Below are 56,376 nucleotides of genomic sequence, written 5' to 3' on the forward strand. Positions count from 1 at the left end.
GCGGGAGTTCCGCTGTTCTGCATGTATCGACACACCCGCTTGACGCTCCACCACCACCGCTAACTACGCGGCATTGGGGCTAGGGGCGGTCGCCTATCTGGAGGACGGTCTTCGGGCGGGAAGTCTCGGCGAAGAAGTCGTTGCCCTTGTCATCGACCACGACGAAGGCCGGGAAATTCTCCACCTCGATCCGCCAGACCGCTTCCATGCCCAGCTCGGGGTATTCCAGCACCTCCACACGCCGGATGCAGTCCTGTGCGAGGCGGGCCGCCGGACCGCCGATCGAGCCTAGATAGAACCCGCCGTGCTTCTGGCACGCCTGGGTCACCTGCGCCGACCGGTTGCCCTTCGCGAGCATCACCAGCGAGCCGCCCGCCGCCTGAAACTTCTCCACATATGCGTCCATCCGACCGGCCGTGGTGGGGCCGAACGACCCGGACGCGTAGCCCTCCGGGGTCTTGGCCGGGCCGGCGTAGTAGACCGCGTGGTCGCGCAGATATTGCGGCATCGGCTCGCCCGCGTCCAGCCGCTCGGCGATCTTGGCGTGCGCGATGTCCCGGGCCACCACCAGCGGACCGGACAGCGACAACCGCGTCTTGACCGGGTATTTCGAGAGCAGCGACCGGACGGCCTCCATCGGCTGGTTGAGGTCCACCTGCACGACCTCGTCCGATTCCAAGTGCGAGTCGGTGACGTCGGGCAGGAAGCGCGCCGGGTCGGCCTCCAGCCGCTCCAGCCACACTCCGGATGGCGTGATCTTGGCGACGGCCTGCCGGTCGGCGGAGCAGGAGACGGCGATCGCCACCGGGCAGGACGCGCCGTGCCGGGGCAGCCGGACCACCCGCACGTCGTGGCAGAAATATCTTCCGCCGAACTGCGCACCGATGCCGAAGTCGCGGGTCAACTCCAGCACCGCCGCTTCCAGCTCGACGTCCCGGAAGCCGTGCGCCGCCATGGTCCCGTGCCGGGGCAGGTTGTCCAGATATTTGGCGCTGGCCAGCTTGGCCGTCTTGAGCGCGTACTCCGCGCTGGTCCCGCCGATCACCACGGCCAGGTGATAGGGCGGGCAGGCGGAGGTGCCGATCAGGCGCAGCTTCTCGTCCAGGAACTCCATCATCCGCGCCGGGTTCAGCAGCGCCTTGGTCTCCTGATAGAGATACGACTTGTTGGCCGAGCCGCCACCCTTGGCCATGAACAGGAACTTGTACGCGTCCGGGTGACCCTCCGGGTCCTCCGCGTACAGCTCGATCTGTGCCGGCAGATTGGACCCGGTGTTCTTCTCGTCCCACATGGTCAGCGGCGCGAGCTGGGAATACCGCAGGTTGAGCCGGGTGTACGCCTCGTAGACGCCGGCCGCGACCGCCTGCTCGTCGGTCCCGTCGGTGAGCACGTGGCGGCCGCGTTTGCCCATCACGATCGCGGTGCCGGTGTCTTGGCACATGGGCAGCACGCCGCCGGCCGCGATGTTGGCGTTGCGCAGCAGATCCAGCGCGACGAAGCGGTCGTTGGCGGAGGCCTTCGGATCGTCGATGATGGACCGCAACTGGGCCAGGTGCGCGGGCCGCAGGAAGTGCGCGATGTCGTGCATCGCCTCCGCGGTGAGCTGGCTGATCACGGCCGAGTCGATGGTGAGGAATCGACGGCCGCCGGGACCGTTCACCACGTCCACGCCCTCGTCCGTGACCAGACGGTACTCGGTGCGATCGTCACCAGTCGGCAACAGCGGCGAGTACGAGAAGGCGGAGGCTTTGCTCATGAGCGGCAAGCCTAGGCCAGCCCCGATGCAACGTGCGAACCCGTCCGGTCACGCACGCATACCGGTTTGCCGATGTGGTTCCGCTCGGTCAGGTCGTCCCCGGGGCGGGCCGGCGACCGACCGTCATCGAAATGGCAGGTATGCCATGTCGCGCCCGGAGACGGCCATCAGTCCGGACCGGCCGGACGCGTACACCTCGGCATCGGTGCGCGCGTCGACCAGCACCGCGCCGCTGCCCGGGGCGAGCGCGGTGATCCGGTCCGGCTTGGTGTTCAGCACCAGCGCGGCGTGCGGGGTGATCGCCGCCGACGCGCCCGCGTTCACCTCGTGCCGCCACACCGTGCCGCCGCGGCCCAGGGAGCGCCCGGATACCGACGTCTTGTCCGCGTTGCGGATGACCGCGTACCGGTCGTCCACCGCCAGGACCTGCTGATCCGGCTCGCCGTGCCAGAGACGTCGGCCGTCGTGCGCGGAGATCAGCTCCTCCCGGCCGTACGGGTCCACGCCGAGCACCACGTCATATCCGCCGGCCGGGTCGTGGTCCTGTCGGCAGGCGGAACCGTTGTCCGCGGTCCGCAGGTTCAGTCCCCGCCGGCGCCAGACGACTTCCGGGGACGGCGGGTCGGTGGCGGCCACGTCGTAATAGCAGGTGCCGTCCTTGGCGGTCCCGGTGACGGTGAGCACGCGACCGCCGGTGACCGCGATCCGCTGGTCGGCTTGGGGGGTCACGGTCTGCACCACCCGGCCGGTCGCGGTGTCCACGATGCGCACGTGCCCGTCGTCGGGCAGGCCGATCAGGCTGGGCATCTGGCCGGGCCCGGCGGCCTTCACGTCGGCCCGCGGCGAGGACAGCACCTGGGTGTCCGGCAGATCCGGGTTGCTGGCGTTCAGCACGAAGCCGATCCCGCCGGTGCCGATCGTCCACAGCGGGCGGCTGCCGCGCGGGTCCCAGGCCCGCAACTCGCACTCCGCGCCCTTGCCGCAGCGCAGATCCAGGATGGCATTGTCATAGGTCCACACCGCGGTGGCCGAGGGGTCCGCGCGGCGGACCTTCCCGGTGCGCGGTTCCAGCACCTGGTAACCCTTGGTGAGCAGCCGTCCGGTGACCACCACGGAGTCGTTGCCGGAGCCCGCGACCGCGGCCCAGTCGGCGTCGGACTTCCACAGCCGGATGCCGGCGCCCAGGCCGTACGCCTCCACCGAGGTCCGGTACTCCACGATGACCGCGTCGTCGGCGAAGGTGACGCTCTGCGGGGTGCCGCCGAGGGTCACCTGCCACTGTGAGGCTCCGGGCGCGATCGGATCCCGGGTGTTGATCCAGTCCCAGAGTTTGGGGAACGGATTCCACACCCCGGTGGTGGCCAGGACGATGACGACCACGACGGCGGCCACCGCGTAGCCCTTCGCCGTTGCACCTGACGTGGCCACGGTCGACACGGTAGCGACGGCCACCCGCGTCGGACCGCAGGACCTTTTGCCCGTGTCGGACGGCTATGAACCTATTGCGGCGGTACGCACCAACGGCAGCACCCGGTACGGGATCAACTCCGCCAGCGCGATGATCGTCGACGCCCGGACGATGCCGTCGTAGCCGACGATCTGGTCGATCACCCGCTGCAAATCGGCGTTCGAGCGCGCCACGATGCGGCACAGCACGTCACCGGCGCCGGTGATGGTGTGCGCCTCCAGCACCTCGGGAATGCCCTCCAAGTGGTCCGCCACCGCCCGATGGCCGTACCGCTGGCTGATCTCCAGGGTGACGAAGCTGGTGATGCCGAAGCCGATCACGGCCGGTTCCACCTGCGGCCCGAAGCCGCGGATGGCACCCCGCGCGACCAGCTTGTCCAGGCGCGCCTGGACCGTGCCCCGCGCGACGCCGAGCCGGCGAGACGTCTCCAGCACGCCGATCCGGGGTTCCTCGTCGAGCAGCGTGAGCAAGCGCGCGTCGAGCGCATCGAGCTGCACATCTTGACTAGCCGTCACGGCTGAACACTCTACCGATTGCACAGACTGATCAGGAGATCATGGCTCTGTTGCCCAGCGATGTGACCTGCGCCAACCTCAGAACATGACGCAGACGATGGAACACGCAACCGAGACCGCCGACGTCTTCCCCGTCAAGGGCGTCGACTACCTGCACTTCCTGGTGGGCAACGCGAAACAGGCCGCCCACTACTACTCCACCGCGTTCGGCATGACCTGCGTGGCGTACCGCGGGCCCGAGCAGGGCTACCGCGACCACGCCGAGTACGTGCTGGAGAGCGGATCCGCGCGCTTCCTACTCACCGGTGCGGTGCACGCCGGCGCGTCCGCCGCGGCGCATGTGACAAAGCACAGCGACGGCATCGGTGACATCGCGCTCACCGTGCCGGACACCGACGCCGCGTTCCGACACGCGGTCGCGGCCGGCGCGCGTGCGGTCACCGAACCGCACGACCTGAGCGACGCACACGGCACGGTCCGCGTCGCCGCCATCGCCACGTACGGCGACACGGTGCACACCCTGATCGACCGCTCCCGGTACGACGGGCCGTTCCTACCCGGTTTCGTGACCCGCGGCCCGATCGTGGACCGGCGGCCCGCGATCGCGGCCGGCCTGCAGCCCAAGCGGTACTTCCAGGCCGTGGACCACGTGGTCGGCAACGTCGAACTGGGCCGGATGGACGAGTGGGTGGAGTTCTACCGCCGGGTCATGGGATTCACCAACATGGCCGAGTTCGTCGGCGACGACATCGCCACCGACTACTCCGCGCTGATGTCCAAGGTGGTGGCGGACGGCACCCGAAAGGTCAAGTTCCCGCTCAACGAGCCGGCCGTGTCGCAGCGCAAGTCACAGATCGACGAGTATCTGGAGTTCTACGGCGGGCCCGGCGCCCAGCACGTCGCGGTCGCCACCAACGACATCCTGGCCAGCGTGGACGCCATGCGCGCCGCGGGATGCGAGTTCCTGGAGACGCCGAGCTCGTACTACGACGACCCGGAGCTGCGGGCGCGCATCGGCGAGGTGCGCGCGCCCATCGAGGAGCTGAAGAAGCGGTCCATCCTGGTGGACCGGGACGAGGACGGCTACCTGCTGCAGATCTTCACCAAGCCGGTCCAGGACCGGCCCACGGTGTTCTTCGAGCTGATCGAACGCCACGGGTCGCTCGGGTTCGGCAAGGGCAACTTCAAGGCCCTGTTCGAGGCCATCGAGCGGGAGCAGGAGCTTCGCGGCAACCTGTAACACTGTTCCGGTGATGCCACCGCGAACCCGGCACGACGAGCCGGCCCCGGCCGTCGTGATAAAGGTTTCTCCATGAGCTCGCTGCCGCCAGGCTGGTACAAGGATCCGGCCGACACCTCGACCCAGCGGTACTGGGACGGTGATGGATGGGTCGGCCGGTCCTTGCCGGTCGACGCCGCCCCGCCGGACGGACCGCTGCCCGAGGAACCGCCGGCGGAGCCCACCCTGTCATCCGATGCGGGCCCGTCGTCCGGCGCACCGGCCGCGCTCCCCGGCTGGCATCCCGGGGCGCCTGCCCAGCAACCGCCCGGTGGGCATCGCCCCGGCTTGCCCGGCCCACCCACCCCGCCGACCGGCGGCGACCAGCCATCGCGCGGGAGCCAGCCACTGCCCGGCTGGATGCCGCCGCCGGGCATGCCGATGATCGCGGCGCGCCCGCACGGGTTCGCGCTCGCCGGATTCGGCCCTCGCCTGGTGGCCCGGATCCTCGACGTGCTCGCCGTCCTCGTGCTGAATGTCGTGGTCAACGGCTACTTCCTGTACCAGTTCGCGCAGGAGTTCGCGCCGTACTGGCGTGCGGCGGTGCAGCAGGCCGCGAACGGCAACGCGTTCGGCGAGCAACCGCAGCCGACGTCCCGGATGCAAAACCTGATGTGGGCCATGCTGATCATCGCCACGCTGCTGTGGCTGCTCTATGAGGCGCCGGCGATCGCCAACCGGGGCCAGACCATCGGCAAGCGGATCATGCACATCAGGGTGATGGCGGTCGAACACACCGACCCGATCGGCTTCGGACGCGCCTTTCGCCGCTGGGCGCGGCTCGGCCTGTGGACGCCGCTGTGGGGCTGCGCCGGGCTCGGCTTCCTCCTGCAACTCATCGACTGCGCATCGCCGCTGTTCGACCAGCAGCTACGCCAGGCACTGCACGACAAGACCGCCCGCACCGTGGTCGTCGAGTTCCCACCCGACGCCCGCCCCACCGTCGGCGCCTCGCACGGCGGCGGATCCTCGGAAGGACAGGGATGACCCGGCTGACCCGCGCCGACCTTGAGGCGCTGCCCAGTTACGTACCCGGACGCAACGTCGCCGACCTGGCCCGCGAGCTCGGCATCGCCGAGGCGATCAAGCTGGCCAGCAACGAGGTGCCGTACGGTCCGCTGCCCGGCGTCCCGGAGGCGGTCGCCGAGGCGGTGGCCGCCGCGCACCGCTACCCGGACATGGGCGTGCTGGCGTTGCGCGACAAACTCGCCGACCGGTACGGCGTGGCCGCGGACCGGATCGTCACCGGGTGCGGCTCGGTGGCGCTGGCCGAGATCCTGGCCAAGACGACCTGCCTGCCCGGGGACGAGATCCTCTACTCGTGGCGTTCCTTCGAGGCGTACCCGATCGTGACCGCGGGCGTCGGCGCCGCCAGCGTGCGCGTGCCGAACACCCCCGGGCACGGCCACGACCTGCGCGCGATGGCCGACGCGATCACCGAGCGGACCCGGCTGGCCTTCGTCTGCAACCCGAACAATCCGACCGGCACCGCGGTCCGGGCGGCGGACATCGACCGGTTCCTGGACGCCGTACCGTCCGACGTGTTGGTGGTGCTCGACGAGGCGTACCGGGAATTCGTCACCGACGCCGAGGTCCCGGACGCGCTGACGCGATACGGCGACCGGCCCAATGTGGTGGTCCTGCGCACCCTGTCCAAGGCCTGGGGCCTGGCCGGGCTGCGCATCGGATTCCTGGTCGCGCAGCCGGAGGTGGCCACCGCCGTCCGCAAGGTGCTGACCCCGTTCTCCACCAGCCTGGTGGCCCAGGCTGCGGCCATCGCGGCGCTGGACGCGGGTGACGAGGTGCGGCGCCGCTGCGCGCTGGTGGTCGCGGAACGCCAGCGGGTCACCGAGGGGTTGCGCAAGCTCTCCGTGGAAGTGCCGGACAGTCAGGCCAACTTCGTCTGGTTGCCGCTGGGCGAGCGTTCGGCCGAGTTCGGCGCCGCCTGCGAGGGCCGCGGCGTGATCGTCCGCCCGTTCCAGCCGGACGGCGTACGGGTGACCATCGGCACGCCCGAGGAGAACGACGCCTTCTTGGCGGCGGCGGAGGCGGCCCTGACCTGACCGGCGTCACGTGGTGACGGTGGCCGCCGCCTCCGCCCGGTGCTGATCCGCAGCGGAGAGCCGCCACGGGAAGACCCGCGGCGCCGTCACCACCAGGACGCAGCCGAGCAGCGCCAGCGCCGCCGCCGCAGCCGGGAGCACACCCAGCAGGCCCGCGCCGACCAGGCGCTCACCCACCAGGGCACCACCGCCGATGCCGATCTGGAAGGCCACCACGTACACGGCGGACGCCGCGTCCCGGGCATGCGGCGCCACGCGCAGCACGCCCGACGCGAGGCACACCGGAACCGCCGTGAACGCGCCACCCCAGATCAGCGTGACCACGACCGTCGGCACCACGCCCAGCACCGGGGCGAGCAAGGCCACCGAGGCGGTCATCGCGGCCAGCAGCGCCACCAGCACCGCGCCCGGCCGACGGTCCACGAACCGGCCGACCGCCGCGTTCGCCAGCAGGCCGGTGCCGCCGTAGCCGAGCAACAGCAGGCTCAGGCCGGCGCCCTCCAGACCGCCGTCGCGCCGCACCAGCGGAGCAACGTAGGTGTACGCCGCGAAGTGCCCGATCACCACGACGGTGGTGATGACACAGAGCCGGAGCACCGCACGGTCCCGGACGATGCGGACCGCGGCGCGCAACTGTGCGCCGGTGCGTGCCGCCCGGTCGCGCGGCAGCGCCGGCAAGCCGGGCAACACCGTGATCAGCGCCAGCACGCAGCACGCTCCCCCGACGGCCAGCACGCCCAGCGCCATGCGCCAGCCCAGCCACTGTCCCAGCGCCGTCCCGGCCGGCACGCCGAGCACGATGGCGAGCGAGTTGCCCAGGAAGACCAGCGCAGTCGCCCGGCCCACCTGACCGGGCGGGGCGAGCCGGGCGGCCACCGGTCCGATCACCGACCAGAACACGCCGTGCGCCAGGGCGCAGATCAGCCGGGCTCCGGCGAGCACGCCGAAGCTCGGCGCGACGGCGGCGGCCACCTGCGACACCACGAAGACGGCTACCGTCACGGCGAGCAGGCGGCGCCGGTCGACGCGCATGGTCAGCGCGGTGAACGGAATCGTGGACAGCCCGGCAACCACCGCATAGCTGGTCAGCAGCAACCCGACGGCGGCTTCTCGGACCGAGAGACCGGTGGCGATCTGCGGGAGCAGACCGACCGGAATGGTCTCGCCTGTCACGTAGCAGAATGCGGAGGCGCCGAGCACGGCAAGGGCACGGCGGTCCAGGTCGGGAGTCACCTCCGCAGAATAAGCTTGGATAAAGAGCAAAAAGAAGGGGGCAGACGTGTGACGACGCGCTCCACCGAGCTCTTGCGCGCGGTGCACGCCCATCCGGGCATCACTCGCGCCGAGGCCGCCCGGTCCATCGGTGTCGGCACCGGCGCGGCCACCGAACTGGTCGGTCGGCTCAGCGAGGCCGCCCTCGTCGTCGAGGCCCCCGCACGGCCCAGCGGCGCCCGCGGGCGGCCCACCACCGCGCTGCTGCCGCATCCGGCCGGCCCGCTGATCGCCGCGGTCGACATCACGCACGAATCGTGGCGCATCGACCTCGTGGAGCTAGGTGGTCGCACGCTGCACACCGCGCAGGCCCGGCACGACGGCCGTGACGTGCTCAGCGTCGTCGCCGCCGAGATCGAGAACAGACGTTCCCGGTACGGCCCACGACTGCGCGGCACCGGCGTCGCGGTGCCCGGCACGGTGACCCGCACGCAGCGCTTGGACAGTGCCTACCTGGACTGGCACGACCTGGATCTGCACGCCATCTGGCCCGACGCGGAAGTCTTCGTGGCCGGCAACGACGCCACGCTGGCCGGCGCCGCGGAGTCCGCCCGCGGCGCGGCGGTCGGTGCCTCGGTGGCGCTCCACCTGCGCATCGGTGGCGGCCTGGGCGGCGCCGTGGTGGACCACGGACGGGTCCTGACCGGCGCCTCCGGCTTCGGCGGAGAGTTCGGCCACATGCCGTTCGGCGATCCGCGCGTGCCCTGCAAGTGCGGCGCGCACGGATGCTGGGGAACGTCGGTCGACGGCGGCGCGCTGGCCCGGCTGATCGGCGACCCCGAGCCGCCCGACCCGGTCAGCTACGCGCGCCGGGTGATCGCAACCGGGCACGAAGCGGTCACGGTGATCGCCGGGTCTCTGGGCCGCGGCATGGCCGGCCTGGTGAACGGTCTGGACGCCGACGTCGTCACGCTCGGCGGGCTGGGCGCCGAACTGTTGGACGCCGCCCGTGACGACATCATGCGCGCCTACCGGGACGGGCTGATGAACGTCCGCCGCGCCGCCGCCCCCGCCGTGCGCCGCGCGACCCTGGGCGACGACGGCCCGATCGCGGGCGCGGCCGAGGAAGCGTGGACCACCCTGCTGAGCCGCCTCACCACGTGACGCCGGGCGTGCCACGCCGACGGGTCAGGACACCGCCGCCAGGTCGTCCAGGTCGCGTCGCAGGGTGCCCTCCACCGTACGGGCGGCCAGGCCGCCGAACACCAGCGCCAGCAGTCGCCCCGCGGGCGCCGTCGGGGTGCCGTCCTGCACCACGGTGACCATCGTGCCGCCGCGGTGCCGACCCTCGATGACCGGCACGAACGTATAGGTCATCCGGTAGTCCGCGCCGATGCCCGGCGATGTCACCACGAACCGTTCCGGCACCTCGCACTCGCGCACCCGGAACTCCTCGGTGATCCGGCCCCCGTCGGCCATTGTCCGGGTCTCGCGCCACACCGTCCCGGCCCCGAACCGACCGCCGGTGAGCATCTCCACGGAGCTCACCGTGGACAGCCATTCGCTGCGGCGGGGCAGGTCGGTGAAGACACGCCACACCTCGACGACCGGCGCCTCTATCAGCCGTGTCACCGCGACCGTCGACATTGCGTGACCTCCCGCGTACAACTTACGGGGTATCGGCCGCTTCGAACAGTGATTGACCGACCACGGTTCCGCTCACCGAGCCCAGCCCGATGTCCGCGCCGTCGGCACCGGCGGCAACGCCGTGAATGGTCACCGTGTCGCCGTCCAAGAGGAATCCGCGCCGGCTGCCGTCGGCCAGCGTCACCGGTTCGGTGCCGTTCCACGTCAGCTCCAGGAACGAGCCGGCCTGATCACGCCGGCTGCCGGAGACGGTGCCCGAGGCGTACAGGTCGCCGGTGCGCACCCGCGCCCCGTTCACGGTCAGGTGTGCCAACTGCTGCGCCGCGGTCCAGTACATCTGCGCGTAAGGCGGGGAGGCCACCTGTGTGCCGTTCCACTCCACGGCGAGCCGGATGTCGAAACCCGGCCCGGCCGGGCGCAGGTAGTCCACCGGCTCCGGCTCCTGCAGCGCCGCGGGGCGGGTGGCCAGCGCCGCCAGCGGCACCACCCAGGGCGAGACCGAAGTGGCGAACGACTTGCCCAGGAACGGGCCCAGCGGCTGATATTCGAAGGCCTGAATGTCCCGCGCCGACCAGTCGTTGACCAGCACCACCCCGAACACATGGTCGGCGAATGCGGCGGTCGGGATCCGGTCACCCGGGACACCGACCACGAAACCGACCTCGGCCTCGATGTCGAGTCGACGGGTCGGCCCGAAGTCGCCCGCCCCGCGCTGCCCGTACGGGCGGGGGATCGGCGTGCCGGAGACGACCACCGTGGCCGAGCGACCGTGGTAGCCGATCGGCAGGTGACGCCAACTGGGCGGCAGCGCGGCCCGGTCCGGCCGCAGGATCTGACCGACCCGGCGCGCGTGCTGCTCACTGGAGTAGAAGTCGGTGTAGTCCGCGACCTCGAACGGCAGATGCAAGCGCACCGCGCGGAGCGGGATGCGGGGGGCGTCGACGACATGCTCGCGCGCAGCCCGCCGCAATCGCGCCCAGCGGGCCGGCCCGGCAGCCATCAGCGGGTTGAGCGTCGGCCGCCGGCACAACTCGTCCACATCGGACAAGTCCACGACCGTGTCGTCCAGCCGCACCCCGACGCGACGCACGCCGTCGTCACCGCTGAACACCCCGTACGGCAGATTCCGCGGGCCGAATCGGCTCACGAGTAGCCCCCGTCGACCAGACCCAGCCGGATCAGATCGGTGAGCGGCTCCAGCAGGTTCGTGGTGCCGAATCCGCACCACAGCGGGCGCGCCTGATCACGACGGGATCGGGCCGGTTCCACCAGCGGCACCGGATGTGTCGCGGCAAGCACCTCGGCCACCTCGGCCACCTCCGCGCCGTCGGTCGCGAGGAGCGTGGCCACCAGCACGTTCAGGAAGCCGTGATGGGTGAACCCGGTCTCCGGGTCCGTGTGGCGCATGGCGTGCCGCAGCCCGGTCGCCAGCCGGAACGGCAACTCCCGGTCCCGGCAGGCGCAGATCACCGCGGCCAGTTCCACCGGCGTCGGGAACAACTCGGCGGCCAGCCCGCCGACCCGGAACTTGGGTCCGATGGACAGGCCCTCGGCACGGGCCTGCGCCACCCGGTCGAGCGCCGCGAGCAGTCCCCAACTGAGCGGGATCTCCGCGTATACGTCCAGGCCGGCGGTGGTCGAGGCGAGCTTGCCGAGCTCGTCCAGGCCCGGCTGCGGATCCTCGCCGCGACGGGCCACCGCGGCCTCCACCCGGCCCAGGCCGACCCCGGCCGCACGCAGCCGCGCGATCACGGCCGGCAACCCGGCGATCGGGCCGTCGTTGACCAGTCCCACCATGACGTCCCCGAGCGGCACGTCACGCTCGGTCTCCGAGGTGGGCAGCAGGAAGACCCCGAGGAGCGGGCCGTACCACGCGGTGACGTGCTCCCGGTGCCGGGCCAGCGCATCCGGGGCGGAGGCGAAACCGGGGGCCAGCACCGCAGCATCATCGACGAACCCGGCGAACAGCGGCGGCACCAGCGTTGACACGAAACTGAACCTAATAGACGCTGCGATAGGCAACAACAGCGTCCGCTATGTCACGTCACGGGTGGGGGGCAACGATGCCGTATTACCGCCGAGTGGGCGAGATTCCTCGCAAGCGCCACACGCAGTTCCGCGCTCCCGACGGGGGGCTGTACGCCGAGGAACTGATGGGGCAGGAGGGGTTCAGTTCCGACTCCAGCCTGCTCTACCACCGGCACGCGCCGACCTCGATCACCGCCGCGGAAGCCTTCACGCCCCCGGCGTACGAGCAGGTGCCGAACCGCCCGCTGAAGCCCCGGCACCTGCGCACCCACAAGCTGGACGAGGGACCGGCGGACGCGGTGCTGGGTCGGCGGCACCTGCTGGCGAACGCGGACGTGCGGATCGGATACGCGATCGCGGACCGGCCGTCCCCGCTCTATCGCGACGCGGTCGGCGACGAGTGCCTGTACGTGGAGGCGGGCCGCGCCCTGATCGAAACGACGTTCGGCGCCTTGGAGGTCGGTCCCGGCGACTACGTGATCATCCCGACCTCGGTGGTGCACCGGATCGTGCCGCAGAGCCAGGTCCGGCTGCTCACCATCGAGGCAAGCGGCCATGTCGGGCCGCCCAAGCGATACCTGTCGGTGCGCGGCCAGTTCCTGGAGCACTCGCCCTACTGCGAACGGGATCTGCGCGGCCCGGAGACGCCGCTGCTGGTCGACGGGTCGGACGTGGAGGTTCTGGTACGCGCTCGTGGCGGCTGGACCCGGCACGTCTACGCCCGGCACCCGTTCGACGTGGTGGGCTGGGACGGCTGCCAGTACCCGTGGGTGTTCTCCATCCACGACTTCGAGCCGATCACCGGCCGGGTGCATCAGCCGCCGCCGGTGCACCAGACATTCCAGGGACCGAACTTCGTGGTGTGCAGCTTCGTCCCGCGCAAGGTCGACTACCACCCGCAGGCGGTGCCGATCCCGTACAACCATCACAACGTCGACTCCGACGAGATGCTCTTCTACACCGGCGGCAGCTACGAGGCCCGGCGCGGATCGGGCATCGAGCAGGGATCGATCTCGTTGCACCCGTCCGGTTTCACGCATGGGCCGCAGCCCGGCGCGGTGGAGCGGTCCCTGGGCGCCGAGGCGTTCGACGAGCTGGCGGTCATGGTTGACACGTTCCGCCCGCTTGACTTGTGCAGCGCGGGCCTGGAAGTGGAGGACACCGGCTACGCCTGGACGTGGAGCAGGTAGACCCGGCAGGGGTCTGTGCACTGAGGGTGCGGCTTGACACTTCTCCAGGGCGCGGCTACGTTCCGTGACATCTGTCAACCGTTTGGCAGTGTTCTCGGGCGATATTGCGGGGGCCGTTAGTGTCGCGACCAGCCGGTTCGTCGAAGCTGCTACGCGCCATGAACGAAAGTGCGGCACTGGCTCATCTGCTGGACCCCGGCCACCTGACGCGCGCCGATCTGCGTCGCCTCACCGCACTCTCCACGCCCACCATTTCCGAAGTGCTGCGCCGGCTCACCGACGCGGGTCTGGTCACCGTGGTGGGTCACGACAGCGGCCGGCCCGGTCCGAACGCCGAGATCTACGCCGCCAACGCGGACGCCGCCTACGTCGCCGCGGTCTCGGTGCGCGACATCGACGCGAGCCGCGCGCCCTCGGTGACCGCCGCTCTCTGCGACCTGACCGGTGAGGTGCGTACCCGGTTCGACTCCCGTGTGGACTTTCTGGCCACCGACCCGCAGACCGCACTGGCCGAGGCGGTGGACCGGCTCCGGAGGGACAGCGGGGTTCCCGCGGAGCGGATCAAACACGTTCACGTCGGGGTGGCCGGCTCCTACGACAGCCGCACGCAGACGATCCGGCACGTCGAAGTGCCCGGCTTCGGCCGCACCGGGCTGGTCGCCGAGATCACCGAGGCACTGGGCACCGGCGTCGCCGTGGACAACGACGTCAACCTCGCCGCAATCGCCGAGCGGCGGCACGGCGTCGGCCGGGCCGCGGACGGGTTCGCGCTGCTCTGGCTCGGCCAGGAGGGGCTCGGGCTGGCAATCGACATCGGCGGCACGCTCATGCGTGGCGCCCGCGGTGGCGCCGGCGAGATCGGTTACATGCCGACGTACGCCCCGGGCTCGACCGATCACAAGGTCGACCTGACCGACCTGGTCGGCGGTCGTGCCGTGCTGGCACTGGCACGCGACCACGGCGTCTCCGGGCAGACGCCGCTGGAGGTCATGCTCACCGCGGCGGCGGGCGCGGAGTCTGCCGCCGACTTCTTCGCCGCCTTGGCGGACCGGATCTCCATCGGGTTGGCCGCGGTCATCGCGGTTCTCGACCCGTCCCTGGTGGTGCTGGCCGGGCCGGTCGGCCGGGCCGGTGGCGATGCCCTGCTCGCGGCGTTGGACAGCGCGATGGTGCGGCTGGCCCCGTTGGAGAGCGCCATCGCGGTGAGCCGCGTCGAGGGCGACGCGGTGCTGCTTGGAGCACTGGATGCGGGGCTGTCGACGGTGCGCGAAGCCTTGATCGCGGAGGTCCGCGACGACTGACCGGCGACCGGTCAGCGCCGGACCAGCACGAGCAGTTGCCCGGCGACGGCCGACACCATGGCGGCCACCAGCGGCGCCGGGCCGCCCGTGACGGTGTAGCCGAGGAGCAGCACCGGACCCAGGCACATGACGGCGAAGCCCACCGCCGCGGCGCGTGACGACCGGCGCACTCTCCAGATCGCCGCGCCGATCGGCTCGGTCAGCCGGCGTGCCAACCACACCACCACCGCGACCAGGACGAGCATGCCGATCATCGCCGCCCAGACGCGCGACGCCCCGGAGCTGATCAACGACATCCCGGCGACCACCACGGCGGCGACAAGCGTCGCTCCGGCTCCATACCGAACGGCTTGCCGGACGGCGCCGTCGGTATCCGCCAGGGTGTCCAGGACGGGACCGGTCGGCCGGCTGATTTCGGGCCGTGCGGCGGGCGGCGGCTGCGCGTCCCGGCGAGCGGCGAATCCTCGGCGGGCGGCGGGCCGGGGCTGATCGTCGTCGCCGTCATGCGGCCCGTCGGACCCCGCGCCCGTCGGCTCGTCCAGCGCGGCGGTGTCCGCGGCATCCGGCTCCGGGTACGGCCGGGGGAACGGCGACGGGTAGTTCTGCTCCGTGGCACCCGGCTCGATCGTGCCGCCGTCGGCGAGGGAGTCCAGCGCCTGCGCCCATCGACGGCGTTCGAAGCGGACAATGCCCACGTCCTGCTGCGCCTCGCCGATGCCCTCGTCCAGGTCCAGCGCCTCCGCATAGGCCCGCTGCGCGAGGTCGAACAGCCGCAAGCGGGCCGCCACCACGGCCAGCACCAGGTGCGCCTCGGCCTCTCCGGGCGCGATCCGCACCGCATGCCACGCGGCGTTCAACGCTTCTTGGCCGTTGCGCGACTCGCCCAGCAGCCCGGCCCCGGTGCGTTGCGCGTACGCGTTGTCCGGCCAGCGACGCAGGATGCCGGCCGCCACCGAGGCCGCGTCGGTGAACCGGCTGATGTCGGTCAGCGCCATGCCGCGCACCACCAGCGGGTCGAGTTGGTCCGGCGCCGCGGCCACCGCGGCGTCGGCGGCGACCAGCGCGTCGGCCGGTTGATCCGCGGCGAGATGCACCCGGGCCAGGGTGGTGAGCAGGGCCGCGTCCGCCGGTGCCGTGGTCAGCCCGGCGGCGAGTTCCTCCGCCGCGTCGTCGTACCGCCCGAGGTCGGCGAAGAGCAGGGCACGCTGGCGGTATTCGTCAGGCGTGGTCCCGGGTTCCGGAGACGACGAGGCGGACACGCCCCCAGCTTAGGCCGTGCCGCGAAGCCGGGCTTCCGCCGCGCGGCGACCGGGGGCGCTACGGCGCCTCGACCATGGCGACCGCGATCGCGGCCAGGCCCTCGCCACGGCCGGTCAGCCCGAGCCCGTCCGTGGTGGTGCCGGAGACGGTGACCGGCGCGCCCACCACGGCCGACAGCACCCGCTGGGCCTCGTCGCGACGCTTGCCGATCTTGGGGTGATTGCCGATCACCTGAATGGAGACATTGACCACCGCAAACCCGTCCAGGCGCCGCACCGTCTCGGCGAGCAGGTCGGCGCCCGAGGCACCGGACCACTCCGGCCGTCCGGTGCCGAAGTTGCTGCCCAGATCGCCGAGGCCCGCGGCGGAGAAAAGCGCATCGCAGGCGGCGTGCGCCGCGACGTCGGCGTCGGAGTGCCCGGCCAGGCCGATCTCACCCGGCCACAGCAGACCGGCGACCCAGCACGGACGGTCGGCGGCGAAGGCGTGCACGTCGGTACCGACGCCCACTCGGGATCTCGTCACGGCGGTCAGGGTAACCGGAGCAACGCCTCGGCCAGGACCAGGTCGAGCGGCCTGGTGATCTTCATTGCCAGGTCGGACCCGGGCACGCAGGTGACCGGCAGGCCCATCTTCTCCACCAGGCCGGCGTCGTCGGTGAGTGGGTCGGCCCCCGAGGCATGCGCGGCGGCCAGCACGTCACGCCGGAAACCCTGTGGCGTCTGGACGCTGCGCAGCACCGACCGATCGACCGTGCCGAGCACCACGTCACCCGGCCCGACTTCCTTGACCGTGTCCACCACGGGAAGCACCGGGATGACCGCCGGCAGGCCGGAGCGCACCGCCGCGGCCACCGACTCGATGAGGTCGGGCGGTGTCAGCGCCCGGGCGGCATCATGCACGAGCACGATGCCGACGTCGTCCGGCACGGCGGCGAGCGCCGCCGCGACCGACTGTTGCCGATGGGCGCCACCGGCCACGACGGTCACCGGTGCCACCGGAGACAGGAGTTCGCGAACCGCGTCGGCCTGGGCCGGCGGCGCGGCGACCACGATCTGGCGCACCGACGCCGCAGCGGCGACGCGCCGCACGGCGTGCCGGAGAAGCGGCTCGCCCGCGAGCGCGCGGAGAGCCTTGGGCATGCCGGGACCGAGACGCACGCCAGCGCCGGCTGCCGGAACGAGGACCGCGACGTCACCGCGAGCATTGAGCTTCGCGGTCACGTCGCGGTCCTGGCCACGTACCGGTGGTGCGGGAGGGATGGAAACTTCCGTCAGGCCTCGGTCAGAACCTTGTCCAGAAGCACCTCGGCCTCGTCCTTGGTGCTCTTCTCGGCGAGTGCGACCTCGCCGACGAGGATGTCGCGAGCCTTGGCGAGCATGCGCTTCTCCCCCGCGGAGAGACCCCGCTCGCGCTCCCGACGCCAGAGGTCACGAACGACTTCGGCAACCTTGAGCGGGTTGCCGGAGGCGAGCTTCTCAAGATTTGCCTTGTACCGCCGCGACCAGTTGGTCGGCTCCTCGGTGTGCGGTGCGCGGAGGACGTCGAAGACCTTCCCCAGGCCTTCCTCGCCAACCACTTCGCGCACGCCGACGATCTCGGCATTCTCAGCGGGCACACGGACCGTCAGGTCGCCCTGGGCAACCCGAAGGACGAGGTACTGCTTCTCCACGCCCTTTATCGTTCTAGTCTCGATTGCCTCGATGAGTGCGGCCCCGTGGTGGGGGTAAACAACGGTCTCGCCGACACTGAAAACCATAGGTTCGAAACCCCTTTCGCTGTGTCTAGGGTAACACGGCAGGGCGGCGATGTCCCGCGTCGGTGGTGACTGTTAGTGCAGCTCAGAGGGCCTGTGAGAGGTCTTTCTCCCGCTTGACACGCGGCATGAATGCCGACTCACTCACTCTCAGTAATCACGGCGTCACGCTTCTTGCGAGCGAGTCGGACATGCCGGATCTGAAGCATGTGCACTATCCGACGCATCGTTTTCCCCTACCACCTTCAGCTACTGGCGTACGGCCGTCGCTTGATGCAGGCTGAATCCAGATCCCGATCGACGCGACGGCGGCAGCCCCCGCGCCGCGGGTTCCGGGCCCGCGCGTGGGGGGAGGTTGAGTCCATGACCAGCGCAGGCGAGGGTGGCCGCCCGCACGAGGGCGAGCCGCCCGACGGCCTCCCCGGCATCCCCAAGGAGTGGGGCGTCATCGTCATCCCGGACGACCTGTCCGAGCTGGCCGACGAGGTGCGCGCGGTGCAGGCGGAACTGCATCCGCACCGCCGCCAGCCGCTGCTCGCCGGAACTGCGCTGCGGCGACTCCTGCGCGCAGGAGTCCGCGCCCCGGTCCTGATCGTGGCCATGGCCGTCATGGTCACCATCGCCAGCCTCCTCGCGTCGGCCTGGTCCCAGACGCCACGGCCGCCGTCCGCCGTGCCGGCCTCCGCCGACAGCGCCGCACGGGACACGCTGCCCGCCCTGGAACTGATCGGCTCCGACGGACACACCGTTCCGCTGCGCGGCCAGATGCCCGCGGTGGTGCTGCTCACCGACGGGTGCGACTGCGCGGGCCTGATCACCGACACGATCACCGCGATCGGCCCCCGGATCGCCGTGGTCACCGTCTCGTCCGAGGCGCCGCCCTCGACCGGGACCACCCCGCCGCCCGGCGCCACCCCGCAGGCGCAGGGCAAGACCATCCGACATCTCCGCGATCCCACTGGCGAACTGCGCCGGGAGCTCCACCTCGCCGAGCCGGACGGCACCGCGGCTGCGGTGCTTGTCGACCACGCGGGCACCATCGTCCGAACGTTCCCGCGCACCGCATCGGTGGAGACCCTGCTGCCCGACATCGCCCGGCTCTGACGCCGCGCCATCACCGGCCGCGACCAGACCCGAGCGGGCCGATCCGCTGCAGCGCCCACCGGAACATCACCGGGCCCCCCGCGTCCGCTGCCAGATTGAGGTGAAACTGCCCGGCGAGGCCCAGCGTGAAGTGCATCGGCAACGGATCCTCGCCGCAGCGCACGCCCCGGCCGCTGTCCTCACCGACCGTGCTCACGCTGACCCGCACCCGGCTCTGTGCGGGCCCGGCACACACCACCGAGACCACGTACGAGCCGTCACTGACCTGCATGCTCACCTCGCGCACCGCGCCCGGCCCGAGTGTGACCGTGTTCGCCGCCCGCCCCGGGCCCTCCGGCAGCAGCCGCTCGACGGTGCCACGCCAGGCTTCCGCGCGCGGGTTCGGGGCGATGGTGGGCGCCGCGCGAAACCACCACAGCACACCCGCCGCCGCCACTCCCCCGGCGAGCGCATAGATCACCGCGCCCCGTCCCCGCTCGACGTTCACGTCGCGGTCCGCTGCAGCAGCGCGCCGTAGAGGGTCAGGCCCGGACCGAACGCGAGCATCACCACATTCCGCGGCGGCCGGGCACGCCGACGCAGTTCGTCCAGCACCAGCAGGACAGTCGGCGAGGAACAGTTCCCGTACGCGGACAGCACCTCCCGGGACGCGGACAGGGCCCCGGTGGGCAACCGGAGATGTTCCTGCACCACGTCCAGGATCCGTGGGCCGCCGGGGTGCACCGCCCAGCCGTCGACATCGGCGACGGTCAGCCCGTGCTGCGCCAGCAGATCCTCCACCAGCTTGCGCACGTGCACCGCGAGCACATCCGGCACCAATGGCGAGAGCCCCATGCGAAAGCCCAGGTCGGTGACTTCCCACGTCATGTGGCCGGCGGTGGTCGAGTCGGTGACCGCGACCACGTCCCGCACGGCGTACCCGCCATGTCCCGCGCCGGGGGTGAGCACCACGGCCGCCGCCGCGTCCGAGAAGAGCGCGTGCGAGACGATCTGCTGGATGTCCGCGCGGGCGCCGGCCGGTTGCAGATGCAAGCTGGTCAGTTCGGTGCAGAGCAGCACGCCGGGCCGGCCGCGGGACGTCACGAAATCGGACACCGCACCGAGGCCGGGGATCGCCGCATAACACCCCATGTGCCCGACGAACAGCCGCTGCACGCTCGCGGACATCCCCATGTCGCGGGCGAGCACGATGTCCAGTCCCGGCGTCGCGTACCCGGTGCACGAGCAGACGGCGAACAGTCCCACCTCGTCGGCGGACACGCCGGCGTCGGTGAGCGCGCGGCCCACCGCCTCCTTGCCCAACGGCACCGCCTCGACCTGGTAGCGCTGCATCCGGCGCTCGGTGGACCAGGCCGAGACGTCCTCCAGCAGCGGGCTCACCGCCGCCTGCCGCGTCACCACTCCCGCGTTCTCGAAGATCCGCCGGGCCAGCCCCCGCCGACCGCCCGCGTAATGGTTGGCGAAGAAGCCCTCCCAGAGTTCGTCCTGCACGGCGGACGGCGGCAGCCCCACGCCCATGCCGGCGATCGTTGCGGTTTCGTTCACACGTGCCTCCCCCTGCCGAGATGCGCCGGCGCCGAACCCCTCACCAGCGCGGCGCCGAACCGTCGGAGTCCGGATCGCCGCCGATCGCGTCGACGCCCAGCCAATCCGCGCAAACGTCGCTGGTGGCCGGTTGCAGCGAGCCGGCGCGTGCGTCCCGGTAGAGACGCTCCAACAGGTGGCCACGCCGCATCGCGGAGGTGCCGGCCGCCTCCAGCATCGACGCCGCCACCTCGGCCGCGGTCGTGCCGGCCAGCAGCTTGGCGCGCCACACCCAGCGGTTGGTCTCCGCGTCGCCGGGCGCCTCATCGACTCGCCGGGCCGCCTCCATCACGGTCAGGTGCGCCGCGGCGACCGCGGCGTCGGCGCGGCCGATGCGTGCCCGGACTGCGGGCAGGTGGCCGAGTTTGCGGCTGTTCACGTGCTCGACGGCGGCGTCCACCGCCGCCCGTGCCACGCCCACGTAGACCGCGGCGTAGCTGGCCACCATCCAGTGCGGCGCTAGCTGCGCCACCACCAGCGCGAGCCCCTCCACGCCGCCGAGCAGCGCGCCGGCCGGTACGGTCACCTCCACGTGCAGGTCGTGCGAGCTGGTGGCCCGCATGCCCAGCGCATCCCAGGTCTCCACCACCCGCAGCCCCGGGCCGGGAGGCACGAGGAACTGCGACACCTGCGACGGGTCGGTCGCGCTGCGCGCCGCGATCAGGTAACCGTCGGCATGGCCGGCACCGGAACAGAACGTCTTCGCGCCCTCGATGCGGTAACCACCCTCCGCGACGGCGGTGTAGGTCGTGCTGAGCTGGGACAGCCGGGATCCGGCACCGCGTTCGCTCATCGCCACCGCGTACCAGCTACCGTTGGCCGCCGCCTTCAGGAAGCCGTCCCGGGCCTCGATCGCCTCCGGCGGAAGGCCCAGTGCGTCGGCCAACTCGTCGGTGACGGCGCTGAGCGCCCCGGTGACCGAGGCGTGCATGTTGAAGATCAGCGCCGTGGCGCCATTGCCGCGAGCCAGCTCGTAGGCGACCGCCGCGTACTCGGCAAAGCCCGCCCCGGCACCGCCCAGGCGCTCCGGAACCATCAGCCCGAACAGGCCGGCCGACCGTAGATCGGCGAAGTCGTCGGCGGGGAACGAACCGTCGGCGTCGTGCCGGGCGGCGCGAGCGGCGAACCGCGGCGCCAGGCGGCGGGCCTCGTCGATCATGCGGTCTCCTCACTCTCCGGCACCCGGCCCTGCGGTGCGCGGCCCTTATGCCCGCGTCCCTGGTAGAGCACGGCCGTCGAGAACGTCGGCACCACCCGGCCCAGGGGCCTGCCGGACCCCGCGCCCGTCGGTCTCCCGGTGGTCGCGCCGGCCGCCCGGCGGGCCACCAGCCAGCGCAGCAACCCCGTCATCGTCGGCCGGACGCCGCGTACCCGCAACGCGACGCCGTGCCGGGCGAACTCGGCGATCAGCTTGCGCGGTGAGACGAACAGCGCCGGATCGTGCAGGCCGGGAGGGGCGATGCCGAGCGCTTCACCGGCGGTGACCGTGATGAACCGGCCGAGGGCCGTGTCGTTCACCGTGTCCAGCACCACCAGACCGCCGGGACACAGCACCCGGACGATTTCCGCCACGGTCGCCGGCACGTCCGCGACGTGCTCCAGGATCTCCCCGGCGGCCACCACCTCGGCACAGCCGTCGGACAACGGCAGGGCGGTCACGTCACCGGTGACCGGGAGCATGCCGTGCCCGGTCGCCCGCATCAGCCCGGTGCGGCGCAAGTCCACGCCGACATGCCGGTATCCCCGGTGCGCCACATGCGGCGCGAGCAGTCCTCCGCCGCAGCCCGCGTCGACCAGCACCGCTCCGGCACGCGACGGTGGTGGTATCAGGGCCGCACGCGCGGCCGCGAGCCAGTGCAGGATCTCGAACTCGCCGCCGGGCTGCCACCATTGGTCGGCGAGGTGATCGTACTGACGGGGGTCGTTGCGCGGGAGCGCGTGCATTGATCGAGCGTGGCACGCGGACCTCCCAACCACCACACTGCATTCCATGCCTCACGCCCGCGCCTTGATCGCGTCGTCGCACCCCGAGCCCGGTGCGGCCGTCACGGTGGCGATGACGTTGCTCGCCTTCGGCGTCGGCCACCGAGGCTGGAGCCTGGCCGGGGTGGGCGCCGCTGTCGCGGCCACGCAACTCTCGGTGGGCTGGGTGAACGACTGGCTCGACGCGGATCGGGACCGGGCCACGGGACGCGCCGACAAGCCGATCCCCGCGGGCGCGGTGTCTCGCCGTACGGTTGGCATCGCCGGGCTGGTCGCGACGCTTCTCATCCCGGTTCTGGGCGCTCCGTTCGGCGTCGCCGCGGCGTGCACCATCACGCTGGTCGGCGTCTTCGCCCTGCTCTACGACTGGCCACTGAAGGCGACCGCGTTGTCCGTGGTGCCTTACCTGGTCGCCTTCGGATCGCTGCCGGCCTTCGTGGTGGTGGCCCTGCCCGGTCATCCCGCGCCACCGCTGTGGCTGGTCGCCGCCGGCGCGCTCCTCGGTGGCGGGGCGCACTTCGCCAACGTGCTGCCCGACCTGGCCGACGACGCCGCGACCGGCATCCGTGGGCTGCCCCACCGGCTGGGCGCCGCATGGTCCCAGGCCGCCGCGGCCGGGCTGCTGCTCGCCGCCACCTTCGTACTGGTCTTCGGGCCTGCCGGACCACCGTCCTGGGCCGGCCTGGCCGCTGCGGCGGTGGCCGTCGTGGTCCTTCCACTCGGGTGGTACGCCGCCCGGCACGCCCGGGGACGGCCGGTGGCCGTGTTCCGGGCGGTGATGGTGGTGGCCCTGCTGGACGTCCTCTTGCTGATCTTCACGGGTCGGGTGGTGTGAATGGACGGGTCGCCGCACGCGCCGGATCACGGACCTCTAGGCTGAGCCTCACGCCTTGGTGTCTCTTCCTGGAGGACTGTGATGCGCTCGCTGGGAACCCGCGCAGCCGCCCTGCTCGCGGGCACCGCCACCGTCGCGGTCGTCACGCTCTCCGGCTGCAGCGCCGGTCAGGTCGCCGAAACGTCGCTCAAGAAGCCGTCCGTTTACGGCCTCAACGCGGCGAGCTCCGATGGAAGCGTGCTGGTCCGCGACCTCGCCGTGGTCTACAACGGCACCTCGGGATACCCCGCGGGCGGGGACGCACCGCTTGAGGTGAACCTCTTCAACCAGACCAGCGAGGCGATCACCGTGCTGGTCAGCAGCCGCCCGCCGCAGGACAAGGCGGCCGGGGTCTCGGTCGTCTCGGGCCAGTCGGTGGGGCTCACCGGCTCGCTACCGGACTCGGTGGCTTCGGCCGCGCCGGCACCGTCGGGCAGCCGTCCGCCCGCCATCCCGGACACCGACAGCGGCCCGTCCGACTCGGTGATCCAGCCGTCCGTCGAGCCGTCGACCGACCAGTCGTCCGCGGCCGGTGGCGAGTCCGCCAGTGCGTCGAGCGGCATGCAGCCCGCCCGGATCGAGATCGGCCCGCACAACACCGTCTCCTTCCTGCCCGGCGACGACGAAATGCTTGTCGTGTCGGGGCTGAGCGGCAAGCTGACGCCCGGCGCGGAGGTGAACCTGGTCTTCGAGTTCAGCAACGGGGCCGAGCCGCTGAGCGTGCGGGCACCGATGGCGATTCCGTCTTCCCCCGCCTCGCGCGCACCCGCGGTGCCGGACGAGACCCACGCGGAGTAATCACCACGTGCCCGGTGTTGCCGTGCGTTGTCAGACCCTGCCGCTAACTTTGGTGCGGTGAGCCCCAACCGCAACAGCAGCACCGCCCGCCCCACTTCCCGCACGGCGGCCAAGGCGGCCCGGCCCGTCTTCGTCTGCGACGCGTGCGGACACCAGCCGCCCAAGTGGCTCGGCCGCTGCCCCGAGTGCGGCGAGTGGGGCTCCATCATCGAGTCCGCGGCGAGCGGCACCGTGGTGTCCGGGCGGGTGGTCAGCTCGCGGATGCCGTCCGAGCCGGCCCGGCCGATCGCGCAGATCAGCGCCGCTCCGGCCCGTGCGGTGGCGACGAACGTCAGCGAGCTCGACCGAGTGCTGGGTGGCGGCCTGGTGCCCGGCGCCGTGGTGCTGTTGGCCGGCGAGCCGGGCGTGGGCAAGTCCACGCTGCTGCTCGACGTGGCCCAGCAGTGGGCGGCCGGGGCGGGGACGGCCTCGCTCGTGGTCAGCGGCGAGGAGTCGGTGAGTCAGGTCCGGCTGCGCGCGGAACGGCTGGGGGCGCTGCACGATCGGCTCTACCTGGCCTCGGAGAGCGACCTCGGCGCCGTGCTCGGGCACCTCGACGCGGTACAGCCGGGGCTGCTGGTGCTCGATTCGGTGCAGACCATCTCCATGCAGGGCGCCGAGGGCGTACCCGGCGGTGTCACCCAGGTTCGTGCGGTCACCGCTGCGGTCGTCGGCATCGCCAAGGAGCGGGGCATCGCCACCGTACTGGTCGGGCATGTGACAAAGGACGGGCAGGTGGCCGGCCCACGGGTGCTGGAGCATCTGGTCGACGTGGTGCTGCACTTCGAGGGCGACCGGCATTCCTCCCTGCGCCTCGTCCGCGGGGTGAAGAACCGCTTCGGCGCGGCCGACGAGGTCGGCTGCTTCGAGATGCACGAGAGCGGCATCAGCAGCCTCGCCGATCCCTCCGGGCTGTTTCTCACCCGCTATCAGGAGCCCGTTCCCGGCACCTGCGTGACGGTGGCGATGGAGGGCCGCCGGGCCCTGGTGACCGAGGTGCAGGCGCTGATCGGGTCGGAGGTGCAGGGGTCGCCGCGACGCACGGTGTCCGGGCTCGACAGCGCCCGGCTAGCGATGGTGCTGGCCGTTCTCGAACGCCGGACCAAACAACTGCGTCTGTACAACAAGGAGGTCTTCGCCGCCACGGTCGGGGGCATCCGGCTGGTGGAGCCCTCCGCCGACTTGGCCATGGCCCTCGCCGTCGCGTCCGGCGGATTGGACCTCGCCATGGCACCACATCTGGTGGCCATCGGCGAGGTCGGGCTCACCGGGGAGATCCGGCGAGTGAGCGCGGTGGGACGCCGACTCGCCGAAGCGGCCCGTCTCGGTTTCCGGGTGGCGCTGGTGCCGCCCGGCTGCGGCCCGGACAGTCCCGGCGGGACACCGGCCGGGATGCAGGTTCACGAGGTGAGCGATCTCCGGTCCGCGATGCAGGTGGCCGCGCGAGCCGCCGCGACGTGACTCGGGGTGACGGTTCATCACGCTACGGAGCATTCCTCGCACCGCGCCTCGTTGACGTGGATGACAGTCCGTAGAATGTACAGGTGCCGCTCGACCGCGATGGTTCCAAGCCTCCCGCCGCCACACCAGTGCCGCGCACCAGCAGTGCCGTGCCCCGCGCCGGCGTGAACGGGTCGGCGCCGCGTGGCATCGCACCGGCCTCGTCGGCGGTCGTCACCGGCGGAGGCGGGGGCGGCGGCGATCCGCTGCGCGCCAACCTCGCCCTGATGGCACCCGGCACGGCGCTGCGCGACGGCCTGGAGCGGATCCTCCGCGGGCGCACCGGTGCATTAATCGTTCTCGGTCATGACGCCGTCGTCGAAACGATTTGCACCGGCGGCTTCCCGCTCGACGTGGAGTTCTCCGCGACACGGCTGCGTGAGCTGTGCAAGATGGATGGAGCCGTGGTGCTCTCCAGCGACGGCACCCGGATCGTGCGCGCGGCGGTGCACCTGATGCCCGACCCCTCCATCCCGTCCGAGGAGTCCGGGACCCGCCACCGCACGGCGGAGCGAGTCGCGAAACAGTCCGGATTTCCGGTCATCTCGGTGAGCCAGTCGATGCGCATCATCGGGCTCTACGTCAACGGCCAGCGCCACGTGCTGGACGACTCGGCCGCCATCCTCTCCCGCGCCAACCAGGCGCTGGCCACGCTGGAGCGATACAAGCTGCGGCTGGACGAGGTCTCCGGGACGCTGTCCGCCCTGGAGATCGAAGACCTGGTGACGGTCCGCGACGCGGTGGCCGTGGTTCAGCGGCTGGAGATGGTACGGCGGATCGCGGACGAGATCTCCGGATATGTCGTGGAGCTGGGCACCGACGGGCGGCTGCTGGCGCTCCAACTGGACGAGTTGATGGCCGGCGTGGACTCCGACCGGACCCTGGTCATCCGTGACTACCTGCCCGTCGGGCGCAAGATCCGCACCCTCGACGAGGCGTTGGAGGAGCTCGACCAGCTCACCGCCACCGAGATGATCGACCTGGTCGCGGTCGCCAAGGCGATGGGATATGCCGCGGCGTCGGACGCGCTGGACGCCGCAGTGAGCCCGCGCGGCTTCCGTCTGCTGGCCAAGGTGCCCCGGCTGCCGGCGCCGATCGTGGAACGGCTGGTGGACCACTTCGGTTCCCTCCAGCGTCTGCTCGGTGCCACCGTGGAGGATCTGCAAGCGGTGGAAGGAGTCGGCGACGCCCGCGCCCGCAGTGTCCGTGAGGGGCTGTCCCGGCTCGCCGAGGCGTCCATACTCGAGCGATACGTCTGACTTCCACAGCGCAGCAGGCACAGCGCGGCAGGCACAGCGCAGCAGGGCTGAGGGGGCACGACCCCGCGGTCAGCGGAGAGTCAGCACCACCGGCGCGCTGACCTTGGTAGACAGACGACCCCGCACCTCGTATTCACCCGCATCCGGCACCGGACCGTCCGCCAAGCCGCCGGTGCACTTGGTGGCCTCGCGGCCGTTCCAGGTCACGCTGTACTCGCGCACCGCGCCAGGTGCCAACTCCACGACCGCCGAACTGCGGTCGTTGCTGCACGTGTCCGACGACCAGTACTTGTGGGCGCCCTGATCGATGTAGAGCTCCTGGGCCTGCGCGCCCAGATCGCGCGGGCAGGTGCGAGAACCGACGTTCTTGATCCGCAGCTTGATCACCAGTGAGCTTCCGCGGTCGGTCTCGGTGGTGACCGGCACCGGTGTCACCGAGATCTCCGAGTCGCCGCACGAACCGTCGGCGGGCGCGTCGACGTTGGCATTCTGCCCGTCGGCCTGCCCGGAACCGTCCCCGCCGTCACCCGTGCCGGTCTGGCCATCGCCGTTCTGGCCATCGCCGTTCTGGCCGGAACCGTCTTGCCCGGTGCCCCCGTCCGGCCCGGCACCACCGTCCTGCGTACCCGGCGACACCTGATCGGGATCGGGCAGCGACGGACCGGAACCGGGCGGGACATCGGCGAACGAAGGCTCCTCGTCGGGTGCCGCGGCGGACGCGGACTGGGACGCTCCCCGCGACGCCGGGCCAGCCCCCGGCTTGTCGTCGTCATCACCGCCGGTGCAGGCCACGAACAGCACGATGACGCCGAGCAGCACTGCACCCAGCACTATGGCCCGGCGCCGCCAGTACACGGCGGGAGGGAGGGGACCGACCGTCGCACGCATGATGGGCACACCGTACGCCGGGCGCACGCCCGCCACGGACGCGACGCGCCGGAGCCGCGACACCGACCGGGCCGACGATCGTTAGAGATAGACCTTGCGCTGATGAACGGCGTGCGCACCGGCCACCCGATCGAGGAAAAGTTTCCCCGCGCAGTGGTCGATCTCGTGCTGTAGCGCCCGCGCCTCGAAGGCATCGGTCACCAGCCGCACCTCCTCGCCGCTGCCCGGCAGCACCGCCTCCACCGCCAGACGGCTCGCTCGACGTACGTCGCCGGTAAGATCAGGAACGGACATGCACCCCTCGCGGCCCGGACGCCAACGGCTGGCCTCCACGACCCGTGCATTGCACAGGGCGAACATGCCGTGGCTGGTGGCCGTCTTCGGATGCTGGCTGACATCCACCACGAAGACTTGCGCGCCGACGCCGATCTGCGGCGCGGCCAGGCCCACACAACCGGGCGAGACCCGCATGGTGGCCACCAGATCGGCGGCGAGCTGGATGGTCTCCGGGTCGGCAGGATCTACCTGGGGGGCCGCGGTACTGAGGACGTTGGAGGGCGCGGTGATCACGGGCAGCACGCGCCCGTCGACACCGAGGAGCTCTGGCTTCCAGACGGAGATGGGCTCGGTCATGCGACCGCTCCGCGGTCGGCGGGGGTATTCACAGGACCTCCGATTCCGCACGCCGCAGCGTCACGTCGACGCCCAGTTCCTGCCCCGTCGCGGCGAGCCGCATGGCAAGCCGGTCCGCGGCACCCGGCGGCAGATCGACCTCGGCGATCAGCACGTACAGCGGGCCGGTCAGACGGGTGGTGAGGTCGGTGATGTTGCCGTCGGAGGCGGCCACCACCCGGGTCACCGCGGCGACGATGCCGAGACGGTCGGCGCCGTGCACGCTCACCAGGTACGGCTCGCCGGTGACGCCGGACTCCTTCTCCGGCTCCACCGCTCGCACGCTGGACAGCAGACCGTCCAGCGGCGCGAGCGCCTTCTCCACCTCCGACGCGGAGGCACCAGTGCAGATCAGGGTCATCGTGAAGTGCCCTCGCAGCCGGGTCATGGTGGAGTCCGACAGATTGGCTCCGACGCCGGCCAATGCTTCGGACACCTCCGCGACGATCCCGGTGCGGTCCGGACCTAGGACGGTGATGGCAAGCTCGTTCACCCGGGCATCCTACGCTGGTGTGGTTATGACTCTCGCCGACAAAGCCATCGCTTGGTATGACGACAACGCCCGCGATCTGCCCTGGCGGGAGCCGGGCACCAGCGCGTGGGCCGTGCTGGTCAGCGAGGTGATGCTGCAACAGACGCCGGTCGTCCGTGTGGAGCCGGCCTGGCGGGGCTGGCTCACCCGCTGGCCGACCCCTGCCGCACTGGCCCAGGATCCCCCGTCCGAGGCAATCCGGATGTGGGGACGGCTGGGTTATCCGCGCCGCGCGCTGCGCCTGCACGCATGCGCCACGACGATCGTGGAACGGCACGGCGGTGCGGTACCGGACGATCTTGATCGATTGCTGGCCTTGCCAGGGATCGGCACCTACACAGCGCGGGCGGTGGCCACGTTCGCGTTTGGACAACGTCACCCGGTCGTGGACACCAATGTCCGGCGCGTGGTGTCGCGGGCCGTGCAGGGGCTGGCGGATGCCGGGGCGGCCACGACGGCGGCGGACCTGGCGGCGATGGCCGATCTGCTCCCCGTGGAGGAGGCTCGCGCGGCGCGGGCGAGCATCGCGTTCATGGAGATCGGAGCGGTGGTCTGCACCGCCCGCAGTCCCAAGTGCGCGGTCTGCCCGCTCGCAACGGACTGTGCGTGGCGGCTCAGCGGCGCGCCGGCACCGTCCGGGCCGACCCGGAAGGTGCAGCGGTACGCGGGGACCGATCGCCAGGTGCGAGGGCTCCTGCTGGAGGTGCTGCGGCACGCCACCGGCCCGGTTCCCCGGCAGCGTCTGGACATGGTCTGGACCGACGAGGTGCAGCGTGCCCGAGCGCTCGCCGGTCTGGTCGACGACGGCCTGGTCGAGCCGCACGGCGACCAGTTCGTGCTGGCCGGCGATGCACCGCCGGCCGGTGAGGTACAGAGCCTCTGAGCCGCGGGCCGGACGTGCCCGGACAAGCAAGCTGCCGGACACGAATCCGCCCAGGAACGAGAACGGCCCGGACACCGCGGGGTGGCCGGGCCGTTTCGTCGCGAAACGGGTTTTCGTCGCCGCTTACTCCTCGGCGGCCGCAGCCCCGAGGTCGGCCGGAACGGCGTCCGGCACCTGGTCACCACGGTCGGCGCCTTCGAAGGTCAGCTTCGCCTTGTCGACGTTGTCCGGGTTCCCCTCGCAGTCCACCACAACGATCTGGCCGGGGCGCAGTTCGTTGAAGAGGATCTGCTCACTCAGCGTGTCCTCCAGGTCCCGCTGAATGGTCCGGCGCAGCGGCCGGGCACCCAGCACCGGGTCGAAGCCCTTGTTCGCCAGGTACTTCTTGGCGGTGTCGGTCAGCTCCAGGCCCATGTCCTTGTTCTTCAACTGTGCCTCGATCCGCGACACGAAGATGTCGACGATCTGCAGGATCTCCTGCTGGCGCAACTGGTGGAAGACGATGGTGTCGTCGATGCGGTTGAGGAACTCGGGGCGGAAGTGCTGCTTCAGCTCGTCGTTGACCTTTTGCTTCATCCGCTCGTAATTCGACTCCTCGGCCTCGGACGCCTGGAAGCCCAGCGAGACCGCCTTGGCCACGTCGCGCGTGCCCAGGTTGGTGGTCAGGATGATCACCGTGTTCTTGAAGTCCACGATGCGGCCCTGACCGTCGGTGAGGCGGCCGTCCTCCAGGATCTGCAGGAGCGTGTTGAACACGTCCGGGTGGGCCTTTTCGATCTCGTCGAAGAGCACCACCGAGAACGGCTTGCGGCGCACCTTCTCGGTGAGCTGGCCGCCCTCGTCGTAACCGACATAACCGGGAGGGGCGCCCACGAGCCGGGACACCGTGTAGCGGTCATGGAATTCGGACATGTCGAGCTGGATCAACGCGTCCTCGGAGCCGAACAGGAACTCGGCCAGCGCCTTGGACAGCTCGGTCTTACCGACGCCGGACGGGCCGGCGAAGATGAACGAGCCGGACGGACGCTTCGGGTCCTTCAGGCCGGCACGGGTGCGCCGGATCGCCTTCGAGACCGCCTGCACCGCGTCCTCCTGGCCGATGACCCGCTTGTGCAGCTCATCCTCCATGCGCAGCAGCCGGGAGGTCTCCTCCTCGGTCAGCTTGTAGACCGGGATGCCGGTCCAGTTGCCCAGCACCTCGGCGATCTGCTCGTCGTCGACCTCGGACACCACGTCCAGGTCGCCGGCCTTCCACTCCTTCTCCCGCTGCGCCTTCTGCCCGAGTAGCTGCTTCTCCTTGTCGCGTAGCTGGGCGGCCCGCTCGAAGTCCTGCGCGTCGATCGCGGACTCCTTGTCCCGCCGCACCTGGGCGATGCGCTCGTCGAAGTCGCGCAGGTCCGGCGGTGCGGTCATCCGGCGGATGCGCATCCGAGCGCCGGCCTCGTCGATCAAGTCGATCGCCTTGTCCGGCAGGAACCGGTCGGAGATGTATCGGTCGGCCAGCGTCGCGGCCGCGACCAGGGCCGCGTCGGTGATGCTGATCCGGTGGTGCGCCTCGTAGCGGTCCCGCAGGCCCTTGAGGATCTCGATGGTGTGCGCCAGCGACGGCTCGCCGACCTGGATGGGCTGGAAGCGCCGCTCCAACGCGGCGTCCTTCTCCAGGTGCTTGCGGTACTCGTCGAGCGTGGTGGCACCGATGGTCTGCAGCTCGCCACGAGCGAGCATCGGCTTGAGGATCGAGGCGGCGTCTATGGCGCCCTCGGCGGCTCCAGCACCGACGAGGGTGTGAATCTCGTCGATGAACAGGATGATGTCCCCGCGCGTGCGGATCTCCTTCAGCACCTTCTTGAGGCGCTCCTCGAAGTCACCGCGGTAGCGGGAGCCGGCGACCAGCGCGCCCAGGTCGAGGGTGTAGAGCTGCTTGTCCTTCAGCGTCTCCGGCACCTCGCCCTTGACGATGGACTGGGACAGTCCCTCGACCACGGCGGTCTTGCCGACACCCGGCTCGCCGATCAGCACCGGGTTGTTCTTGGTCCGGCGGGACAGCACCTGCATGACGCGCTCGATTTCCTTCTCCCGGCCGATGACCGGGTCGAGCTTGCCCTCGCGGGCGGCCTGCGTCAGATTGCGCCCGAACTGGTCGAGCACCAGAGAGGTCGACGGTGCGGTCTCGCCCGCCGCGGCCCCCGCGGCGGCCGGCTCCTTGCCCTGGTAGCCGGACAGGAGCTGGATCACCTGCTGACGCACCCTGTTGAGGTCCGCGCCCAGCTTGACCAGCACCTGAGCGGCGACGCCCTCACCCTCGCGGATCAGGCCGAGCAGGATGTGCTCGGTGCCGATGTAGTTGTGGCCGAGCTGCAACGCCTCGCGCAGCGAGAGCTCCAGCACCTTCTTGGCCCGCGGGGTGAACGGGATGTGCCCGCTCGGCGCCTGCTGGCCCTGTCCGATGATCTCCTCGACCTGCTGGCGGACGCCCTCCAGGGAGATGCCGAGGCTCTCCAGAGCCTTCGCGGCAACGCCTTCGCCCTCGTGGATCAGACCCAGCAGGATGTGCTCTGTCCCGATGTAGTTGTGGTTGAGCATCCGGGCCTCTTCCTGGGCCAGGACGACAACCCGTCGCGCTCGGTCGGTGAACCGCTCGAACATGCCCTCGTGCTCCTCACGTGCCGTGCGCCAATGAACTGGCGGGTGCCCCAAGTCTCTCGGGCCAGCACGGGCATCGGTGATGCCCGTGCTGTAACTCTATCGCCGCCGGGTGACCCTGCCGGGCTCTCGCGGTCCACTGGACGGATCCCGCAGCGTTGACTTAGCCAACTTCGCACGCTCAGCGGCTGTTCCCCCACCGGTACGTGTACGCGGACAGCGAAATCCGTGAGCGGCGACGTTGTCCACATCCTGTGGACAACCCCGTCCACACCTGTGGATGACGTTATGCCCACGCGGCCGGGCACGGGACGGAACCGGGCGGAAAAGCCGTCAGGCCCGTGGCAGCGTGCCACGGGCCTGACGGCAGGAGCCGGCAACGCCTCAGCGGCCCGGCCCCTTCGCGTGGAACTCGTCGACAATCTCCTGCGGGATCCGACCCCGATCGGAGATCTCCTTGCCGGACTTCTTGGCCCACTCCCGGATGGCCTTGTTCTGCTCGCGGTCGGCCGTCGCGCCACCCCGCCCCCGGGCCGCGCGACCGCCCACCACCACGCCGCCCCGCGGCACCTTCGAACCGGCTCCCAAGTACGGCGCGAAGACGTCCCGCAATTTGGCGGCGTTCTTTTCCGAAAGATCGATCTCGTACTGCACGCCGTCGAGGGCGAACTTCACCGTCTCGTCGGCGTCACCCCCGTCGAGGTCATCGACCAGCTTGTGAATGATCTGCTTGGCCACTCGCCGCTATCCTTCCGAACACATGGTCGCGATGCGCAACAATCCGAGAGAACAATAACGCTCCGGCTGCGCTGTACGTCAATGGCAGACTTGCGATTGTCTTCGAACAGCCATATTTGTGTACGGAGCGCTACTCCGGCCGCACCAACGGGAACAGGATCGTTTCTCGAATCCCCAGCCCGGTGAGCGCCATCAACAGCCGGTCGATTCCCATTCCCATGCCGCCGGCCGGTGGCATTCCGTACTCCATGGCGCGCAAGAAATCCTCGTCCAGCACCATGGCCTCGGCGTCCCCACCGGCCGCCAGCAGGGACTGCGCGACCAGCCGTTCCCGCTGCACCACCGGGTCGACCAGCTCGGAATAGGCGGTGGCGAGCTCAAAACCGCGGACGTAGAGATCCCACTTCTCAGTCAGGCCGGAAATCTCACGATGCGGGCGAGTCAGCGGCGTGGTCGCCTCCGGATAGTCACAGACGAACGTGGGCTCCTGCAGGCCGGGAACCACCAGATGCTCGAAAAGCTCCTCGGCGAGCTTCCCGGGACTCCACTTCGGATCCACCGAAAGGTCATGCTTTTCGGCGTACTGCAACAGACGCGACATATCCGTCCGCACGGTGACTTCTTCCCCGAGAGCTTCGGAGAGCGCGCCGAAGAGGGTGACCGTGCGCCACTGGCCGCCCAGGTCCACCTCGGTGCCGTCCTGGTGGGTCACCACATGCGAGCCGGACACCGCCTCGGCGGCCTCCTGGATCCACTGCCGAACCTCGTTCTGCAGCACCCGGTAGTCCGCGTACGCCTGGTACGCCTCAAGCATCGCGAACTCCGGCGAGTGCGTGGAGTCCATCCCCTCGTTGCGGAAGTTGCGATTGATCTCGAACACTCGCTCGATGCCGCCGACCATCGCACGCTTGAGGAAAAGCTCCGGCGCGATGCGCAGATACAGATCGATGTCCAACGCATTGCTGTGTGTGACAAAAGGCCGGGCCGAGGCGCCGCCGTGCAGCAACTGCAGCATTGGCGTCTCGACTTCCAGGAAATTCCGGCGGAACAGCGATTCGCGCAGGCTGCGCACCACCGTCGCGCGGGTGCGCACGACTTCCCGCGCCTGCGGGCGCACGATCAGGTCGACGTACCGCTGCCGCACCCGGGTTTCCTCGCTCAACGGCTTGTGCGCCACCGGCAACGGGCGCAACGCCTTGGCGGTCATCGACCATTCGTCGGCCAGCACGGAAAGCTCACCCCGGCGGCTGGTGATCACTTCGCCGACGACACCCACCAGGTCGCCCAGATCGACGAGGCGCTTCCAGGACTCCAAACGCTCCGCGCCGACCTTGTCCCGGGACAGCATGGCCTGAAGTTCGGCCCCATCACCGTCACGCAAAGTAGCGAAACAGAGCTTTCCGCTATTCCGGATGAAAATCACCCGGCCGGTCACCCCGACCCGGTCACCCGATGCGGTGTCGGTCGGCAGTTCGGCGTACTTCGTTCGGATCTCGGCCAGGGTCGCGGTGCGCGGAAATCCCACCGGGTATGGTTCGGCGCCTTCCGCCAGCAGCCGGTCCCGCTTGGCCCGGCGGACGCGCATCTGCTCGGGGAGATCCTCGGCGATTTCGGGGGCTGGCAGGTTCTGCTCGGTCACGGCACGGCTCTCTGTCGGATGCGGTGGTTGTGGGATGCGGTGGACCGCGCGCATCGAATCGATGGGGCGCGGCAGTCGGCAAAAATCGTACTCAGGCCTCCTCAGACGTTCCGCTCATATACCATCCGGAGCCCGATCAACGTGATCATCGGTTCGTGCGCGGTGATCGTCCGGCATTCGTCCTTGACCAGCCAGGCGAGCCCGCCGGTGGCGATCACCGCCTTGACTCCGCCCAGTTCCGCGGTCATCTGCTCGACGATCCGGTCGACCTGCCCAGCGAAGCCGAAGTACATGCCTGCCTGCAGGCACTCCACGGTGTTCTTGCCGATCACCGAGCGCGGCTGAGCCGGCTCGACCTTGCGCAATTGCGCGGCACGGGAGGCGAGCGCGTCGAAGGAGATCTCGATCCCCGGCGCGAACGCGCCACCGAGGAATTCGCCCTTGGCACTGATCACGTCGAAGTTGGTGGTCGTTCCGAAGTCCACCACGATCGACGGTCCGCCGTAGAGCGCGTGCGCCGCCAGGGTGTTGACCACCCGGTCCGCGCCCACCTCCTTGGGGTTGTCGATGGCCAACTGGACACCGGTGCGCACACCCGGCTCGACCACCACGTTGGGCAGATCGCCGTAGTAGCGGGCCAGCATGGTCCGCAGCGAGCGCAACGCGGCCGGGACGGTCGAGCAGGCGGCCACCCCGGTGATCTCCACGGCGTCGGCGGCCAGCAGGCCGCGGAACATCAGGCCCAGCTCATCCGCCGTGGACCGGGCGTCGGTCTTGATCCGCCAGTTGTGCACCAGCTTGTCGCCGTCGAAGGTCGCCAGCACGGTGTTGGTGTTTCCGATGTCAATGCACAAGAGCACGAGGGCAGACTATCCGGACGCCGGCCACCTGCCCGTACGTGCTCTCAGCGCGGTCGCAGATCCATCGCCACGTCGAGAATCGGCGAGGAATGGGTCAGCCCGCCCACGGACAGGTAGTCGACGCCGGTGGCCGCGTAATCGGCCGCGGTGTCCAGCGTGAGACCGCCGGTGGCCTCCAGCTCGACCCGGTCGCCGACCGCCCGGACCACTTCGCGCAGGTCCTCCGGGCGCATGTTGTCGCAGAGCAGAAAGCCGGCCCCGGCCTCGACGGCCTCTCGCGCCTCGACCACCGTGGTCACCTCCACCTGCACCGCGACCTCGGGGAACTCGGCGCGGACGCGGTGGTACGCCGCGGCGATGCCGCCCGCCGCCAGCTTGTGGTTGTCCTTGATCATGGCCACGTCGTAGAGGCCCATCCGTTTGTTCGTGCCACCGCCGACACGCACCGCGTACTTCTCCAGGGCGCGGAGTCCGGGCGTGGTCTTGCGGGTGTCGAGCACACGGGCCTTCGACCCGGCCAGGGCGTCGGCCCACCTCCGGGTGTGGGTGGCCACGCCGGACATTCGGCACAGAAGGTTCAAGGCCGTACGTTCCGCGGTCAGCAGGGTCCGGGTACGGCCGGTAACCACCGCCAGCACGTCGCCGCGCGCCACCCGGTCCCCTTCGGCCGCGATCTCGCGGAACTCCGTCGTACCGGCCGAGGTGGCGGCGAACACCCGCGCGGCCACCGGCAGGCCCGCCACAACGCCGGCGGACCGCGCCACCAGCTCGGCGGTGTCGATCTGCCCGGCCTCGATGGTGGCCTCACTCGTCACGTCGCGCGGCGGGTCCCCCAGATCCTCCGCGAGAGCGGCATAGACCGCCCGGTCGACCGCCGCCATGTCCAGCGTCATGTCCGGTTTCCCTCCCGTCATGCCATCTCCTCGAACCTCTGGTCCACCCCGCCCGTCTCGCCGATCATGTTCAGCAGGTGCCCACGCCACTCGTCCGCGGCGTTCGGAAAGTCCTCCCGCCAGTGGCAACCGCGCGTCTCGCGTCGGGTCGCCGCCGACGCGACGAGGGCGGTGGCCACGGTGAGCAGGTTCGTCGCCTCCCATGCGGCCTTGCGGGGCGCGGACCGCTCATCGCCCAGATCCGACAGCTCCTTCGCGGTGGTAGCCAGGCCGTCGGCCGAGCGGAGCACACCGGCGCCCCGAGTCATGGATTTCTGCAGATCCGCGCGGATCGACTCGGAGACCACCCACGCCGGCCCCTGCGGTCGCGGCGCCGGGTCGGCTTGGGCGGGCAGTCCGCGGGCCACGTCGTCCGCGATGCGCCGGGAGAACACCAAGCCCTCCAGCAGGGAGTTGCTGGCCAGCCGGTTCGCGCCGTGCACGCCGGTGCAGGCGACCTCGCCGCAGGCGTACAGCCCGGGGACGGAGGTCCGCCCGTACAGGTCGGTGCGAACGCCGCCGGACGCGTAATGCGCCGCCGGGGCCACCGGGATGAGCTCGGTGACCGGGTCGATGCCGGCCGCCCGGGTCGAGGCGAGGATGGTGGGGAACCGCCGTTCCAGAAAGTCCCGGCCGAGGTGCCGCGCGTCGAGATAGACATGGTCGGCGCCGGTCTGCCGGAGCACCCGATGGATGCCCTTGGCGACCACATCACGCGGCGCCAGCTCGGCCAGTTCGTGGCGGCCGACCATGAACCGTTCGCCGTCCTCGTCGATCAGGTGCGCACCCTCGCCGCGCAGGGCCTCGGAGATCAACGGCCGCTGCGCGGAGGTGACGCCCGCGGTGACGAACGAGGTGGGGTGGAACTGGACGAACTCGATGTCCGTGACGGCGACGCCGGCGCGTAGCGCAAGCGCCACGCCGTCCCCGGTGGAGACCAGCGGATTGGTGGTCGAGGCGTACACCTGTCCCATGCCGCCGGTGGCCAGCACCACCGCGCGGGCCAGGATCGCACCGACACCGTCCTCCGCCCCCTCGCCGAGCACGTGCAAGGTGATGCCGCAGACCCGCCGGTCGGCGGCGCGCAGCAAATCCAGCACCAGGGCGTGTTCCACCAGCTTGATCCACGGGTCGCGGCGCACGGCTTCGTGCAATGCCCGTTGCACCTCGGCACCGGTGGCGTCGCCGCCGGCATGCACGATCCGGTCGGCGCGGTGACCGCCCTCGCGCGTCAGCATGAGCGAGCCGTCGGCGTTGCGGTCGAACGCGGCGCCCAGCCGCATCAGCTCGCGCACCCGCACCGGACCCTCTTCCACCAGCACCCGAACCGCCGCCGGGTCGCACAGCCCGACCCCGGCGATCTCGGTGTCGTTGGCGTGCGCCGCCGGGGTGTCCAGCGGGTCGAGCACCGCGGCGATGCCGCCCTGCGCCCAGCGCGTCGATCCGTCATCGATGTTGACCTTCGTCACCACCGTGACGCGGAGCCCCTGCTCGCGCAGATGCAGCGCGGCGGTCAGCCCGGCGACACCCGAGCCGATCACCACGACGTCGGTGGTCTCCGCCCAGCCGGGATCGGCGGCGGCGAGCCGGCGCGGCAGCACCGGGAGATCCGCGACATGCGACATGCGCATAGTCAACCTCGCCATGGCGATGCTCGTCGTTCAGGGGTAGCGGGCAGTGGCGGCCGTTACCGGTAGAGGATCGGCAGCGCCTTGGTCCCCTTGCCCTTCAACGACACGGTGAGATCGGTGGAATCCGTCCAGAGATAACAACGGAGCGTGTGATCGCCCAGCGCCCACACATCCTCACCGCCGGGCAGCGAAATCACCCCGGTGCGGTACTGCAGGTCGGCGTCGTCCGGGACGTCGACAAACGTCGCGATCACCGTACGGCAGAGATCGTGCAGCGCGGCCCACTGGTCATCGTCGGTCGGGTACGGCTTGTCGCGCGCATCCGCGACGCCGGCGAACTCGGCGTTGTGTTTGGCGCTGCACGACGCGGCTGGCATCCCGGCGATCCCCTTCGAATCGGTCAGCTCGATCGCGTAGCAGGAGAGCCGCAGCGCCGAGCGGGCGCCCGCCAGCCGGTCGTGCAGCGAGCCGATGCGCTGCACCAGGCCGCCGTCGTCCTCCACCGAGCTGAGTTCCATCACCTCGCAGCGAAACCACCGGGCGCCGCCGGTCCAGGCGGCCGGCGACGGGTGGGTGACGCCGATCCACAACCGCCCCAGGTGCCACGGCGCACCCACGTATTCGGTGGTCTTGGCGTCACAGGTCCGGTACGCCTGCCGGGAGGCCGCCGAACCGTCCGACGGCGGCGTGTCCGCATCGGCCGCCGGGCTCGGGTAGACGCCGACGTAGACCGTCTCGGTGCGGTGCCTGAGGCGGCAATCCACCTCCTCGTACGCCGATCGCGGGCCGACCGTTGCGAAGGTGGCGAGGTGGCAGGTCGCGGCCTCGGGGGTGAATCCGGTCGGCTCGGCGATCGCCGCCCAGTCGTCGGTCAGATCGCCGTCGACCCCGGCCGGCGCGCCGCACCCGGAGGCGAGGAGCAGGACACCGGCCGCCGCGATCCCGAGACGGACCACCAGCGGGTGTCGCATGTGCGCATGCCTCCCAGCGCCGACCTGTGTCCGGTTTGCCGATCATATGGCAAATGCCGGAACAGGCCGACGATTTCGGCGTACGCGGCCGACCGCCCGACGCGCCACCGCGACGCCCGAGCTCCCACCGGTCGCTCAGCCCACCGCCGCGGACAGATCCCCGCCGAGCACGTCGCCCCGGATCGCCGGCCCGGCCATGCCGGGTACCGCCGCCGCCGGGTCCGCGCCCAGCTCGATGATCTTGTTAGCCGCGTCGACATGCACGATCCGCGGCCGGAAGGCGCCGGCCTCGGCGTCGTCCATCTGCCCGTAGGCAATGAGAATCACCAGGTCGCCGGGGTGCACCAGATGCGCGGCGGCACCGTTGATCCCGATCACACCCGTCCCGCGCGCCCCGGGGATCACATAGGTCTCCAGGCGCGCCCCGTTTGTCACGTCCACGATCGCGACCTGTTCACCCGGCCACAGGTCGGCCGCATCCAGCAGATCCTCGTCGATGGTCACCGAACCGACGTAGTGCAGGTCCGCCTGGGTCACGCTGGCCCGGTGAATCTTGGACTTGAGCATGGTGCGAAGCATCAGGACACGCCTCCGAGCTGCAACGGAACATTGTCGATCAAGCGAGTGCCGCCCACCCTCGCGGCGACCAGCATGCGCGCCGGACCGTCCGCCGGGGCCGGGCCGAGCAGCGGATCGGTCACCGCGAGGTAGTCCACCTCGACCCCGGCGCCGGACGCCAGGACCTTCCGGGCGGTCGCCAGCGCGCTCTGCGTATCGGACTGTGCCGCAGCCTCGTGCAAGGCGCGGGACAGCACCAGCGCCGCGGCACGCTGCTCGGCCGACAGATAGCGGTTGCGGCTGGACCGGGCCAGGCCATCGGATTCCCGTACGGTCGGCACGCCCCGGACGTCGATCGGGATGTTCAGGTCCCGGACCATCCGGCGGACCAGCGCGAGCTGCTGATAGTCCTTCTCCCCGAAGAACGTCAGGTGCGCACGGGTGAGCAGGAAGAGCTTGCTGACGACGGTGAGCACGCCGGTGAAGTGGCCGGGGCGGCTGGCACCCTCGTAGACCTCGCCGAGCGGGCCGGCGTCGACGCGAACGGCGGGCAGGCCGTCGGGATACATCTCCGCGCGCTCCGGTGCGAACACCAGATCGGCGCCCTCCGCGCGGCAGACCGCAAGGTCGGCGTCGAGCGTACGGGGATAGCGCTCGAAATCCTCGCCCGGCCCGAACTGCAGCGGGTTGACGAAGATCGTCACGACGAGCCGGTCCGCGTGCGCACGAGCGGCGCGCATCAGCTCCCGATGGCCGTCATGCAGCGCCCCCATGGTGAGCACCGCGGCGACCGCGCCGTCCCACCCGTCACGGGCCTGCCGCAGGTCCGCGATGGTGCGCGCCAGCACCGTCACGACGCCACCCGCCGACCGCCCGCAAGGTTCTCAGCCGCGGCGTCCGCCAGCACGTCCAGCAGCGGCGCGGCGTCGGCCGGACGCAACCGGCCGGCGGCGACGGCCCGGTCGGCGGTCCGGCGGGCCAGCGCCAGATAGGCCGGCACCACCTCCGGGGGCAACCGGCGCAGATGGTGCCGCACGGTGCCCGCGTCACCGCGCGACACCGGGCCGGTCAGCGCGCCGTCGCCGCACCGCAAGGCGTTGTCCAGGGCCGCCTGCAACAACGGGGTCAGCACCCGGGAGGCGTCCGCGACGCCCGCCGAGCGCAGCGTGTCGGCGGCCTCGTTCACCAGCGTGACCAGGTGGTTCGCCCCGTGCGCGAGGGCAGCGTGGTACAGCGGGCGGTGCTCCGGCGCGACCCATTCGACGACACCACCGAGATCCGCGACGATCCGCGTGGCGAACGCCCGATCGTCGGCGGTCACGCCCCACGCGATGCCGGGCAGGCGGCGCAGATCCTCCGGTACGCCGGCGAACGTCATGGCCGGATGCAACGCCAGCCCGTGGATGCCGTCGTCCAGGCCGGCGAACACGTGCAGGCCATGCGCACCGGAGGTGTGCACGACGCGCTGGCCGGCGCGGAGCGCCCCGGTGGTGGCGAGGCCCGCGATCACACCAGGAAGGGCATCGTCGGGCACGGCGACGACGAGCAAATCGTCCGCGGCGCGGGCGACCTCGTCCGCGGGACGGACGACGGCATCCGGGATCAGGCGCGCGGCGCGGTCGCGGGATGCCGCGGACACCGCGGCGACGGCCACCACCCGATGCCCGGCAGCGGACAGCGCGGCGCCGAGCACGGCACCGACGCGGCCGGCGCCGACCACACCGGTCACGAGCGAAGCCGCCCGGCCGGACGCATGCGGCAAAGCATTCATGATGAAAGATCCAGTCCTCGACGGGGTACCGGTCGTGGGCAAGTATGCGCGCCGGTTACCGCGGCGTGACAACCATGTGTGAAGAGATCCACCGGCCGCGCATAGGCTCGTCCCATGGGCATGCGGGGGTGGCGCGTGGCGGCCGAGGCGGCACTCTACGGTCCCGACGGCTTCTACGTCCGCGACGACGGTGGCCCCGCCACCCACTTCCGCACCAGCGCGCACGGTTCGCCGGCGTTCGTCGACGCGCTGATTCGCCTGATCACGCGCGTGGATCGGGAGCTGGGCCGGCCGCCGGTCTTCGACCTCGTGGACGTGGGCGCCGGGCGCGGCGAACTGCTCACCGCCGTGGGCGCCCGGCTGCCCACCGACCTGGCCGACCGGGCACGGCTGACCGCTGTCGAACGGGCCCCGCGCCCCGCCGGGCTGAGCCCGGAGATCGCATGGACCCGGGCCGTGCCCGGCGAGGTGGTCGGCCTCCTGGTGGCCACCGAATGGTTGGACAACGTGCCGGTGGACATCGCCGAAACCGACGAGCGCGGGCACCTTCGCCAGGTGCTGGTCGACCCGGCCACCGGCACCGAGAGCCTCGGCGCTGCGGTGACCGCGGCGGACCGCCTCTGGATCGCCCGATGGTGGCCGCCGGGCGCGGGCACGCGCATCGAGATCGGCTGGCCACGGGACACCGCGTGGGCGGACGCGGTCGCCGCGGTACGCCGTGGCTGCGCTCTGACCGTCGACTATGGGCACGTGCGTGACGCGCGTCCGGCGTACGGGACGCTGGCCGGGTTCCGCCACGGCAGGCAGGTGGAGCCGGTCCCGGACGGCACCACGGACATCACCACGCACGTGGCAATGGACTCCGCCGCGATGGCGGCCGGGACCCCGTACCGTCTGATCCGTCAGCGCGCGGCGCTGACCGCGTTGGGCGTGCGCGGCGACCGGCCATCGCTGGAGCTGGCCGGCACCGACCCGCGCGCCTATCTGCGGGCGCTCGCCCAGGCGGGCGAGGCAGCGAGCCTGACCGATCCGGCCGGGCTCGGCGGGCACTGGTGGCTGCTGCACACGATCGGCATCGACCCCCGTGCGAGCATGGTGGGGTGAGTGATCTGCGGGAGATGACCGTCGGCACCGGTGCCGGGCTTGAGACGGCCGACATGGTGCTGAACATCGGACCCCAGCATCCGTCGACCCACGGCGTGCTGCGCCTCAAGCTCACCTTGGACGGCGAACGCGTGGTGTCCTGCGAGCCGATCGTCGGCTACATGCACCGGGGTGCCGAGAAACTCTTCGAGGTCCGCGACTACCGCCAGATCATCGTCCTGGCCAACCGGCACGACTGGCTCTCCGCATTCGCCAACGAGCTCGGCGTCGCCCTGGCCGTGGAACGGCTCATGGGCATCGATGTGCCGGACCGGGCAGTGTGGCTGCGGATGGCGCTGGCCGAGCTGAACCGGGTGCTCAACCACCTGATGTTCCTCGGGTCGTACCCGCTGGAAATCGGTGCGATCACGCCGATGTTCTACGCGTTCCGGGAGCGCGAGACGTTGCAGGCGGTCATGGAGGAGGTCTCCGGCGGCCGGATCCACTACATGTTCAACCGGGTCGGCGGTCTCAAGGAGGAGGTACCGGCCGGCTGGACGCGGCGCGCGCGCGAGGCGATCGCCACGGTGCGCAAACGCCTCCCGGACCTGGACAACCTGATCCGCCGCAACGACATCTTCCTGGCCCGTACGGTCGGCGTCGGCGTGCTGACCGCCGAGCAGGCCGCCGCGTTCGGCGCATCCGGGCCGGTGGCCCGCGCCAGCGGACTCGACATGGACCTGCGTCGCGACGAGCCCTATCTGGCGTACGACCAGTTGACCGTCCCGGTGGTGACGCGGACCGCGGGCGACTGCCATGCCCGCTTCGAGATCCTGCTGGACCAGGTGTACGTCTCGCTGGACCTGGCCGAGCAGTGCCTGGACCGGGTGGACCGGACATCCGGCCCGGTGAACGTCCGGCTGCCGAAGGTGGTCAAGGCCCCCGAGGGCCACACCTACGCGTGGACCGAGAGCCCACTGGGTATCAACGGTTACTACCTGGTGTCCCGGGGTGAGAAGACCCCGTGGCGACTCAAGCTGCGGACCGCGTCGTACGCGAACGTGCAGGCGCTGTCGACGTTGATTCCCGGCTGCCTGGTGCCGGATCTGATCGCGATCCTGGGATCGATGTTCTTCGTGGTGGGCGACATCGACAAGTAGCCGGGCCCGCGCTGAGGGCTCAGTACGGGCGACGGTGGGCGTCGGCGGTCCAGTAATCCCCGTAACCGCCGTACGAATCGGGCTCCTCATCGGCGGCCCGGCGGTGACGACGACCGGTGTACTCCGCAGCTCCGTGCCGCGACTCGCCACCGTACGAGGACTCGCCGCCGTACCGGGCATCGCCGCCGTACCCGGCATCGCCGCCGTACCGGGCTTCGCCGTATCCGAAGTCCTCGGCTGCCGAACGCCGGCCCCGAGGGTGCGCGGAGGTACCGGCGTAGGCGGGAAGCCGCTCCGCCGCGCCCAGGTGCGCCGCCCCCGGATAGTCCCGCTCCGCGGCCTCCTCCGGCTCCGCGTACCACGACTCCGACGGCTCGTAGCCGTCCTGGGAATTCGCCGGCTCGTAGCCGTCCTGCGCACCCGCCGGCTCGTAGCCGTCCTGCGCACCCACCGGCTCGTAACCGTCCTGCGCACCCACCGGCTCGTAACCGTCCTGCGCACCCGCCGGGGTCCCGTAGCGCGAACCGTAGGACCGGCCGGGTGCGGAGTCGTCGACGCCCGCGTACCGAGCGTCGCCGTAGCCGTCGTCGAAGCGATCCGCCGCGGCCTGCCCAGCCGACGAGCCGCGATGGTCGGAAAACACGGGTGTCAGATTCCCAGGGCGCACCGCGGCGGAGGCACGGGAGGCCGCCGGGGGCGGAGGCGCCGACGCGGGCGGCGGTGCTGCCGACGCCGCGGCACGGCCGGGCCCGCCGACGGAGGCGATGCCACGCTGCTGCGGAGCGGGCGGCACGGAGGCCGAGCCGGTCACGCCACGGTCGGCGGCGTGCGGGCCAGCTCCGAGCGACCGGACGGTGGCCCGCCCGCCGGTGCTCTGTCCCTGCTCGACGGGTGGGCGGACGACCGCTCGGCCGCCGCCCTGGCCGCCGAGGTCGACGATGGCCCGTCCGGCCGCCGCATCGACCGCGGGCCGCCCGGCGGGACCGGCCGCCTGGACGCCGGACGACCGAAGTTCGGCGGCGAGGTCTTCCCGGAGTTCGTCGCGGAGTTCCTCCACGCGTTCCGCCACCCGGTCCTCGACATCGATGCTCAACAGCACCGGATCGTGACGGATGAGCATCGCCGCGCCGATGAGCACCACGCACACCGCGACGAGCAACACCGCGAACCGCATGGCGCTTTCGCTGCCGCCGACGAGCACCACGACGGCCCCGATCGGGGCCAGCCCCACGCCGGCCCAGAGAAGGCCACGGAGCAGGCGCGCGCTGTGTCCCTGGTCAGGTTCCGTCTCCGGCATGGGCGCAGATGTTACCGAGATAGGCGCCGGTACGAAACGGGCAGCGCCGGGCATCTCGGCTGAGACGTCCGGCGCTGCCCGAGGCTTGGGCCGGGCCGGGAGGTGGGGCCGGGCCGGGAGCTAGGCTCAGCCGACCGCCAGTGCGGCGTCCGAGCTGAACACCAGGCCGACGCTGATCGTGCCCTGCTTCAGGCCGGTCTTGGTCAGCGGACCACCGGCGTCCAGCGAGCTGAACTTGCCGGCCTTGAAGTCATAGGTCGATTCCAGTCCCTGCTGGCATTTGGGACGCTGCGGACACTCGGCCGGGCCACCGAGCACGGTGGCCGCACCGGAGCACTTGGCGGCCAGGTCGGACAGCGTCTTGACGCCGTACTTGTCGGCGAACGCCGAGGTGACCGCGAACGCGTTCTGGTCCTGGGCGGCGGACGGCGTGCCGAAGACCAGGCCGACCTTCTCGCCGAGCTGCTTCAGGTTGGACATGGTGGTGTTCAGGTCCGGCGAAGACGGATCCTCGGCGTCGTCCCCGTTCACCTTGCCGGACAGGAAGGTGGCGAGCGTCGCGGCGTACTCGGGGACGACGTCGATGTCGCCCTTCTCCAGCGCCGGCTCGTAGAGCTCCCGGTTGCCGATCTGCTGCACCTTGACCTGGTAACCGGCGGCGGTGAGCGCGATCCCGTAGAGCTCGCCCAGCGTGGCGTTCTCGCTGAAGTTCGCGGCTCCGACGGTGACGTCGCCGCCCGGACCCTTCTCGATGCCGCTGGTCAGGTCGTTCGCCGTGGCGAATTCCTGCGCGGCGGCCTTGGACGACTTGCGATCCACGTCGACGGCCTTGTTGAGCTCGATGAGTTTGGGGGTGTCCAGCGCCGCGGAGACCTTGTCCAGCGCCGCGATCATCTGCGGCGACGATGCCGCCTTGTTGATCGCGGGCACGACGTTGTCGGTGTTCTGCAGGTTCTTGTCGTCGGTCAGCACGACGAGGCTGTCACCGGCGACCGGGGCGCATCCCTCCCCCGCGGCGGACGTCGCGGGCGCTTCGGTGCCGGAGGACCCGGACTCACCACACCCCGCGAGTATCACCGCCGCCGCGGTGAAGGAGCTGGCTAACAGGAGCAGGTTTCGACGCATGACCGCCGCCTTCTGTGTCCCGGCAGGTCGGTGACCGTGCCGCGTGTCCGACGGGCAGTCGACGCTCGATGCCCGTTTCCGTTCCCTGCCAGGTGTACCCCCGGGGTGTGACAACTTTCCACCGGTGGAGTGGAGCGTTATGCAGCCGGTACCCGCCGCCGCCGGAACAGCGGGACCGGGACGCTATCCGGCCGGTGCGGCGGCACCGGAGCGCCGTTTGCGGCCGGCGCGCAGCGGCTTCGGGGTGACCACCCGCTGCATGATCGCCAGTAGTCCCTCGACGATCAGTGCCAGCACCGCCACCGCAATGCCACCGGCGACGATCTGGCCTCCGCCGCCGTTGCTCATGCCGATGCCGAAGCCCGCGCTGATGATCTCGCCGAGGCCGCCGCCGTTGACGAACGCGGCAAGCGCGGCGGTGGCCACCACCTGCACCGCCGCGGTGCGCAGACCGGCTGCGAGGTAGGGCACGGCCAGCGGCAACTCGACCCGGCGCAGGAGCTGGCCGCCGGACAGGCCCATGCCCACGGCGGCGTCACGCGTCTCCGGATCGATCTGCCGCAGGCCGGTATAGGCGTTGGCGAGCAGCGGCGGCACCGCGAACACCGCGAGCGCGGCGATCACCGGAGGCTTGCCGAAGCCCAGCGGGGTAAGCGGCAGGATGGTCAGCAGGGCAAGCGTGGGCACGGCGAGCGTCAGGTTGGCCGCGGTGATCACCGCACCCCCGCCCCGGCCGCGATGTCCGAGCCAGATGCCGATCGGCCAGCCGACCAGGCAGCCCAGCAGCACCGCCCACCCGCTGATCACCATGTGCTCGGTGAGCCGGTCCAGCAGGCCGCCGGAATTGGTCCAGTTCAGCGGGTCGTTCAGCCAGACGAGCGCCTGTTCCAGGTAGTTCATGCCCGCTGCCCTCGCGTCCACGGGGTGAGGAGCCGGCCGAGGCCCGCCAACAGGAGATCGAGGACCAGAGCCAATGCCACGGTGAGCAGGGACGCGGTCATGATCTCGGCCTTGTAGAAGTTGTTCCGGAACCCGCCGAGGATCATGTCGCCCAGGCCACCCCGGCCGATGATCCCGCCGACCGTGACCAGCGCGACAGTGGAGACGGTGGCCAGCCGCAGGCCGGTGATGATGCCCGGCAGGGCAAGTGGCAGCTCGATCCGCCACAGTCGGCCGAACCGGCCGTAACCCATGCCTGCCGCCGCGTCGAGCACCTCGCCCGGCACCTGGGTCAGACCCGCCAGCGAGTTGCGGACCAGCACCAGCAGCGCATATAGGACCAACGCGATCAACACCGACGTATCCGTGGTGGTGCCCACCGCCGGCGCGACCAGAGCCAGCAGCGCCAGCGAGGGAATCGTGTAGAGCACGCCGGACAATGCAAGAATCGGGCCGGTCAAGGACTTGATCCAATACGCCACGACGGCCAGCGGGAGGGCGACGACCAACGCGATGATCACCGCGCGCCCGGTGAGGCTCGCGTGCTGTTGCAGGTTGTCCATCAGTTCACCCGCGTTGTCGTGCACATAGCGCCAGGAGAACCACGGATTTCCCGGCCCGTCGTCGGCGGGGGCGGCCAGGGGCCACGCAGGTGCCGGGGCCCTCGACAGGAAGGACATACGTGGACGCTACCGCGATCAACGACTCCGGCGCTGGCCGGGACGCGGCGTCGATCTCGATCGAGAACGTCGGCAAGGTCTATCCCGACGGCACGGTCGCGGTCGGCGACATCAGCTTCGAAGTACCGGCCGGTGAACTGGTCGTTCTCATCGGCCCGTCCGGATCGGGCAAGTCGACCCTGCTCCGCATGCTGAATCGTCTGATCGAGCCGTCCAAGGGCACGATACGGATCGACGGCGCGGACATCGCCGCGCAGGACCCCACCGAGCTGCGCCGGCAGATCGGCTACGTGATCCAGAATGTGGGACTCTTCCCGCATCAGACGATCCGCACCAACGTCGGGACGGTGCCACACCTGCTGGGGTGGAAGAAGAAGCGAATCCGGGATCGATCCGACGAACTGCTGGAACTGGTCGGGCTCGACCCCACGCGGTATGGCGCCCGATACCCCCACGAGCTCTCCGGCGGCCAGCGGCAGCGGGTCGGCGTGGCACGGGCGCTCGCCGCGGATCCGGTCGTGCTGCTCATGGACGAACCGTTCTCCGCAGTGGATCCGATCGTCCGCGGTCGCCTCCAGGAGGAATTCCTCCGCCTGCAGGCCGCCGTCCGCAAGACCATCGTGCTGGTCACCCACGACATCGACGAGGCGGTGCGGCTGGGCGACCGGATCGTCGTGCTCGGCGAGAACGGGCACCTGCTGCAGTACGCACCGCCGCCCGAGCTGTTGAGCCGGCCGGCCACCGATGCGGTACGCGACTTCGTCGGTGCCGACCGGGGAATTCGCCGGCTCACCGTGACGCCCGTCCGCACCGCCATGCGGCCGATCGGCCAGGACGCCGACGTGGACCGCTTCCCGACCGTGGACATCTCCGCGTCGCTGTACGACGCGCTGGCCGAGATGCTGACCGCGGATGCGCTCAACGTGGCGGTGACCGAGAAGGGCATCCCGGTCGGCACGGTGTCCCGCTCGGCGCTGTTCGAGGCGCCCAAGCGGGACACCGTGCCGACCGGGTCATGAGATCCGGCCGGACCGTCGGTGGGCGCCCCGACCCCGGCGGTCGCAGCGCCCGAACGCAGACGAAGTCCCCCGTTCGTGGCGCGTCAGCGCGTTCCGCGCCGGCCGCCGAGCGTGGCCAGGCCGATGATCCATCCGACGAAGAGCCCGTACGTCGCCCCCGAGCCGGCCGACCGGAATGCGCCGAGCAGCGACGGGTTGGCCAGGAACAGCGTAGTGAGCAGGGCGGCAAAGCCGCCGGCAAAGATGTAGGAAGCCCATCCCGCGAAGAACTGGCTGATGGTGCCGCGGGCCCGGGCCAGTTGCGATCCGGGGAGCAGATAGAGAAAGAGAGCCGTGAGGGCGATCAAGAGGATCGCCTTCAGATCGTCGACGAAGATCTCGCGCAGCGAGTCACCCGAATCGAACCGCCAGTGCGGCCAGGCCAGCAGGCGCAGCCACCAGCCGCCCGCGGTGTCTGGGTCGGTGTTGTCCTGAGCCCAGTCCCAGTACCACGGGCTGCCGAAGATCAGGACGAGTATCAGCGCGGCCAGCGTGCCCGCACCAGGCGCAGTCTTATAGCGATTGCCGAGAGCCATGCCGGGCTATTGCCCCACGTGAATCTACTGGTAAACGTGCCGGCCGGCGGCGCCGGGGCGGATCAGTGCTTCTGCAGGTAATCGATGAACGCGGCGCGGAGCAGCGGCTCCGCCGTGCCGTACCCGTTGCCGCTCAGCTCCCGCCACAGGGCGACCGCTTCGTCCACCGTCGGGCCGACCGAATTCGGCGCGCCGTCCAGCGAGGATGCGGCCTCGGAGTCGGGCAGATGCCTGGCGACAGACCAGAAGAAGCCCACGTCCCGCTTCTCCCGGGCCACCGCGAAGGCCCGCTCCCGCAGTTCCTCGGTGGACAGGGCGTCCAACTCGGCAAAGCTCGCAGAGGTCATGAACGCCAGCATAGGCATGGGCGCAGCACGGTCACCGACCGGTTCCCCACGGCCCGTCGTCCCAGCCCTCCGAGCGGGCCGACGTGGAAACACCCGGAGACCAGTTCTCCGGCAGCTCCGGCGACCACCGGGTGGTGCCGGTCGAGGCGGCGGCGTTCCAGACCTCATCGGTGCCGGCCACCGGAAGCGGCCGTCCGTACGTCTCGACCAGTCGCGTGATCACCAGACCGCCAGCGAAGACGCAGGCGGCGATCGCGTAAAGGGCGATGTCGAACTCGCGGCGATCGGCGTAGTCCAGGAACATGGCCACCCCGGCGACCGCCAGCAGCGTCCCGAAGATGCCGCCGCGCCGACCGTACGCGCTGGTCCCGGCGAGCATGGCGGTGCCCAACGCGAGCCCGGTCCATTCCATGCCGGTGCTCGGTGCGATCGGAGCCGTGGACTGCGCGGCCATCAGGAAACCGGCAGCGACGGCGAACACCGACGACAGCACGAGCGACAAAACGACCGGCAGCACGGCACCCGGGCCGCGGCGGGTGGCCGGGTCGCCGGCCGGCCGCATCCGGCCCAGCCACCGGCGCACCGGCCGGAGCGCGCCGAGGCCGCCGCCGACCAGAGCCAGCACGGCGAACCCGAGGAAGAGGAAATAGGCCTGGTCGGCGGGCTCGTAGTCGCCCTGCACCACGACCGGCGCGGTGCGCAACTGGATCACCACGATGACGCCGAACGCGGCGACGAGCGTGGCCGCCCACCCGGGCACGTGCAGGGAGGTCACCACGAGCGCGACGATCAGTCCCCCGACCGCGGCGATCGTGAGGGCGGGCCAGGCCGCGGCAACAAGGCCCCGGTCGCCGTTCTCGGCGTAGTGCAGTGCGGCGGCGAGGGCGATCGGCCCGACGGCGAGGTTCGGCACGCCGGCGCGCAAGGTGAGCCCGGCGCCCATGGTGAGCAGTCCGATAACGGTGCTGGAGACCAACAGCGTGTCCAGCGCCGGACGGCGCAGGCTGGCCGGGTCGAGTCGATAGAGAAGGTAGCCGATCGCGGCGACGGCGAGCAGCAGAACGATCTCCCACCCGATGTGGATGCCGAGCCGGTCCCGGCCGTCGTCCTCCGTCGTGCGCTGCAGGGGTTCCGCGGAGGTCTCGACGTAGGCCGGCGTCACGAGATCGTCACCCTCGTAACCGCGCCGACGTCCCCGATAGTCGGTGGTGTAGTCGTCGGTGCGGTAGGGATAGGCCATCGGGTCCTCACCGGTCTCGCCGGACGGCCGACGGTACGCCATCTCGTCGTACGCCATGTCCCGCACCTCCTCCTCCCCCGCTCAGCATACGGACCCGGGGCCAGGCGAGTTCAAGAGCGCGAAGATGGTCTTTGCGGTCCGTCGTCGTCCTGTCGATCGCGCTTGTCCGGAATCCGGCAGGACCGCTCCAGCCACAGCGCGGCTCCCACGAGGGCGAGCGCCGCGATGGTCCCTCCGGCGGAGGCGGGGATGTCGTTGCCGGCCGCCTCGGTGGGCTCCAGCGCCAGCCAGGCCAGCACGCCACCGGAATAGCCCGCGTAGAGCGCGCCGGCCAGCGACGATGCCTTGGCCAGCACCACGTAACGGGCGACGGCCAGCGGCTCCACCGGCGGCGCGCCGGGTTTGCGCTGCACCCGCGCCGCGGTGTTCTGCGCGAGGAAGCCCTCTCCGATGGCCAGCGTCGCGATCACCACGATCGGCACCCACGGCTGTCGCGGCCAGTCGGACGTGTAATAGAAGGAGCTGAGCAGCAGCCAGGCGATCGCCGCAGCGGCCAGCCCGGCGACCACCAGCACCGAGATGCTCGTCGGCCGCAGCGAGGGGTCGGGTTTGTCCCCGCCGGGGTTACTGCTCACGGCGTCGACTCTAGCGTCAGATCCGTCCGCGGGCGCAGCGCCTGCGCCTGGGCCGTGAGCTCCGGCGTGGTCAGCAGATCGGTGACCGCGCCGTGTCCCGGGAACTGCGCATAGGGCTGCAGATCGAGCCAGGGCTTGAGGACGAAGGCGCGTTGCGCCGCGCGCGGATGTGGCAACGTGAGGTCCGGATCGGCGCGCAGCACCGGGACGTCGTCGTCGGTCCATACCGCGATGACGTCCACGTCGAGAGTGCGCGGGCCGAAGCGGCGGGCCGGGTCGCGTACCCGTCCCGCGGCCGCCTCGCACGCCTGCGCACGCCGCAGCCACACGAGCGGGTCGGCGCCGGGGTCCACGGCCATCACCACCGCGTTGAGGTACGCGGGCTGCTCCGCATCGCCCCAGGGCGGCGTCTCGTAGACGCCCGAGGTCAGGACCACCGTGTCGGCCAGGCATCCGACCGCAGCGCGCAGATGCGCGTACCGGTCCCCCATGTTGCTGCCCAGGGAGAGAACCGCGCGGGTCACGACGCGCTCCGGGAGCGGCGCCGGACCACCGCGACATCGGCGAACGGGTGCGGGATCGGGGCCTGCGGCTTGTGCACGGTGACCGTGGCCGCGTCCACCCGCGCATCGGCGAGGCAGACGTCCAGCAACCGCCCGGCGAGCGTCTCGATCAGGTTCACCGGCGGCCCGGTGATCACCGCGACCAGGCGGTCCGCCAGGTCGCCGTAGTGCACCGTGTCGGCCACGTCATCGGTGTCGCCGGCCTTTTCGAGATCCAGTTCCAGATCCACGTCGATCACGAAGTCCTGACCACGCGCCCGCTCGAAGTCGTGCACGCCGTGCCGGCCGTGCGCACGCAGGCCGCTGAGCACGATGTGGTCGCTCACCGGGCCACCAACCCCGGCCGACCGGTGGCGCGCCAGACGGCCAGTGCGTCCACGGTCTGCCGCACGTCGTGCACGCGCACTCCCCAGACTCCCGCGGCCGCGGCCAGCACCGAGGTGGCCACCGTGGCCGCGGTCCGGCCGTCCGGTGGCCGCGGCGAGCCGTCCGGTCCGGCGAGGAGGCTGCCCAGGTAGGACTTGCGGCTGGCGGCGTAGAGCACCGGGTAGCCCAGGTCCAGCAGGCGGTCCAGGTGGGCGCTCAAGGCCCAGTTCTGCGCGGCGTTCTTCGCGAAGCCCAGACCCGGATCTATGATCAGCCGGTCGGCGCGTACGCCCGCGGCGAGCGCCTCCTCGATCCGCTGACCGAGTTCCCGTCGGACGTCCTCCACCACGTCGTCATATTGTGCGAGCTCATACATTCGCCGCGAATGTCCCCGCCAATGCATCAGGACGAGCGGACAGTCGGCCGCGGCCGCGACCCCGGTCATCTCCGGATCGGCCAGGCCGCCGGACACGTCATTGATCACCAACGCCCCGGCGTCCAGCGCCGCCGCGGCGACCTCCGCCCTGGTGGTGTCCACGCTCAGCGGCACACCGGCGGCCACCAGCGCGGAGATCACCGGCAGCACCCGGGCGAGTTCGGTCTTCGCGTCGACCCGGTCGGCACCCGGACGGGTGGATTCGCCGCCCACATCGATGATGTCGGCACCCTGCCGGCACATCTCGGCCCCGTACGCGACAGCGGCCTCCACATCGGTGTACCGTCCGCCGTCCGAGAAGGAATCCGGGGTCACGTTGAGCACGCCCATCACGACGGGGCGAGCGCTGTGCAGGAGCCGGTCGCCGTCATCCACAGGTAGCAAGGTAACGGCTCCCGACGCCTCGAACGTGTGTACGCTTCCACGTGACTCATCTTCAGTCACGTCTTTACCTTGGGTAACGAATCAGACAGCTTGTAGGTAAGAAGGACGGGCCGTACGCTTCGGGCAGGCATCATTTGAAGGACCGAAGGAAGCAGATGAGCTTGGTCAGGACTTCAGCGCCCGAAGGACTCACTCGACACTGGTGAGTGGGAAGTAGCACCATATGGGCGTTGCCGTCAGCGAGGCTTCACAACTGCAGTGTGCTGGGCCCCGGTCCGGCATCCGGGAGGTTTACCGATGATCGCCACAGAGCTCGCCACGCAGGTCGCGACCGCGCTCCAGCAGGGCACGCTCGCCGCCCCGGAGCCGAAGGGCATCAACACCGAAGGCGTCGTCACCTTCTTCGCGAGCAACATCGCGCCCATCCTGCTCGCCGTCCTCGGCGTGATCTTCATCGGACGGGCCAGCCGGGGCGAGATCTCCAAGGTGCTGACCAGCTCCGCGATCGCGATCGTCGGCCTCGCCTTCATCGCGGGCGCCGCGACGCTGTTCTTCGTTGGTGACTACCTCATCGACCTGATCTTCAGCTGAGGCCGCGAAGAGATGCGGCTGCGCACCGACGACGACATCTACCGGGCACGCCTGGTCTACCTGGGCCCGCCCGGGTACACGCTGCCCATGCACTTGCCGTACGCGCAGTACGGCATGTTCGTCGTCCTGGTGCCGCTCTTCATGTTCATCCACTACCTGATCACGTTCGACTTCGACCCCTTCCCAGCCTGGGAGATCGCCCTGGCGATGGTCACGACGTCGTACGTGTTCCGGCATGTCGACCCGGACCGCCCGGCCCGGGTCGTCATCCGCACCGCGCTCACCGACTGGCGCCGGACCCACGAGCCCGCCGTCGAGCGACGCGATCCCAGGCTTGTCGCCACCCGCATTCGAGTTCGGGAGGAGCTGATATGACCGGTCTGGCCAGTCGCCCAGCATGCCCGAGCGGAGACGCGGCATGAGCGATTTCCCCCCGCCGCCCGAACATCCCCGAGCGGCCTACCCGAATACGGGCAGGCAGAGTAACGGTATGCGACCGAACGACGACTCTCCGTCCCGCACCGCCGGCGCGGACGACGACACATACGCGTACGAGACCGAGTTGGTGTCCAGCCCCGGCCATGGCGCGGTCGGTGTCTTCCAGGCCCCCCAGCCCGTACGGCCGCGCACCCCGCCAGCTCCGGCCGACGACCAGGCCATGGACATCGATTCACCGTTCCTGGATCTGTTCGGCAACACCCCCGGCGGGTCTCTGGGTTCTTCTGCCACCCCCGATGTGGATCGTCACGCGGACGACGACGTCGACTTCGGATTCGACTTCGACGATCGCCGCTCCACGGATCGCCCACCCGGGGATGACCACCTCGATCCGGTCTCGGCCCGGGTTCCGGAACCGGCGCAGACGCCGGCCCGCGACGACGAACCCCGCTGGGATGCCGAGCGGCCGGTGACCGCCCCACCCGCGCACGATGCGCCTGCGCACGACGCGCCGGAGCCGGAACCGCTGGACCTGCCGCTGACCGCCCAGCCGGCGCAGAGGCCGCCGGACCTGTCGGCTCCGGAACAGCCACCCCTTGCCGCGGTGGATCCGCCCACCGCGGAAGCGGGCCCTCCCGCCTCGGCACCCCGGCCGGACGCCCCCGCAGCCGACGCGGAAGCGTCGTTCCAGCGTGCGCCCGCGGGGCCGCCCGCCGACTTCTTCGACGAGGATGGCAAGCCCTTCGTCGGCGCCGAGGACTGGCCGGACGAGATCCAGCCGACCACCGCGCCACCCGCCAGCCCCGCTTCGACCGACCCGACGGCGGGCACCGCTGCGCAGGCGCCGCCGGAACCGGCCCCCGCCCCGCCCGCCTCGACGCCTCCGCTGTGGCAGACGGTGGCCGCGCCGGGGCTCTCCGCCGCCCGGCGACCCCGGGACGTCGGCCGCGGCGACGCGCCCGGTCGGGGTGGGCCGGGCCAAGTCGCGCCCGGCGTCACCGCGGTGCCGTCGGACGGCGTACCGCACGCGGAGATCGAGCCCTACGCCACGCCGAACGGAGCGCAGGCGGACCTGCCCGCGCCCATGCCGAAGAAGGCCCCGGCCCGGCCGGAGAGCAAGACCGATGCGGTCAGCACGAAGAAGCGTCGGCGCGACCGCGCGGCCACCAACCTTCCCGCCCGCCGCAAGGAGCCCAGGCCGGCACCCTTGCGGCCGCACAAGCTGAAGTTCAGTGACCGGGATCCGGCGATGGAGCTGGAAATCAGCGAAATCGCGGGACACCTCACCTTCACGCAGAGCACCGTCACCGCCTGGTACTACCTGCCGGAGGTTCGCTGGGCGTTTCGCCCGGACGCGGAGCGTGAGGCGCTGCTCTCCGCGATCTCCGAGCAGTACGCCGGCCTGGCCGGTTTCCGGCTCCATCTGCGCCGCACGAACCGGCCGTTCCCCGCGGATGAGTGGGCCCGCACGGTCGACTCGTTCACCGCTCGCCCGCTACCCGACGTACCGGGCGGAACCTCCTGGTCCGATCACCTGGTCGCCGCCCAGCGTCACCTGCTGTCGGTGAACCACGCCGAGGGGCAGACCTATCTGGGCGTGACGTTCGCGCGCAGATCACTCGGCGACACCTTCTCCGAGCGGATCCTGCGCGTCTTCGGACGCGGCACCTCCGACAGCGAGCGACGTAAACTCGGCCGGACCGTCGAGCAGTTCGACGAGGTGCTGAACGCGTTCGGCATGCGGGGCCGCCGGGTCACCCCGCAAGAACTCGAATGGCTGCTCTTCCGCTCCGTCGCGCTGTGCATGGCACCGCCTGGGCCGCTCTCCCCGGTCACCAACGGCCATTGGGACACCGGAGATCTGCTCGCCCTGACCGAGCAGGTGGAGCGATACCGCACGCCGTACGGGTCCACGGTCAAGCTGGTGAACCGGATGAGCGGCGAGGAGCGACACGTCGCGGTGCTGTCCGTGGGGCGCATGGAGCCGCTGGAGATCCCGGAGAAGCACGAACCGTGGATGCACTTCCACGAGCGTCTGCCGTGGCCGATGGAACTCTCGTCGCGGATCGACATCCTCGGCTCCGGCAGCTCCTTCAAGAACCTGGAACACCGCCTCCGCATGATCCGCTCGCAGCAACTGGACTACGCCGAGCACGGCATCGAC

General features: G+C 70.8%; 57 protein-coding genes (1 of these 57 only partly in view). 18 read left to right on the forward strand and 39 right to left on the reverse strand.

From position 1 onward, the window contains the following. Positions 1–79: 79 nt before the first annotated feature. The 3 genes from IEY73_RS20875 to IEY73_RS20885 all read right to left on the reverse strand — a co-directional run bounded on the left by IEY73_RS20875 (position 80) and on the right by IEY73_RS20885 (position 3,739). Positions 80–1,756 (reverse strand): fumarate hydratase, encoded by a 1,677-nt coding sequence (locus tag IEY73_RS20875; protein WP_189080961.1) that lies wholly within the window; start codon positions 1,754–1,756, stop codon positions 80–82. A 123-nt stretch (positions 1,757–1,879) separates the two neighbouring features. Further along, a complete protein-coding gene (locus IEY73_RS20880; protein WP_229716013.1) occupies positions 1,880–3,184 on the reverse strand; it encodes a PQQ-binding-like beta-propeller repeat protein in 1,305 nt (434 codons plus the stop codon). Between the two features lie 63 nt (positions 3,185–3,247). Next, complete coding sequence (locus IEY73_RS20885; RefSeq protein ID WP_189080962.1) at positions 3,248–3,739, reverse strand: Lrp/AsnC family transcriptional regulator; 492 nt, start codon at positions 3,737–3,739, stop codon at positions 3,248–3,250. 85 nt (positions 3,740–3,824) lie between these two features. On the opposite strand from IEY73_RS20885, the gene hppD reads away from it, so the two are divergent. From hppD to hisC, 3 genes are all read left to right on the forward strand, one after another. Beyond that, positions 3,825–4,979 carry a 4-hydroxyphenylpyruvate dioxygenase gene (hppD, locus tag IEY73_RS20890; RefSeq protein WP_189080963.1) on the forward strand — a complete coding sequence of 385 codons (1,155 nt, stop codon included), beginning with the start codon at positions 3,825–3,827 and terminating at the stop codon, positions 4,977–4,979. Between the two features lie 72 nt (positions 4,980–5,051). Continuing rightward, the gene (locus IEY73_RS20895) at positions 5,052–6,005 is read left to right on the forward strand and encodes an RDD family protein (protein WP_189080964.1); all 954 of its coding nucleotides are present in this window, start codon (positions 5,052–5,054) and stop codon (positions 6,003–6,005) included. Next, entirely contained in the window at positions 6,002–7,081 is a 1,080-nt protein-coding gene (gene hisC, locus IEY73_RS20900) for a histidinol-phosphate transaminase (protein ID WP_189080965.1), read from the forward strand. The genes IEY73_RS20895 and hisC overlap by 4 nt, the downstream gene beginning before the upstream one ends. Before the next feature lie 6 nt (positions 7,082–7,087). Here the strand turns inward: hisC and IEY73_RS20905 are convergent, their stop codons facing one another. Next, a complete protein-coding gene (locus IEY73_RS20905) occupies positions 7,088–8,314 on the reverse strand; it encodes an MFS transporter (protein WP_229716014.1) in 1,227 nt (408 codons plus the stop codon). Between the two features lie 48 nt (positions 8,315–8,362). On the opposite strand from IEY73_RS20905, the gene IEY73_RS20910 reads away from it, so the two are divergent. After that, positions 8,363–9,457 (forward strand): ROK family protein, encoded by a 1,095-nt coding sequence (locus tag IEY73_RS20910; RefSeq protein WP_189080967.1) that lies wholly within the window; start codon positions 8,363–8,365, stop codon positions 9,455–9,457. 24 nt (positions 9,458–9,481) lie between these two features. On the opposite strand, the gene IEY73_RS20915 is transcribed toward IEY73_RS20910, so the two are convergent. From IEY73_RS20915 to IEY73_RS20925, 3 genes are read right to left on the reverse strand one after another with little or no spacing between them, the layout of a single operon-like run. Continuing rightward, positions 9,482–9,940, reverse strand: coding sequence for an SRPBCC family protein (locus tag IEY73_RS20915; protein ID WP_189080968.1), 459 nt, complete (start codon positions 9,938–9,940; stop codon positions 9,482–9,484). Between the two features lie 22 nt (positions 9,941–9,962). After that, the gene (locus IEY73_RS20920) at positions 9,963–11,087 is read right to left on the reverse strand and encodes a fumarylacetoacetate hydrolase family protein (protein WP_189080969.1); all 1,125 of its coding nucleotides are present in this window, start codon (positions 11,085–11,087) and stop codon (positions 9,963–9,965) included. Beyond that, a complete protein-coding gene (locus IEY73_RS20925) occupies positions 11,084–11,929 on the reverse strand; it encodes a hypothetical protein (RefSeq protein WP_189080970.1) in 846 nt (281 codons plus the stop codon). Before IEY73_RS20925 ends, IEY73_RS20920 begins: the two co-directional genes overlap by 4 nt. 74 nt (positions 11,930–12,003) lie before the next feature. Here IEY73_RS20925 and IEY73_RS20930 point away from each other — a divergent pair, with 74 nt between their 5' ends. Both IEY73_RS20930 and IEY73_RS20935 read left to right on the forward strand, forming a co-directional pair. After that, positions 12,004–13,158 carry a homogentisate 1,2-dioxygenase gene (locus IEY73_RS20930; protein WP_189080971.1) on the forward strand — a complete coding sequence of 385 codons (1,155 nt, stop codon included), beginning with the start codon at positions 12,004–12,006 and terminating at the stop codon, positions 13,156–13,158. Positions 13,159–13,316: 158 nt separating this feature from the next. Then, a complete protein-coding gene (locus IEY73_RS20935; RefSeq protein ID WP_229716015.1) occupies positions 13,317–14,459 on the forward strand; it encodes an ROK family transcriptional regulator in 1,143 nt (380 codons plus the stop codon). A gap of 11 nt (positions 14,460–14,470) precedes the next feature. On the opposite strand, the gene IEY73_RS20940 is transcribed toward IEY73_RS20935, so the two are convergent. From IEY73_RS20940 to IEY73_RS20955, 4 genes are read right to left on the reverse strand one after another with little or no spacing between them, the layout of a single operon-like run. After that, positions 14,471–15,718, reverse strand: a complete 1,248-nt coding sequence (locus tag IEY73_RS20940) for a tetratricopeptide repeat protein (protein ID WP_189080973.1) — start codon at positions 15,716–15,718, stop codon at positions 14,471–14,473. A 58-nt stretch (positions 15,719–15,776) separates the two neighbouring features. Further along, a complete protein-coding gene (ispF, locus tag IEY73_RS20945) occupies positions 15,777–16,244 on the reverse strand; it encodes a 2-C-methyl-D-erythritol 2,4-cyclodiphosphate synthase (protein ID WP_189080974.1) in 468 nt (155 codons plus the stop codon). 5 nt (positions 16,245–16,249) lie between these two features. Next, on the reverse strand, positions 16,250–16,942 hold the full coding sequence (gene ispD / locus IEY73_RS20950) for a 2-C-methyl-D-erythritol 4-phosphate cytidylyltransferase (RefSeq protein ID WP_189080975.1): 693 nt from the start codon (positions 16,940–16,942) through the stop codon (positions 16,250–16,252). A 50-nt stretch (positions 16,943–16,992) separates the two neighbouring features. Further along, positions 16,993–17,478 (reverse strand): CarD family transcriptional regulator, encoded by a 486-nt coding sequence (locus IEY73_RS20955; protein ID WP_041832964.1) that lies wholly within the window; start codon positions 17,476–17,478, stop codon positions 16,993–16,995. A gap of 360 nt (positions 17,479–17,838) precedes the next feature. Between IEY73_RS20955 and IEY73_RS20960 the strand changes: the two genes are divergently transcribed. Next, complete coding sequence (locus IEY73_RS20960) at positions 17,839–18,579, forward strand: hypothetical protein (protein ID WP_189080976.1); 741 nt, start codon at positions 17,839–17,841, stop codon at positions 18,577–18,579. 10 nt (positions 18,580–18,589) lie between these two features. Here IEY73_RS20960 and IEY73_RS20965 read toward each other — a convergent pair whose 3' ends face one another. Genes IEY73_RS20965 through IEY73_RS20980 form a run of 4 tightly spaced genes read right to left on the reverse strand, consistent with a single transcriptional unit; the run spans position 18,590 to position 22,107 of the window. Next, complete coding sequence (locus IEY73_RS20965; RefSeq protein WP_189080977.1) at positions 18,590–19,066, reverse strand: DUF6023 family protein; 477 nt, start codon at positions 19,064–19,066, stop codon at positions 18,590–18,592. After that, positions 19,063–20,124: a type III polyketide synthase gene (locus tag IEY73_RS20970; RefSeq protein ID WP_189080978.1), complete on the reverse strand. Its 1,062-nt coding sequence runs from the start codon at positions 20,122–20,124 to the stop codon at positions 19,063–19,065. Before IEY73_RS20970 ends, IEY73_RS20965 begins: the two co-directional genes overlap by 4 nt. A 40-nt stretch (positions 20,125–20,164) precedes the next feature. Beyond that, on the reverse strand, positions 20,165–21,322 hold the full coding sequence (locus IEY73_RS20975) for an acyl-CoA dehydrogenase family protein (protein ID WP_189080979.1): 1,158 nt from the start codon (positions 21,320–21,322) through the stop codon (positions 20,165–20,167). After that, entirely contained in the window at positions 21,319–22,107 is a 789-nt protein-coding gene (locus tag IEY73_RS20980; protein WP_189080980.1) for a methyltransferase domain-containing protein, read from the reverse strand. Before IEY73_RS20980 ends, IEY73_RS20975 begins: the two co-directional genes overlap by 4 nt. A 46-nt stretch (positions 22,108–22,153) precedes the next feature. On the opposite strand from IEY73_RS20980, the gene IEY73_RS20985 reads away from it, so the two are divergent. The 4 genes from IEY73_RS20985 to disA all read left to right on the forward strand — a co-directional run bounded on the left by IEY73_RS20985 (position 22,154) and on the right by disA (position 26,616). Continuing rightward, on the forward strand, positions 22,154–22,981 hold the full coding sequence (locus IEY73_RS20985) for a UbiA family prenyltransferase (protein WP_189080981.1): 828 nt from the start codon (positions 22,154–22,156) through the stop codon (positions 22,979–22,981). 81 nt (positions 22,982–23,062) lie between these two features. Further along, entirely contained in the window at positions 23,063–23,818 is a 756-nt protein-coding gene (locus tag IEY73_RS20990) for a hypothetical protein (RefSeq protein WP_189080982.1), read from the forward strand. A 57-nt stretch (positions 23,819–23,875) separates the two neighbouring features. Further along, on the forward strand, positions 23,876–25,318 hold the full coding sequence (radA, locus tag IEY73_RS20995; protein WP_189080983.1) for a DNA repair protein RadA: 1,443 nt from the start codon (positions 23,876–23,878) through the stop codon (positions 25,316–25,318). A gap of 83 nt (positions 25,319–25,401) precedes the next feature. Next, entirely contained in the window at positions 25,402–26,616 is a 1,215-nt protein-coding gene (gene disA, locus IEY73_RS21000) for a DNA integrity scanning diadenylate cyclase DisA (protein ID WP_189080984.1), read from the forward strand. 69 nt (positions 26,617–26,685) lie between these two features. Here disA and IEY73_RS21005 read toward each other — a convergent pair whose 3' ends face one another. The 3 genes from IEY73_RS21005 to IEY73_RS21015 all read right to left on the reverse strand — a co-directional run bounded on the left by IEY73_RS21005 (position 26,686) and on the right by IEY73_RS21015 (position 28,669). Then, positions 26,686–27,504 carry an adhesin gene (locus IEY73_RS21005; protein WP_189080985.1) on the reverse strand — a complete coding sequence of 273 codons (819 nt, stop codon included), beginning with the start codon at positions 27,502–27,504 and terminating at the stop codon, positions 26,686–26,688. An 81-nt stretch (positions 27,505–27,585) separates the two neighbouring features. Further along, positions 27,586–28,137, reverse strand: coding sequence for a peptide deformylase (locus IEY73_RS21010; protein ID WP_189080986.1), 552 nt, complete (start codon positions 28,135–28,137; stop codon positions 27,586–27,588). 28 nt (positions 28,138–28,165) lie between these two features. Further along, a complete protein-coding gene (locus IEY73_RS21015) occupies positions 28,166–28,669 on the reverse strand; it encodes a glycine cleavage system transcriptional repressor (RefSeq protein ID WP_189080987.1) in 504 nt (167 codons plus the stop codon). Between the two features lie 25 nt (positions 28,670–28,694). Here IEY73_RS21015 and IEY73_RS21020 point away from each other — a divergent pair, with 25 nt between their 5' ends. Next, positions 28,695–29,591: an iron-sulfur binding domain-containing protein gene (locus IEY73_RS21020; protein ID WP_189080988.1), complete on the forward strand. Its 897-nt coding sequence runs from the start codon at positions 28,695–28,697 to the stop codon at positions 29,589–29,591. Positions 29,592–29,714: 123 nt separating this feature from the next. On the opposite strand, the gene IEY73_RS21025 is transcribed toward IEY73_RS21020, so the two are convergent. From IEY73_RS21025 to IEY73_RS21070, 10 genes are all read right to left on the reverse strand, one after another. Next, the gene (locus IEY73_RS21025; RefSeq protein ID WP_189080989.1) at positions 29,715–32,237 is read right to left on the reverse strand and encodes an ATP-dependent Clp protease ATP-binding subunit; all 2,523 of its coding nucleotides are present in this window, start codon (positions 32,235–32,237) and stop codon (positions 29,715–29,717) included. Between the two features lie 381 nt (positions 32,238–32,618). Continuing rightward, entirely contained in the window at positions 32,619–32,972 is a 354-nt protein-coding gene (locus IEY73_RS21030) for a histone-like nucleoid-structuring protein Lsr2 (RefSeq protein ID WP_189080990.1), read from the reverse strand. Positions 32,973–33,102: 130 nt separating this feature from the next. After that, the gene (lysS, locus tag IEY73_RS21035; RefSeq protein ID WP_189080991.1) at positions 33,103–34,611 is read right to left on the reverse strand and encodes a lysine--tRNA ligase; all 1,509 of its coding nucleotides are present in this window, start codon (positions 34,609–34,611) and stop codon (positions 33,103–33,105) included. 101 nt (positions 34,612–34,712) lie between these two features. Next, positions 34,713–35,471 carry a type III pantothenate kinase gene (locus IEY73_RS21040; RefSeq protein WP_189080992.1) on the reverse strand — a complete coding sequence of 253 codons (759 nt, stop codon included), beginning with the start codon at positions 35,469–35,471 and terminating at the stop codon, positions 34,713–34,715. 44 nt (positions 35,472–35,515) lie between these two features. Further along, positions 35,516–36,364: a carboxylating nicotinate-nucleotide diphosphorylase gene (gene nadC / locus IEY73_RS21045; protein ID WP_189081041.1), complete on the reverse strand. Its 849-nt coding sequence runs from the start codon at positions 36,362–36,364 to the stop codon at positions 35,516–35,518. A gap of 17 nt (positions 36,365–36,381) precedes the next feature. Next, positions 36,382–38,028, reverse strand: a complete 1,647-nt coding sequence (locus tag IEY73_RS21050; RefSeq protein WP_189081042.1) for an L-aspartate oxidase — start codon at positions 38,026–38,028, stop codon at positions 36,382–36,384. A 62-nt stretch (positions 38,029–38,090) separates the two neighbouring features. After that, complete coding sequence (locus tag IEY73_RS21055) at positions 38,091–39,005, reverse strand: septum formation family protein (RefSeq protein WP_189080993.1); 915 nt, start codon at positions 39,003–39,005, stop codon at positions 38,091–38,093. A 135-nt stretch (positions 39,006–39,140) separates the two neighbouring features. Continuing rightward, the gene (panD, locus tag IEY73_RS21060) at positions 39,141–39,584 is read right to left on the reverse strand and encodes an aspartate 1-decarboxylase (protein ID WP_189080994.1); all 444 of its coding nucleotides are present in this window, start codon (positions 39,582–39,584) and stop codon (positions 39,141–39,143) included. Continuing rightward, positions 39,584–40,417 carry a pantoate--beta-alanine ligase gene (panC, locus tag IEY73_RS21065; RefSeq protein WP_189080995.1) on the reverse strand — a complete coding sequence of 278 codons (834 nt, stop codon included), beginning with the start codon at positions 40,415–40,417 and terminating at the stop codon, positions 39,584–39,586. The genes panD and panC overlap by 1 nt, the downstream gene beginning before the upstream one ends. Continuing rightward, positions 40,414–41,334, reverse strand: coding sequence for a Rossmann-like and DUF2520 domain-containing protein (locus IEY73_RS21070; protein ID WP_189080996.1), 921 nt, complete (start codon positions 41,332–41,334; stop codon positions 40,414–40,416). The genes panC and IEY73_RS21070 overlap by 4 nt, the downstream gene beginning before the upstream one ends. A 114-nt stretch (positions 41,335–41,448) precedes the next feature. Between IEY73_RS21070 and IEY73_RS21075 the strand changes: the two genes are divergently transcribed. Beyond that, entirely contained in the window at positions 41,449–42,438 is a 990-nt protein-coding gene (locus IEY73_RS21075) for an SAM-dependent methyltransferase (protein WP_189080997.1), read from the forward strand. Positions 42,439–42,452: 14 nt separating this feature from the next. Next, on the forward strand, positions 42,453–43,577 hold the full coding sequence (locus IEY73_RS21080; RefSeq protein WP_189081043.1) for an NADH-quinone oxidoreductase subunit D: 1,125 nt from the start codon (positions 42,453–42,455) through the stop codon (positions 43,575–43,577). A gap of 19 nt (positions 43,578–43,596) precedes the next feature. Here IEY73_RS21080 and IEY73_RS21085 read toward each other — a convergent pair whose 3' ends face one another. The 4 genes from IEY73_RS21085 to IEY73_RS21100 all read right to left on the reverse strand — a co-directional run bounded on the left by IEY73_RS21085 (position 43,597) and on the right by IEY73_RS21100 (position 47,618). Beyond that, positions 43,597–44,874: a hypothetical protein gene (locus IEY73_RS21085; RefSeq protein WP_189080998.1), complete on the reverse strand. Its 1,278-nt coding sequence runs from the start codon at positions 44,872–44,874 to the stop codon at positions 43,597–43,599. A gap of 126 nt (positions 44,875–45,000) precedes the next feature. Next, positions 45,001–45,999, reverse strand: coding sequence for a glycine betaine ABC transporter substrate-binding protein (locus tag IEY73_RS21090; protein ID WP_229716016.1), 999 nt, complete (start codon positions 45,997–45,999; stop codon positions 45,001–45,003). A 183-nt stretch (positions 46,000–46,182) separates the two neighbouring features. Continuing rightward, positions 46,183–46,899, reverse strand: coding sequence for an ABC transporter permease (locus tag IEY73_RS21095; protein WP_189080999.1), 717 nt, complete (start codon positions 46,897–46,899; stop codon positions 46,183–46,185). Further along, a complete protein-coding gene (locus IEY73_RS21100) occupies positions 46,896–47,618 on the reverse strand; it encodes an ABC transporter permease (protein WP_189081000.1) in 723 nt (240 codons plus the stop codon). Before IEY73_RS21100 ends, IEY73_RS21095 begins: the two co-directional genes overlap by 4 nt. Positions 47,619–47,620: 2 nt before the next feature. On the opposite strand from IEY73_RS21100, the gene IEY73_RS21105 reads away from it, so the two are divergent. Beyond that, positions 47,621–48,637, forward strand: a complete 1,017-nt coding sequence (locus tag IEY73_RS21105; RefSeq protein ID WP_189081001.1) for an ABC transporter ATP-binding protein — start codon at positions 47,621–47,623, stop codon at positions 48,635–48,637. An 83-nt stretch (positions 48,638–48,720) separates the two neighbouring features. On the opposite strand, the gene IEY73_RS21110 is transcribed toward IEY73_RS21105, so the two are convergent. From IEY73_RS21110 to folP, 7 genes are all read right to left on the reverse strand, one after another. After that, complete coding sequence (locus IEY73_RS21110) at positions 48,721–49,212, reverse strand: hypothetical protein (RefSeq protein ID WP_189081002.1); 492 nt, start codon at positions 49,210–49,212, stop codon at positions 48,721–48,723. A 62-nt stretch (positions 49,213–49,274) separates the two neighbouring features. After that, a complete protein-coding gene (locus IEY73_RS21115; RefSeq protein ID WP_189081045.1) occupies positions 49,275–49,571 on the reverse strand; it encodes a hypothetical protein in 297 nt (98 codons plus the stop codon). Positions 49,572–49,590: 19 nt separating this feature from the next. Then, complete coding sequence (locus IEY73_RS21120) at positions 49,591–50,856, reverse strand: ABC transporter permease (protein ID WP_189081003.1); 1,266 nt, start codon at positions 50,854–50,856, stop codon at positions 49,591–49,593. A 53-nt stretch (positions 50,857–50,909) separates the two neighbouring features. Further along, the gene (locus IEY73_RS21125) at positions 50,910–51,434 is read right to left on the reverse strand and encodes a DUF3180 domain-containing protein (RefSeq protein ID WP_189081004.1); all 525 of its coding nucleotides are present in this window, start codon (positions 51,432–51,434) and stop codon (positions 50,910–50,912) included. Continuing rightward, a complete protein-coding gene (folK, locus tag IEY73_RS21130) occupies positions 51,431–51,958 on the reverse strand; it encodes a 2-amino-4-hydroxy-6-hydroxymethyldihydropteridine diphosphokinase (protein ID WP_189081005.1) in 528 nt (175 codons plus the stop codon). The genes IEY73_RS21125 and folK overlap by 4 nt, the downstream gene beginning before the upstream one ends. Continuing rightward, entirely contained in the window at positions 51,955–52,323 is a 369-nt protein-coding gene (gene folB / locus IEY73_RS21135) for a dihydroneopterin aldolase (RefSeq protein ID WP_189081006.1), read from the reverse strand. The genes folK and folB overlap by 4 nt, the downstream gene beginning before the upstream one ends. Then, positions 52,320–53,129 carry a dihydropteroate synthase gene (gene folP / locus IEY73_RS21140; RefSeq protein WP_189081046.1) on the reverse strand — a complete coding sequence of 270 codons (810 nt, stop codon included), beginning with the start codon at positions 53,127–53,129 and terminating at the stop codon, positions 52,320–52,322. The genes folB and folP overlap by 4 nt, the downstream gene beginning before the upstream one ends. Positions 53,130–53,480: 351 nt before the next feature. Here folP and IEY73_RS21145 point away from each other — a divergent pair, with 351 nt between their 5' ends. The 3 genes from IEY73_RS21145 to IEY73_RS21155 all read left to right on the forward strand — a co-directional run. Beyond that, complete coding sequence (locus IEY73_RS21145; protein WP_189081007.1) at positions 53,481–53,774, forward strand: hypothetical protein; 294 nt, start codon at positions 53,481–53,483, stop codon at positions 53,772–53,774. Between the two features lie 12 nt (positions 53,775–53,786). Next, positions 53,787–54,149 (forward strand): hypothetical protein, encoded by a 363-nt coding sequence (locus IEY73_RS21150; protein WP_189081008.1) that lies wholly within the window; start codon positions 53,787–53,789, stop codon positions 54,147–54,149. Between the two features lie 115 nt (positions 54,150–54,264). Continuing rightward, positions 54,265–56,376, forward strand: partial view of an ATP-binding protein gene (locus tag IEY73_RS21155; protein WP_229716018.1) — the 5' portion only. The gene runs 1,617 nt beyond the window's last position; only the first 2,112 of its 3,729 coding nucleotides appear in the window; the start codon lies at positions 54,265–54,267; its stop codon lies off the right edge, out of view.

This window comes from Mangrovihabitans endophyticus (assembly GCF_014646155.1).
Lineage (GTDB): Bacteria > Actinomycetota > Actinomycetes > Mycobacteriales > Micromonosporaceae > Actinoplanes > Actinoplanes endophyticus.

Coding starts and splice junctions, on each gene's coding strand:
- panD (WP_189080994.1), bottom strand. CDS start 39,584: ATGCTTCGCACCATGCTCAAGTCCAAGATTCACCGGGCCAGCGTGACC.
- hppD (WP_189080963.1), top strand. CDS start 3,825: ATGACGCAGACGATGGAACACGCAACCGAGACCGCCGACGTCTTCCCC.
- hisC (WP_189080965.1), top strand. CDS start 6,002: ATGACCCGGCTGACCCGCGCCGACCTTGAGGCGCTGCCCAGTTACGTA.
- IEY73_RS20990 (WP_189080982.1), top strand. CDS start 23,063: ATGCGCTCGCTGGGAACCCGCGCAGCCGCCCTGCTCGCGGGCACCGCC.
- IEY73_RS20980 (WP_189080980.1), bottom strand. CDS start 22,107: ATGCACGCGCTCCCGCGCAACGACCCCCGTCAGTACGATCACCTCGCC.
- IEY73_RS20960 (WP_189080976.1), top strand. CDS start 17,839: ATGACCAGCGCAGGCGAGGGTGGCCGCCCGCACGAGGGCGAGCCGCCC.
- IEY73_RS20955 (WP_041832964.1), bottom strand. CDS start 17,478: ATGGTTTTCAGTGTCGGCGAGACCGTTGTTTACCCCCACCACGGGGCC.
- IEY73_RS20975 (WP_189080979.1), bottom strand. CDS start 21,322: ATGATCGACGAGGCCCGCCGCCTGGCGCCGCGGTTCGCCGCTCGCGCC.
- IEY73_RS20935 (WP_229716015.1), top strand. CDS start 13,317: ATGAACGAAAGTGCGGCACTGGCTCATCTGCTGGACCCCGGCCACCTG.
- IEY73_RS20895 (WP_189080964.1), top strand. CDS start 5,052: ATGAGCTCGCTGCCGCCAGGCTGGTACAAGGATCCGGCCGACACCTCG.
- IEY73_RS20915 (WP_189080968.1), bottom strand. CDS start 9,940: ATGTCGACGGTCGCGGTGACACGGCTGATAGAGGCGCCGGTCGTCGAG.
- IEY73_RS21115 (WP_189081045.1), bottom strand. CDS start 49,571: ATGCTGGCGTTCATGACCTCTGCGAGCTTTGCCGAGTTGGACGCCCTG.
- IEY73_RS21085 (WP_189080998.1), bottom strand. CDS start 44,874: ATGCCGGAGACGGAACCTGACCAGGGACACAGCGCGCGCCTGCTCCGT.
- IEY73_RS21025 (WP_189080989.1), bottom strand. CDS start 32,237: ATGTTCGAGCGGTTCACCGACCGAGCGCGACGGGTTGTCGTCCTGGCC.
- IEY73_RS21145 (WP_189081007.1), top strand. CDS start 53,481: ATGATCGCCACAGAGCTCGCCACGCAGGTCGCGACCGCGCTCCAGCAG.
- IEY73_RS20875 (WP_189080961.1), bottom strand. CDS start 1,756: ATGAGCAAAGCCTCCGCCTTCTCGTACTCGCCGCTGTTGCCGACTGGT.
- IEY73_RS21120 (WP_189081003.1), bottom strand. CDS start 50,856: ATGGCGTACGACGAGATGGCGTACCGTCGGCCGTCCGGCGAGACCGGT.
- IEY73_RS20985 (WP_189080981.1), top strand. CDS start 22,154: ATGCCTCACGCCCGCGCCTTGATCGCGTCGTCGCACCCCGAGCCCGGT.
- folP (WP_189081046.1), bottom strand. CDS start 53,129: ATGGGCGTGCTCAACGTGACCCCGGATTCCTTCTCGGACGGCGGACGG.
- IEY73_RS21010 (WP_189080986.1), bottom strand. CDS start 28,137: ATGACCGAGCCCATCTCCGTCTGGAAGCCAGAGCTCCTCGGTGTCGAC.
- IEY73_RS21005 (WP_189080985.1), bottom strand. CDS start 27,504: ATGCGTGCGACGGTCGGTCCCCTCCCTCCCGCCGTGTACTGGCGGCGC.
- IEY73_RS21110 (WP_189081002.1), bottom strand. CDS start 49,212: ATGGCTCTCGGCAATCGCTATAAGACTGCGCCTGGTGCGGGCACGCTG.
- IEY73_RS21055 (WP_189080993.1), bottom strand. CDS start 39,005: ATGCGACACCCGCTGGTGGTCCGTCTCGGGATCGCGGCGGCCGGTGTC.
- IEY73_RS21070 (WP_189080996.1), bottom strand. CDS start 41,334: ATGAATGCTTTGCCGCATGCGTCCGGCCGGGCGGCTTCGCTCGTGACC.
- IEY73_RS20930 (WP_189080971.1), top strand. CDS start 12,004: ATGCCGTATTACCGCCGAGTGGGCGAGATTCCTCGCAAGCGCCACACG.
- IEY73_RS21050 (WP_189081042.1), bottom strand. CDS start 38,028: ATGTCGCATGTCGCGGATCTCCCGGTGCTGCCGCGCCGGCTCGCCGCC.
- IEY73_RS21095 (WP_189080999.1), bottom strand. CDS start 46,899: ATGAACTACCTGGAACAGGCGCTCGTCTGGCTGAACGACCCGCTGAAC.
- IEY73_RS21075 (WP_189080997.1), top strand. CDS start 41,449: ATGGGCATGCGGGGGTGGCGCGTGGCGGCCGAGGCGGCACTCTACGGT.
- IEY73_RS21090 (WP_229716016.1), bottom strand. CDS start 45,999: ATGCGTCGAAACCTGCTCCTGTTAGCCAGCTCCTTCACCGCGGCGGCG.
- IEY73_RS21020 (WP_189080988.1), top strand. CDS start 28,695: ATGACTCTCGCCGACAAAGCCATCGCTTGGTATGACGACAACGCCCGC.
- IEY73_RS21080 (WP_189081043.1), top strand. CDS start 42,453: ATGACCGTCGGCACCGGTGCCGGGCTTGAGACGGCCGACATGGTGCTG.
- nadC (WP_189081041.1), bottom strand. CDS start 36,364: ATGACGCTGGACATGGCGGCGGTCGACCGGGCGGTCTATGCCGCTCTC.
- IEY73_RS21100 (WP_189081000.1), bottom strand. CDS start 47,618: ATGTCCTTCCTGTCGAGGGCCCCGGCACCTGCGTGGCCCCTGGCCGCC.
- IEY73_RS21150 (WP_189081008.1), top strand. CDS start 53,787: ATGCGGCTGCGCACCGACGACGACATCTACCGGGCACGCCTGGTCTAC.